This is a genomic window from Streptomyces sp. NPDC087422, assembly GCF_044744145.1.
Classification (GTDB): Bacteria; Actinomycetota; Actinomycetes; order Streptomycetales; family Streptomycetaceae; genus Actinacidiphila.
The window spans coordinates 517,187-573,587 of record NZ_JBIUXT010000004.1 but is presented as its reverse complement, the minus strand read 5'-3'; the positions used below and the strand labels follow the sequence as shown (position 1 = coordinate 573,587).

Below are 56,401 nucleotides of genomic sequence, written 5' to 3'. Positions count from 1 at the left end.
TCGCGCTGCTGCTCACCGGCGCGGCCAAGCGGCTGCCGCCGTCCTCCGAGGCCACGCTCCTCGCGCTGGCCGCGGGCCTGCTCTACGGACTCCAGGACGCCCTCACCCGGATCTGTAGCCAACTGGCCGGTGACGAGGGTGTGGCCGCCCTCGCCGTGCACTGGCAGCCGTACGCCATCGCCGTCATCGGCCTCACCGGCATGCTGCTCGTCCAGAGCGCCTTCGAGACCGCCTCGCTGCGGATGTCGCTGCCCGCGCTGACCGCCGCCCAGCCGCTGGCCGGAATCGCCTGCGGCATAGGTTTCCTCGGCGACCGCCTGCGCGTCACCCCCGGCGCCCTCGCCTGGGAGGCCGCCGGTCTCGCCGCCATCACCATCGGCGTGATCCTCCTCGGCCGCCACCCGGCCATGCCGCCGGGCGCCGCCGACCGCGTGGCGGTGGGCGCGACCCGCATGCGCTGAGCCTTCAGCCGGGCCGTGAGGGGGACGCCCGCAACCCCTGCCCTTTACTCTGCCGGGGACCGCGTGCCGGTGACCCGTACGCGCTGAGCTTTGAGGGGGACGCCCGCAACCCCTGCCTCCACTCCGGCGCGGACCGCGTGCCGGTGCGACCCGTGTGCGCTGGGCGTTCAGCCGGGCCGGTCATGGGGACGCCTACAGCCCCCGCGCCCACTCCCACGCGGCCTCCGTGCCCAGGAAGCGGCCGATGTCGGCGACCTCGGCCGTGATGCCGGCGGCGACCGGGGCGGGGAGGGGGCCGGTCAGCGGCTCGACACGGAGCGTGAGACGGCGGCCCTGCCAGGTGTGGCGCCAGGTGGCGACCACCGCGCCGTCGCGCAGCACGCAGGGCATGAGCATGCCGCCGCCCGTGGCGATACGGGTCGAGAAGGCCGGGTCGAGCAGGGCGTCGCGGTCCTGGTAGCCGAGCAGGTACGGGTCGAAGTGCCCGGTCAGCCGTACCTGCGGCCGGTCCGCGGGCCGCGCCGGAGGCGGCGCCGTGCCGGCCGCGGCCCACAGCGGCTCGCCGTCCGGGCCCGCGACCTGCGCGAGCCGGTCCGCCGCCGCTCGGTGGCCGCGCCTGGCCTGGCCCAGGGGCAGCCCGGACCAGCGCGCGAAGTCGGCGACCGACGCGGGGCCGTAGGCGGTGGCGTGCCGGACGGCCAGTTCGGCCAGCGCGTCGTCGCCGGTCGGGCCGTCGTCGGGGACGTCTTTCAGCCACCGCTCACGCAGGACATACGTGGACACGTCGCCCGCCGCCTCGGGGCCGCGGCACAGCACGCCCCTGGCCGCCGCGAAAAGCACGAGGTGCGCCGGGGCCTGGCCGCCCGGGTCCACGGCCACCCCCTCCGCCGCGAGCAAATCGACCAGCTCGGCGCGCGGTACGGGCGGCCGGTCGGCCAGCACCCGCTCCAGGGCGGGCAGCGCCCGCTCGCACAGCTCCTCGTCGAGGCCCAGCCGGGCGCGGCGCCCGCGGTACGCGTCGGCCGCGCGCGGGCCGAGCAGCGCGGTCAGCCAGCGGACGTCCTCGGCCGCCACCGCGTGCAGGGTGCCGCGCATCAGCCAGGTGCGGACGACGGCGCGGCGGTCCGCGCCGCACGCCGTGTCCACGTCGGCCGCGGTCGGCGCGCCGTGGGTGCCGCCGGTCCGCGCCCTGACCTGGAGGCGGCACGCCTTCGCGTCCTGCGCCTGGAGACCGGCCGAGAGCCGGACGGCGTCCGCCACCGTACGATCCGCTGCCGCTGCCGCTGCCGCTGCCGCTGCCGCTGCCGCTGCCGCTGCCGCTGCCGCTGCCGCTGCCGCTGCCGCTGCCGCTGCCGCTGCCGTCGCTTTCGCCCGCGCTGCCGCCCGCGCCGTCGCTTCCGTCCTCGGTCAGGCCCTGGGAGCGGGCGCGCCAGCGGCGGACCTCGGCCGTCGTGAGCCGTGCCATCGACTTCGTTCCTCCGCTCGGTCGGCCGCGCAATTGCTTCAGTCCGCTGCCGGGGTCCAGGTGAAGCGCGGCTCGCGGCGTTCGAGGAAGGCGGCGACGCCCTCGGCGGTGTCGCCGCTGAGGGCGGCCTGCCGGGCCCAGTGGGCGGCGCGGGCCGCGTCGTCCGACGCGTCCGCCGTCGCGGTGAACTCCTTCGCGGCGGCCTGGGTGAGCTGCGAGCGCGACCGCAGCACCCCGGCGAACTCCGTGACCCGCTTGTCCAGCTCGTCCTCCGGCAGCACCTCGTCCACCAGGCCGGTGCGCAGCGCCCGCTCGTCGTCGATCAACTCGGCCGAGAACAGCAGGTGTTTGGCGGTACCGGGCCCCGCGAGCCGCACCAGGCGCTGGGTGGAGGCGGCGCCGTAGACGATGCCCAGGCGCGCGGGCGTGATCCCGAAGCGGGCGCCCCGCGCGGCGAAGCGCAGGTCGCAGGCGACGGCGAGCTGGCAGCCGCCGCCCACGCAGTAGCCGCGTACGGCCGCGATCGTCGGCTTGGGGAAGGCGGCCAGCGCCTCCTCCGCGGCCATGGCGGCGGACTGCGCGCCGCTCGACGAGACGGGGTCGGCGAGGTCGGTGATGTCGGCGCCCGCGCAGAAGGTGTCGCCCGCGCCGGTGAGGACCAGCACGCGGACGGCGGGATCGACCGCGAGGTCGTGGAGGAGTCCCGGCAGCGACTGCCACATGGCCGTCGTCATCGCGTTGCGCCGGGCCGGATTGCTGATCGTCACGGTCGCGGTGCCGTCCGCGGCGCTGACGAGCAGCCCAGGGCCGGAGGTGGACATGCGTGCTCCTTCACGGGGGCGACATGCGCTGGCCGGTGCCGACAGATCCTATCGACCGGCGCGCGGCCGGCCGGGGGCGCACGGCGCCCGCGCCAGGACAGACCGGTACGCCGTGCACGTGCAGATGATCTCGGTCGAAGAGTTCGGGAAGCGTCCGAAGACTGCCGCGAATCGATCGAAAAAACGAAGTCGGCGATCGTTTCCGGTCAAAAATTACTGAAAGGTGCGGACTTACGGTTTCCTGCCTGTTCGGCTCCCGCCGTTACGGACACTCGACCTGTGAGGCGGAAGCTGCCGGGGTTGTCGGCAGGGGCCGCGGGGACACGTCACGCGAAAGCGACGGTGGGTGCGGTCATGGAGGTGCGCGGGAGCGTCCCGCCCGATCAGGCTCCGGCTCCGAGACCGTACGAGGGGGTGTGGCGGTTCACCGCCCCGGCTCTCGACTCGTCCGTGCCCCAGGTGCGGCGCGGGGTGCGCGCCCTCGTCGCCGACCAGGGGGTGCCGATCGACGAGGACCTGCTGTACGGACTGCTGGTCATCGTCTCGGAACTGGTCACCAACGCGGTGAAGCACGCGGCCGTGCTGTCGCCCGAGATCACCGTCGAGGTCGCGATCGGCGCCGACTGGATCAGGATCGCCGTCGAGGACAACCACCCGTACCGCCCCAGGGCGCTGGAGGCCGACCACGGGCAGACCGGCGGGCGCGGGCTGCTGCTGGTGAAGACGATCACCGCGGAGGCGGGCGGCCAGTGCGACATCGCGCAGACCGAGACCGGCGGCAAGGTGATCTGGGCGGCGCTCCCGCTGCGGACCACCGCCCTCTGAAGCCGCGGCCTGTCCTGCCCTGACCTGCCTGCCCGTCCTGGCCTGCCTGCCCGTCCTGCCTGCCCGTCCTGACCAGCGTGCCCGTCCCGTGCTGCCCTGCCCGTCCTGCCCGGTGCCGGACGGGGCCCCGCCGGACGGGGGCTACCAGCCCGCCGTACCGCCGGTGACCTCGCGCACGGTCGGCAGCGCCGCGTCGAGCACCGTCTGGAACCACGCCGAGAAGGGCCCGTCCGCGCGCAGCCGCGCCAGCTCCTGCGGGCCCACGAACGCCGTGTCGTCGATCTCCTCGGGGTCCGGCCGCAGCGCGTCGCCGATCAGCCCGACGAACAGGTGGTTGTACTCCTGCTCCACCAGACCGGAGGCCGGGTCCGGGTGGTTGTAGCGGACCGTGCCCGCCTCGCGCATCAGCACCGGCGCCGCGCCCAATTCCTCGGCGGTGCGCCGGGCCGCGGCCACGAACGGCTGCTCACCGGGGTACGGGTGCCCGCAACAGGTGTTGGACCAGACACCGGGGGAGTGGTACTTGCCCAGCGCGCGGCGCTGCAACAGCAGCCGGCCCTCGCCGTCGAAGAGGAACACCGAGAAGGCGCGGTGCAGGCGTCCGGGCGCCTGGTGCGCGGACAGCTTCTCCGCGGTGCCGATGGTCCGGCCGTCCTCGTCGACGAGTTCGAGCAGGATCGGTTCCGCCACGGCTTGACCCGCCGGGGTCTGCTCGGCATCTGCCAGGGTCTGCGCGGCAACACCATTGGGCGACGGTACGGCGGTGGGGGAGCCGGGTCGGCCGGTGGCAGGACTGGTGGGCATGTCCATCCTTCGCTTTCGACGACAGGCCCTCAGTCTGCCTCACTTCGCGTGCCGCTCAGTGGCAGAGCCGCGCCTCGTGCTCCGCGTGCCCGACCGGCTCCAACTGGAAGGTGCAGTGCTCCACATCGAAATGCGTGCCGAGGCAGCCCTGAAGGTCGTGCAGCATCTTCTCGTAGCCGACCGCCTCCAGGACCTCCTGGCTGACCACCACGTGCGCCGACAGCACCGGCATCCCCGAGGTGATCGTCCACACATGCAGATCGTGCAGGCCCTCCACGCCGGGCAGGCCCTCGATGTGGCTGCGGACATCGCCCATGTCAACGCCCTTGGGCGCGGCCTCCAGCAGGACGTCGACGGCCTCGCGCAGCAGCTTCCACGTGCGCGGCACGATCATCAGACCGATCAGCAGTGACGCCACCGGGTCGGCCTGCCGCCAGCCGGTGGTCATGAACACCACGGCCGCCACGATCACCGCGAGCGACCCGAGCGCGTCCGCCATCACCTCGAGGAAAGCGCCCCGCACATTGAGGCTCTCGCGCTGCCCGCGCATCAGCACAACGAGTGACACGGAGTTCGCGACCAGACCGATCGCGCCAAAGACGACGGTGCCGCCTGCGTCGATGTGCTGCGGGCTGATCAGCCGCCGTACGCCCTCGTAGAAGATGAACGCGCCGACGCCGAAGAGCAGCACCGCGTTGAGGACCGCCGCCAGGATCTCGGCGCGCGCGAAGCCGAAGGTGCGGCGCTCGCTGGCGGGGCGGTTGGCGATGTGGATGGCGAGCAGCGCCATCGCGATACCGGCCGCGTCGGTCGCCATGTGACCGGCGTCGGCGAGCAGCGCGAGGGAGTCGGTGACCGCGCTGCCGACCACCTCGACCGCGAGCACGAAGAGCGTGATGCCGAGCGCGATCCGCAGCCGGCCGCGGTACGCGGAACCGGCCGTGCCGTCGGCGCCCGGCCGCAGACCGTGGCTGTGGTCGTGACCGTGGCCCTTCTTCCGGCCGCCGTCGCCGCCGTCCTCCCGCTCGCCGCCGCGCTCCTGGCCGCCGCTGCGCGTGCGACCTTCGCCGTGGCCGTGCGCGTGGCCTGACCCCATGGCCGCGTCCCCCTCTCGTCGGACCGCCGTGCTATCCGGTGTGCGGCGGTCAGTCAACACCGGTTACCCACCGTGGGCAAGCCGGTACTGGAGACCGTTGTCATGTGCGGTGACCTGCGGTGATGAGGCGCGCAGAGGGGGCGCGGGGAACACCGCCCACCTCACTCGTACGGGTGAGCGCGTCCGTCGTTTGTCCGGGCGCCCGTGATCAACGATGATGATCACGCCGGGCACGCCAAGTTCAGGCGAACGGGCGGTGAACGGTGGCGGACGTGGATCCGATAGCCTCTGCCGTCGTGCCTGGCCCGGACTTGCCGACCGCGGCCCTTACAGGCAAGCCCTTCGCACGCATCCAGGGAGTGAGTTCCTCTGTCGACCGCCATTCTCACCGGCCCGCCCGCCGCGGGATCAGCGTCGCCGCTCGCGGACGACCTGCGGGCGCTGGGATTCCAGGTGGTCGAGGCGGACACGCCCGTCGCCGTCGCCGCGCGGCTCGCCCAGGTGCCCGCCGCCGACCGGGTCGCCGTCGTCGACCGCCGCTTCGTCGGCCACCGGCACGCGCTGCGCCTGGCCCTGACCGACCCGCGCTTCGACACCGCCGCGATTGCGGGCGCCGTGTCCGCGCAGGCCGCAGGCCGCCAGGCGCTCACCGCCGCCGTCACCGGGCTGACCGCGCAGGGCGGCGCCACCGTCCCGTCGCAGACCGCTCCCTCCGTACCGGCCTCGTCCGTGTCGGCCCCCGGCGGCACCCTGCTGTCCGCCGCCGACGGCGACACCGCCCCCGCCGCCCGCGCGGCCACCTCGGCCGCCGTCGTCCCCGACGCGCTGGCCGCCGCCCTCGACGCGCAGGGCGCCGCCCCGCACCGCCCCGAGCTGGGCGTCCTCGTCGCGGCCGTCCCCGCCGACGCCGCCGAGCGGACCGCGGCGGCCGAGGCCGTCGCCGCCGTGGACGAGGAGGCGGTACGGCTGCGCAGCGCGGTGAAGTCCCGCGACGGCTTCTTCACCACCCATTGCATCAGCCCGTACTCGCGCTACCTGGCCCGCTGGTGCGCCCGCCGCGGCCTCACCCCGAACCAGGTCACCACCGCGTCGCTGCTGGTCGCGCTGATCGCCGCGGGCTGCGCGGCCACCGGCACCCGGACCGGATACGTCGCGGCGGGCGTCCTGCTGCTCGCCTCGTTCGTCCTGGACTGCACCGACGGCCAGCTCGCCCGCTACTCCCTCCAGTACTCCACGCTCGGCGCCTGGCTCGACGCCACCTTCGACCGGGCCAAGGAGTACGCCTACTACGCGGGCCTCGCGCTCGGCGCCGCCCGCGGCGGCCACGACGTATGGGCGCTCGCGCTCGGCGCGATGGTCCTCCAGACCTGCCGCCATGTCGTCGACTTCGCCTTCAACGAGGCCAACCACGACGCCACCGCCAACACCAGCCCCACCGCCGCGCTGTCCGGCAGGCTCGACAGCGTCGGCTGGACGGTGTGGGTACGGCGGATGATCGTGCTGCCGATCGGCGAGCGCTGGGCGCTGATAGCCGTGCTCACCGCGGTCACCACCCCGCGCGTCACCTTCGTCGTCCTGCTGGTCGGCTGCGGCCTCGCCGCCTGCTACACCACCGCGGGCCGCGTCCTGCGCTCACTCACCCGCAAGGCGCAGCGCACCGACCGGGCCGCCCAGGCGCTCGCCGACCTCGCCGACAGCGGGCCGCTCGCCGAGGCCGGGGCCCGGATCCTGCGCCCGCTCGCCGGTCGTATGCCGTCCTTCGCGGCGCCCGCGGTCGCCCTGCTCGGCGCCGCCGCGGTCACCGCCACCGCGGCGCTCTCCTCCCGGGGCAGCTGGTGGCCGCCGCTGGTGGCCGTGGTCTACGTCCTGACCTCGTCCTTCGCCGTCTCCCGGCCGCTCAAGGGGGCCCTGGACTGGCTGGTCCCGCCGATCTTCAGGGCCGGTGAGTACGGCACGGTGCTGGCCCTCGCGGCCGTCTCCGGGGTAAACGGGGCGTTGCCCGCCGCTTTCGGCCTGGTGGCCGCGGTCGCCTACCATCACTACGACACGGTGTACCGCATCCGCGGCGGCACCGGGGCGCCGCCGCGGGCCCTGGTACGGGCGGCCGGCGGACACGAGGGCCGCACCCTGGTGGTCGCCCTCCTGGCCGCCGTCGCACACCACACAGGCTTCACGGTCGCGCTGACGGTGCTCGCCGCGGCGCTCGCGCTGCTGGTCCTCACCGAGAGCGTCCGCTTCTGGGTGTCCGCAGGGGCTCCCGCTGTACACGACGAAACAGGAGAACCCGCATGATCGGCCTCGTGCTGGCGGCCGGCGCCGGAAGACGCCTGCGCCCCCACACCGACACCCTGCCCAAGGCACTGGTGCCGGTCGTCGGTCCCGAAGGGGCTGCGGACAGCCTGACCGTCCTGGACCTCACCCTGTCCAACTTCGCGGAGATCGGCCTGACCGAGGTCGCCGTCGTCGTCGGCTACCGCAAGGAAGCGGTCTACGCGCGCAAAACGGCGCTGGAGGAGAAGTACGGCCTCACCCTCACCCTGATCGACAACGACAAGGCCGAGGAGTGGAACAACGCCTACTCCCTGTGGTGCGCGCGCGACGTCCTCAGGCACGGGGTGATTCTGGCCAACGGCGACACCGTGCACCCGGTGTCGGTGGAGAAGACCCTGCTGGCCGCGCGCGGCGGCGGCAAGCGGATCGTGCTGGCCCTGGACACCGTCAAGCACCTCGCCGACGAGGAGATGAAGGTCGTCGCGGAGCCCGGCAGGGGAGTGCGGCGGATCAGCAAGCTGATGGACCCGGCCGAGGCCACCGGTGAGTACATCGGCGTCACCCTCATCGAGGGCGAGGCGGCGGCCGAGCTGGCCGACGCGCTGAAGACCACCTTCGAGCGCGACCCCGACCTGTACTACGAGGACGGCTACCAGGAGCTGGTCAACCGCGGCTTCACCATCGACGTCGCCCCGATCGGTGACGTCGCCTGGGTCGAGATCGACAACAACGACGACCTCGCCAAGGGGCGGGTGATTGCGTGCCAGTACTGACCAGGCTCATCCCCTCCCCGGTCGTCGTCGACATCAGGGGCGGCGCGATCGCCGACCTGGCCGTACTCCTGGCCGATCAGCGGATCTCCACCTCCGGCAAGCTCGCCTTCGCCGTCAGCGAGGGCTCCGGGCTCAAGCTGCGCGACCGGCTGGCCCCCGAGCTGCCCGGCGCGGACTGGTACCCGGTGCACGGCGGCACCATCGACGCGGCCGTGAAGCTCGCCGACTCCATGCGCGGCAAGCGCTACGACGCGGTCATCGGCCTCGGCGGCGGCAAGATCATCGACGTCACCAAATACGCCGCCGCGCGGGTGGGCCTTCCCATGGTCGCGGTCGCCACCAACCTCTCGCACGACGGCCTGTGCTCACCGGTCGCCACCCTGGACAACGACAACGGGCGCGGCTCCTACGGTGTCCCGACGCCGATCGCGCTGGTCATCGACCTCGACGTGATCCGCGAGGCACCCGCCCGCTACGTCAGGGCCGGCATCGGCGACGCGATCTCCAACCTCTCCGCGCTCGCGGACTGGGAGCTGTCCCACCGCGAGAACAGCGAGCCGATCGACGGCCTGGCCGCGGCGATGGCCAGGAGCGCCGGCGAGTCCGTGCTGCGGCACCCCGGCGGCATCGGCGACGACGACTTCCTGGTCACGCTCTCCGAGGGCCTGGTGCTGACCGGCATCGCCATGTCGATCAGCGGCGACACCCGCCCGTCGTCCGGCGCGTGCCACGAGATCAGCCACGCCTTCGACCTGCTCCACCCGCAGCGGGCCGCCGCCCACGGCGAGCAGGTCGGCATCGGCGCCGCCTTCGCGATGCACCTGCGCGGCGCGCGCGAGGAGTCGGGCCTCATCGCCGAGACCCTGCGCCGCCACGGACTGCCCGTTCTCCCCGAGGAGATCGGCTTCACGGAACCGGAGTTCGTCGAAGCGGTGCGCTACGCGCCGCAGACCCGCCCCGGCCGCTTCACGATCCTGGAACACCTGGACCTCTCCGCCACCGAGATCAGGGACGCATACGCCGACTATGTCAAAGCCATCAGTAGCTGAACTGCGCCCGGTCGTTCACCCCCCGGGGGTCAAGGACCGCCGCAGCGGCGAACACTGGGCCGGCCGGCTCTACATGCGTGAGCTGTCGCTGCGCATAGACCGGCACCTCGCGCCCACCCGCGTCACGCCCAACCAGTTGACGTACCTCATGACCGTCTTCGGCGTCCTCGCCGCCCCGGCGCTGCTGGTGCCCGGGATCGCGGGCGCCGTCCTCGGCGTGCTGATGGTGCAGCTCTACCTGCTGCTGGACTGCGTGGACGGGGAGATCGCCCGCTGGAAGCAGCAGTTCTCGCTGTCCGGCGTCTACCTCGACCGCGTCGGCGCCTACCTGTGCGACGCCGCCGTCCTGGTCGGCTTCGGGCTGCGCGCCGCCGACCTGTGGGGCAGCGGCCGGATCGACTGGCTGTGGGCGTTCCTCGGCACCCTCGCCGCGCTCGGCGCGGTGCTGATCAAGGCCGAGACCGACCTCGTCGGGGTCGCCCGGCACCAGGGCGGGCTCCCGCCGGTCAAGGAGGCGGCGTCCGAGCCGCGCTCCTCCGGAGTGGCGCTGGCCCGCAAGGCCGCCGCCGCGCTGAAGTGGCACCGCCTCGTGCTGGGCGTCGAGGCGTCCCTGCTCATCCTGCTGCTCGCGATCGTGGACCAGGCGCGCGGCGACCTGTTCTTCACCCGGCTCGGCGTCGCCGTGCTGGCGGGCATCGCGCTGCTCCAGACCCTGCTGCACCTGGTCTCCGTCCTCGCCTCCAGCAGGCTGAAGTGAGCACGCAGGGGACGCCGCTGCGCGTCGGCGCGGTCATCATCACCATGGGCAACCGCCCCGCGGAGCTGAACGACCTGCTGGACTCGGTCGCCAAGCAGCAGGGCCCGCCGGTGACGGTCGCCGTGGTCGGCAACGGGTCACCGCTGCCGCCGCTGCCCGCCGAGGTGCGCACCGCGGAGCTGCCCGAGAACCTGGGCATCCCCGGCGGGCGCAACGTCGGCATCGAGATGTTCGGCCCCGGCGCCGAGGAAGTGGACGTCGTCCTCTTCCTGGACGACGACGGGCTGCTGCCGGGCGACGACACCGCGGAGCTGGTCAGGCGGGCCTTCGAGGCCGACCCCGAGCTGGGCATCATCAGCTTCCGGATCGCCGACCCCGAGACCGGGCAGACGCAGCGCAGGCACGTCCCCCGGCTGCGCGCCGCCGACCCGATGCGGGACTCGCGGGTCACCACCTTCCTGGGCGGCGCGTGCGCCGTGCGCAGCCGCGTCATCCAGCAGGTCGGTCCGCTGCCCGCCGAATTCTTCTACGCGCACGAGGAGACAGATCTGGCCTGGCGCGCTCTTGACGCGGGTTGGCTGATCGACTATCGGCATGACATGGTGCTGTTCCACCCGGCGACCTCGCCCGCCCGGCACGCGGTGTACCACCGGTTGGTGGCCCGTAACCGGGTGTGGCTGGCCCGGCGCAATCTGCCCTGGCCGCTGGTCCCGGCGTACCTCGGCGTCTGGTTCGCGCTGACGCTGGTGCGCCGGCCGTCCGGGCCGGCGCTGCGAGCGTGGCTCGGCGGATTCCGTGAGGGATGGACAACTCCCTGCGGTCAACGGCGGCCGATGCGCTGGCGGACCGTCTGGAGGTTGACCCGGCTAGGCCGACCCCCGATCATCTGACAAGCTCGGACCTGAGAGCATCAGGCGCAGCCCGGGATTCCCCTGCCCCGGCGCGCACCTTGAGGACGAAAGTGTCAACTGTGAGCGAGACAACGCACAATGGTGCGGTCGCCGTCGGTGTCCCCCCGGCACCCACGGCCGATGACGGCCTCAGCCCCGCCCAGGTAGCGGCCAAGTACGGCTTGTCCGTCAGTGGCGCCCGGCCTGGCCTGGTGGAGTACACGCGGCAGCTCTGGGGCCGTCGACATTTCATCAACGAGTTCGCCAAGGCGCGCACCCAGGCGCAGTACACCCAGGCCCGCCTCGGCCAGCTCTGGCAGGTGATGACGCCCCTGCTGAACGCGGCGGTGTACTACCTGATCTTCGGTCTGCTGATCGGCACCAGCAAAGGCATCGACAACTTCATCGCCTTCCTGGTCACCGGCATCTTCATCTTCACCTTCACGCAGTCCTCGGTACTCAGCGGCGTGCGCGCGGTGTCCGGCAACCTCGGTCTGATCAGGGCGCTGCACTTCCCGCGCGCCTCGATGCCGATCGCCTTCACGCTGATGCAGCTCCAGCAGCTCATCATGTCGATGTTCGTCCTGCTGGCGATCGTGCTGATGACCGGTGAGGTGCCGAACGCCTCCTGGCTGCTGATGTTCCCCGCGCTGATCACGCAGTGGGTCTTCAACACCGGCCTGGCGCTGATCGTGGCGCGGCTGGGCAGCAAGATGACGGACCTGGCGCAGCTCATGCCGTTCATCCTGCGCACCTGGATGTACATGTCCGGCGTCATGTACAGCATCGAGAAGCTGACCAGCGACGCGCCGCACTTCGTACGCATCCTGCTCGACATCAACCCGGCCGCGGTCTACATCGATCTGATGCGCTTCGCGCTCATCGACAGCGTGACCTCCTCCCAGTTGCCGCCGCACGTGTGGGCGTCCGCGGTCGGCTGGGCCGTGCTGGTGGGCGTCGGCGGCTACGTCTACTTCTGGAAGGCGGAGGAGCAATATGGCCGTGGCTGAGCAGCAGAGCGTCGAGAGGGCACAGCAGCCCTCCGACAGCCGCGTTCCCACCGTGATAGTGGACGACGTGCACATCGTCTACACGGTGCACGGCGCGGGCACCGGCAAGGGCAGCGCGACCGCCGCCCTGGGCCGGCTGATCTCCCGCAAGGGCTCGCCGAACGTCCGCCGGGTGCACGCGGTCAAGGGCGTCAGCTTCACCTCGTACCGCGGTGAGGCGATCGGCATCATCGGTTCCAACGGCTCCGGCAAGTCGACGATCCTGCGCGCCATCGCGGGTCTGCTGCCGCCGGAGCGCGGGAAGATCTACACCGACGGCCAGCCGTCGCTGCTGGGCGTCAACGCGGCGCTGATGAACGACCTCACGGGTGAGCGCAACGTCATCCTGGGCGGTCTGGCCATGGGCATGACGCAGGACGAGGTGCGCCGCCGCTACCAGGGGATCGTCGACTTCTCGGGCATCAACGAGAAGGGCGACTTCATCTCGCTGCCGATGCGGACGTACTCCTCCGGCATGGCGGCGCGCCTGCGGTTCTCGATCGCGGCGGCCAAGAACCACGACGTGCTGATGATCGACGAGGCGCTCGCCACCGGCGACCGCGCGTTCCAGCGCCGGTCCGAGGCCCGGATCAGGGAACTGCGCAAGGAAGCGGGCACGGTCTTCCTCGTCAGCCACAACAACAACTCCATCCGCGACACGTGCGACCGCGTGGTGTGGCTGGAGAAGGGCGAGCTGTTGATGGACGGTCTGACCGACGACGTGCTCAAGGCGTACGAGGAGCACACCGGCAAGTAGCGTTCCCTGCCTGCTCGCAGGCGTACGAGGTCCCCGTCGGACGATCCGGCGGGGACCTTGTATGTCAATCCCACCACGTGTCACGCCCCCGGCGTACGCCGCAGCATCACCGGTCGTAAGCTGTACCGGTGCTGGGAGCCTGGAGATGATCGAAACCGCTGACCGACACCCGGGTGCGACACCCGGTGCGGCGTGTCCGAAATGGGAAGTATCTGCTGGGCGGTGTAGAACGGGGGGTGTGGCGGCCATGATGATCGGGACCATCCTGCTCCGGGGCACGCTCGCCGCCTGTGTGCCGGGAAGAGCATGGTGACCGGGGACGCCGAGTCCCGGGCCGTCCTGGACAAGGCCGCGCGCGAGAACTTCCCCGTGGCACCGGTGTTCCTGCCGCGTGCCTGGCGCCGGGACCTGATGGCGGTGTACGGATTCGCCCGGCTGGTGGACGACATCGGCGACGGCGACCTGGCGGGGGGCGGCCGGGAGGACGCGCTGCGACTTGGACTGTCCGCCGACTCCGCCGACGACCGGCTCGCGATGCTGGACGCCTTCGAGGCCGACCTCAACCGCGTGTTCGACGGCACTCCCCGGCACCCACTGCTGCTCGCGCTCCAGCCCACCGTCCGCCGCCACGACCTCAGCCCCGAGCCCTTCCTCGGTCTGATCGCCGCCAACCGGCAGGACCAGCAGGTGCGGCGGTACGCGACCTACGACGACCTGCTGGCGTACTGCGAATTGTCCGCCAATCCGGTCGGCCGGCTGGTGCTGTCCATCACCGGCACCTCGACGCCCGAGCGCGTCCGGCGCTCGGACGCGGTCTGCACCGCGCTCCAGATCGTGGAGCATCTCCAGGACGTGGCCGAGGACCTCGGCCGCGACCGGATCTATCTGCCCGCCGAGGACATGAAGCGTTTCTCGGTCGAGGAGGCCGATCTCGCCGCCGCGACGGCCGGCGCACAGGTGCGCGCCCTGGTCGCGCACGAGGCGGAACGCGCCGGATACTTGTTGGATGAAGGTACCCCCCTGGTGGGCAGCGTCCGTGGCAGGCTCAGGCTGCTGCTCGCCGGATTCGTCGGCGGCGGCCGTGCCGCGCTGAAGGCGGTCGAAGCGGCGGGGTACGACGTACTGGCGGTATCGCCGAAAGCCACCAAGCCCAGCCTGCTGCGCGAGGTGGGGTCGACATTGCGAAGAGAGGGGTGAGCCGGACCGTGAACGGTTCCGCCCACACGTCCGGTCCCGTGCTCGCGGCCTACCGCTACTGCGAGGCTGTGACCGGCCACGAGGCCCGCAACTTCGCGTACGGCATCCGCCTGCTGCCCGCCCCCAAACGGCAGGCGATGTCCGCGCTGTACGCGTTCTCCCGCCGGGTCGACGACATCGGCGACGGTGAACTGCCGCCGCGGGAGAAGGCCGAGCGGCTCGACGGCACCCGCGGGCTGCTCACCCGCGTCCGCGCGGGAGAGGTCGCGGAGGACGACACCGACCCGGTCGCGGTCGCGCTCGCCGACTCCGCGCGCCGCTTCCCGCTGCCGCTCGAAGGGCTCGACGAACTCATCGACGGCGTCCTGATGGACGTCCGCGGCGAGACGTACGAGACCTGGGACGACCTCGCCGTGTACTGCCGTTGCGTGGCCGGCGCGATCGGACGGCTCTCGCTTGGCGTGTTCGGCACCGCGAATGGGCACGATCATGCGCGTGCCGCAGAATATGCCGACACGCTCGGCCTCGCCCTACAACTCACCAACATCCTCCGGGACGTCCGCGAGGACGCCGCGAACGGACGGACGTACCTGCCCGCCGAGGATCTCGCCAAGTTCGGCTGCGCGGCCGGTTTCCACAGCGATACCGCGCCGCCCGGCTCCGACTTCCCCGGTCTGGTGGAATTCGAAGTACGGCGCGCCCGCGCCCTGTTCGCCACCGGATACCGGCTGCTCCCGATGCTCGACCGGCGCAGCGGCGCCTGCGTCTCGGCCATGGCCGGGATCTACCGCAGGCTGCTCGACCGGATCGCCGCCGACCCCGAGGCCGTCCTGCGCGGCCGGGTGTCACTGCCCGGACGGCAGAAGGCGTACGTCGCCGTCCGCGGCCTCGCGGGGCTCGACGCCCGCCGTACCGCCCGCTCCCCACGAGGTGACGCGTGAGACCGTCCCGCGACGGCGCGGGTCCGCGCGCACGGCACGGGGCACGGTACGCGCACGACGAGGCAACCACCGGGACACGTACGGCGTCACTGCCAGCAACGGTTCGCCGTGCTGGACACGGCGGGGCCGAAGGGGGGAGGACGCATGACCGCGCATGAGCGGATCACCACCGACGGCGGCGGCATGCGCACCGCCGTCGTGGTCGGCGGCGGACTCGCCGGTACGACGGCCGCGCTCGCGCTGGCCGACGCCGGGGTGCGCGTCACCCTCGCCGAGGCCAGACCCCGGCTCGGCGGCCTCGCCTTCTCCTTCAAGCGCGGCGAGTTGACCGTCGACAACGGCCAGCACGTCTTTCTGCGCTGCTGCGACGCCTACCAGTGGTTCATCGACCGGATCGCGGCCCGCGACCTGGTGACCCTTCAGGACCGGCTGGACGTACCGGTGCTGGAGGCCGACACGCTCCGGCTGGGGCGGCTGTCCAGGACCGCGCTGCCGGTGCCCCTGCACCTGGCCGCGAGCCTGCTCCGCTACCCGCATCTGAGCCCGCGTGAGCGGGCCTCGGTGGGCCGCGCCGCGCTCGCGCTGGGCCGCCTCGACCTGGACGACCCGGCCCTGGACCGTACGGACTTCGCGAGCTGGCTCAGTGCGCGCGGGCAGTCGGCGCGCACCATCGAGGCGCTGTGGGACCTGGTCGGTGTGGCCACGCTCAACGCGCGGTCGGCCGACGCCTCGTTGGGCCTGGCCGCGAAGGTCTTCAAGACCGGACTGCTCTCCGACCCGGGGGCCGCCGACATCGGCTGGGCCTCGGCGCCGCTGGGCGACCTGCACGACGGCCGGGCCCGCGCCGCGCTGGACACCGCGGGCGTACGCACCATGCTGCGCTCCCGTACCACCGGCATCAAAGAGGCGGCGGACGGCGGCTGGCACGTCTCGATCGAGACCGGACCGGGACGCGGCGAGCAACTCGACGCGGACATCGTGGTGTTGGCGGTCCCGCAGCGCGAGGCGCACGGCCTGCTGCCCGCCGGATCGCTCGAAGATCCGGAAAAGCTCTTGCGCATCGGTACCGCTCCGATCCTCAATATGCATGTGATCTACAACAGACAGGTGCTCCGACAGCCGTTCTTCGCGGCACTCGGCAGCCCCGTCCAGTGGGTCTTCGACCGCACCGTCAGTTCCGGGCTCACCGGCGGCGGTCAGTACGTGGCCGTGTCCCAGTCGGCGGTGGAGGACGAGATCGACCTCCCCGTGGCCGAGTTGCGCGCCCGCTACCTGCCCGAGCTGGAACGGCTGCTGCCCGCGGCCCGCGGCGCGGGCGTCCGCGACTTCTTCGTCACCCGGGAACGCACCGCGACCTTCGCGCCCACTCCGGGTGTCGGGAGCTTGCGGCCCGGTCCGGTGACCCGCGCCCCCGGCCTCTACCTGGCCGGGTCGTGGACCGCCACCGGCTGGCCCGCGACCATGGAGAGCGCGGTGCGCAGCGGCCTGCACGCCTCCCGAGAAGCGTTGTCCGCGCTCGGGATGCCATTCGACAACGGCGTCCTGGAGGCGGCATGAGTGCTATTGGTGCAACCAGAGGAGAGAACGTGACCGCCACCGGCGTCATCGAACTGCTGGAAAACGGCCGCATCCTGACCACACCCGTACTGCGCGCGGCCGTGGCCCGCCTCGCACCCCCGATGGACACCGTCGCCGCCTACCACTTCGGCTGGATCGACGAGGCGGGCCGCCCCGCGGACGGCGACGGCGGCAAGGCCGTACGCCCGGCGCTGGCCCTGCTGTCCGCGGAGGCCGCGGGCGCCTCGGCCGAGACGGGCGTACCCGGCGCCGTCGCCGTGGAGCTGGTGCACAACTTCTCGCTGCTGCACGACGACCTGATGGACGGCGACGAGCAGCGGCGGCACCGCGACACGGTGTGGAAGGTGCACGGTCCCGCCCAGGCGATCCTGGTCGGCGACGCGCTCTTCGCGCTCGCCAACGAGCTGCTGCTGGAACAGGGCACGGTCGACGCCGGCCGGGCCACCCGCCGGCTGACCACCGCCACCCGCAAACTGATCGACGGTCAGGCGCAGGACATCTCCTTCGAGCACCGCGAGCGGGTCACCGTCCAGGAGTGCCTGGAGATGGAGGGCAACAAGACCGGCGCGCTGCTGGCCTGCGCGTCCTCCATCGGCGCGGTGCTCGGCGGGGCCTCGGAGTCCGACGCCGACGCGCTGGAGGAGTACGGCTACCACCTGGGGCTCGCCTTCCAGGCGGTGGACGACCTGCTGGGCATCTGGGGCGACCCCGCGGCCACCGGCAAGCAGACCTGGAGCGATCTGCGGCAGCGCAAGAAGTCGCTTCCCGTGGTCGCCGCGCTCGCCGCGGGAGGGTCCGCGTCGGAGCGCCTGGGTGAACTGCTCGCGGCGGACGCGAAGAATCCTGAAACCGGTGCCTTCAGCGAGGAAGAGTTCGCTATGCGCGCGGCGTTGATCGAAGAGGCCGGTGGACGTGAGTGGACCTCCCAGGAGGCCAGGAGGCAGTACGCGACCGCCATCGCCGCGCTGGACAAAATGGACATGCCGGAACAAATTCAACGTAAGCTCGTTGGTCTCGCGGATTTTGTGGTGGTCCGCGAGAAATAAAGAGAACGACAGAACGAAACGTGGAGCGCTAACGTCGCCGGTCCCTCTTATGTGACGGCCGACGGCCGCCCCAACACCGCAGATAGTCTCAACTGCAAAGGGGAAGCCATGACAGCGACGACCGATGGCAGTCCAGGGACGCCAACCCACCGGACACCTTCGGCCAGCAGCACCTCGGAGCCGGACCCTGTTCCAGCCGACGGCACCGAGGCGGCGGCGCAGCGTGCCGTGCAGCGCGCCGCAGACCACCTTCTGGCACGGCAGCACCCCGACGGATGGTGGAAGGGCGACCTCGAAACGAACGTGACGATGGACGCCGAGGACCTGTTGCTCCGACAGTTCCTGGGTATCCAGGACGAGCAGACCACCGCGGCCTCCGCCCGGTGGATCCGCTCGCAGCAGCGTGAGGACGGCGCCTGGCCCACCTTTCACGGCGGGCCGGGCGACGTGTCGGCCACCATCGAGGCGTATGTCGCGCTGCGACTCGCCGGGGACTCCCCGGACGAGGCGCACATGGCACTCGCCGCCAAATGGTCGCGCGGCGAAGGGGGAGTGGCGGCCAGCCGGGTCTTCACCCGCATCTGGCTGGCCCTGTTCGGCTGGTGGAGCTGGGACGACCTCCCGGAACTGCCGCCCGAGATCATCTACCTGCCCAAGTGGATGCCGCTGAACATCTACTCGTTCGGCTGCTGGGCGCGGCAGACCATCGTGCCGCTCACCGTCGTCGGAGCCCACCGCCCGGTCCGCCCGGCGCCGTTCGGCATCGACGAGCTGCACATCAACCCCAAACAGCCCAACCCCAAGCGGCGCAGAGCCTCTATCAGGACCTGGGACGGCGTCTTCGAGCGGCTCGACCAGGTGCTGCACGTCTACCGCCGCTTCAGCCCGCGCATGGTGCGGCGCAGCGCCATGCACGCCTGTGCCCGCTGGATCATCGAGCGTCAGGAGGCCGACGGCTGCTGGGGAGGAATCCAGCCACCCGCCGTCTACTCCGTGATCGCCCTGCACCTGCTGGGCTACGAGCTCGACCACCCGGTGGTCAAGGCCGGTCTCGACTCGCTGGATCGTTTCGCCGTATGGCCGGAAGAGGGCGTCCGGATGATCGAGGCGTGCCAGTCCCCGGTCTGGGACACCTGCCTCGCCGCCATCGCGCTCGCCGACGCGGGCGTCCCCGCGGACGACCCGGCGCTGGTCAAGTCGGCCGAATGGATGCTCGGCGAGCAGATCACCCGGCCGGGCGACTGGTCCGTGCAGCGGCCCCAGCTCGCCCCGGGCGGCTGGGCGTTCGAATTCCACAACGACATCTACCCCGACATCGACGACACCGCCGAGGTCGTCCTCGCCCTGCGCAGGATCGACCACCCGGACCGGGCGCGCGTCGACTCCGCGGTGGAGAAGGCCGTGCGCTGGAACGTCGGGATGCAGTCGCGGAACGGCGCGTGGGGCGCCTTCGACGCCGACAACACCAGCCGGTTCCCGAACCGGCTGCCCTTCTGCGACTTCGGCGAGGTCATCGACCCGCCGTCGGCCGACGTCACGGCGCACGTGGTGGAGATGCTCGCCGCGCTCGGTCTCGAGCACGACGAGCACGCCCGCCGCGGCATCGAGTGGCTGCTGGCGGAACAGGAGGACAACGGCGCCTGGTTCGGCCGTTGGGGGGTCAATTACATCTACGGCACGGGGTCCGCCGTCCCCGCGCTGGCCTCGGCCGGTCTGCCGTCGAGCCACCCGGCGATCCGCAAGGCGGTGAGCTGGCTGGAATCGGTGCAGAACAACGACGGTGGCTGGGGCGAGGACCTGCGCTCCTACTCCGACCGGGAATGGGTGGGCCGCGGTGCCTCCACCGCCTCGCAGACCGCGTGGGCCCTGATGGCGCTGCTGGCGGCGGGCGAACGGGACGGTGACGCGGTCGCGCGCGGGGTGCGCTGGCTGACCGACACCCAGCTCCCCGACGGGTCGTGGGACGAGCCGTACTTCACCGGTACGGGCTTCCCCCGCGACTTCTCGATCAACTACCACCTCTACCGCATGGTCTTCCCGCTGACCGCCCTCGGGCGATACGTACGCGACGAGCCGTTCGGTACCGCGGGTGCCCCGGCCGTCACCACCGGAACCGCCGCTGGAAAGGGGGCCTAGTTCGTGGGCCATACAGGACCGCCGCTGCTGGTGGTGTGCGCCCTGCGCATCGAGAAGGTCGCGCTGCGCAGGGGAGCGGCCCGGAACGCCGCCGAAAGGGTCACCGTGCTCAGGACCGGCATGGGACCCACGGCCGCCGACCGGGTGGTCCGTGAGGCCCTGCACCAACCGGAGCTGCGCGGCTCGGCCGTCCTCACCACGGGCTTCTGTGCCGGGCTCGCGCCCGGCATGCGCCCCGGTGACGTCGTGGTCGCCGAGGACGGCCACGAGAGCGAGGCGCTCGCCGCCGCGCTCAAGGCGGCCGGTCACACCGTGCACACCGGCCCCCTCGCAGAATCCGACCATGTCGTGCGGGGCGCCGAGCGCACCGCACTGGCGGCGACCGGTGCCATCGCCGTGGACATGGAATCGGCCGCGATGCGACGCGCCGCGCTCGCCGAAGGCGCGCGCCACATCGCGGCGGCCCGAGTCGTCGTCGACACGCCCGAGTTCGAACTCGTACGTGTCGGAACGCTTCGCACCGGGATCATCGCATTCCGGGTGCTCAGAGATCTTGTTCCTGCCTTTCTTGATTGGCACCGCACTACCGTGCTCCCCTGGAGGTGAGCTAGATGGCTATGCCGCTCCGTCAGACCATCCGTGTCGCGTCGTACCTCTTCGAACAGAAAATGGTCAGGCGCCGCGAAAAGTTCCCGCTCATCGTCGAGCTCGAACCGCTCTTCGCCTGCAACCTCAAATGTGAGGGCTGCGGCAAGATCCAGCACCCCGCCAACGTGCTGAAGCAGCGCATGCCGGTGGCCCAGGCCGTCGGCGCGGTGCTGGAGTCGGGCGCGCCGATGGTGTCCATCGCGGGTGGTGAGCCGCTGATGCACCCCCAGATCGACGAGATCGTCCGGCAACTCGTCGCGAAGAAGAAGTACGTCTTCCTCTGCACCAATGCCCTTCTGCTGCGCAAGAAAATCGAGAAGTTCACACCTTCTCCTTACTTTGCCTTTACCGTTCACATTGACGGTATGCGCGAGCGGCACGACGAGTCCGTGGCCAAGGAAGGCACCTTCGACGAGGCCGTGGCCGCGATCAAGGAAGCCCAGCGCCGCGGTTTCCGGGTCACCACGAACTCGACTTTCTTCAACACCGACACGCCGCAGACGATCATCGAGGTGATGAACTACCTCAATGACGATCTGAAGGTCGAGGAGATGATGCTGTCTCCCGCGTACGCCTACGAGAAGGCGCCCGACCAGGACCACTTCCTGGGCGTGACGCAGACCCGTGAGCTGTTCAAGAAGGCGTTCGACGACGGCAACCGGCGCAAGTGGCGGCTCAACCACAGCCCGCTCTTCCTGGACTTCCTGGAGGGCAAGGCGGACTTCCCCTGCACCGCGTGGGCGATCCCCAACTACTCGCTCTTCGGCTGGCAGCGCCCCTGCTACCTGATGGCCGACGGGTACGTGGCCACGTACCAGAAGCTCCTGGACGAGACGGACTGGGACAAGTACGGCCGGGGCAAGGACGACCGGTGCGACAACTGCATGGCGCACTGCGGTTACGAGCCCACGGCCGTCATGGCCACCATGGGCTCCCTGAAGGAGTCCATCCGCGCCGCCCGTGAGACGGTCGCCTCCAACAGGGCGAAGTGACCTGACGATGACAGCAGTCGAGCCGGTCGCGCTCGGCCTGCCCTCCCTGCCGGCCCGGCCTCTGGCGACGCGTCGTGTTTCGCGTCGTATCCAGGTCGGGTCGGTCCCGGTGGGCGGGGACGCGCCTGTTTCCGTCCAGTCGATGACGACGACCCGTACCTCTGACATCGGTGCCACTCTTCAGCAGATCGCGGAGCTGACGGCTTCGGGCTGTCAGATCGTGCGGGTGGCGTGTCCGACGCAGGATGACGCCGACGCGTTGGCGACGATCGCGAAGAAGTCGCAGATTCCGGTGATCGCGGACATTCATTTTCAGCCGAAGTACGTGTTCGCGGCGATCGATGCCGGGTGTGCGGCGGTTCGGGTGAATCCGGGGAACATCAAGCAGTTCGACGACAAGGTGAAGGAGATCGCGCGGGCGGCTTCGGACGCGGGGACGCCGATCCGGATCGGTGTGAACGCGGGGTCGCTGGACGCGCGGCTGCTGAGGAAGTACGGGAAGGCGACGCCCGAGGCGCTGGTGGAGTCCGCGCTGTGGGAGGCGTCGCTGTTCGAGGAGCACGGCTTCCGGGACATCAAGATCTCGGTGAAGCACAACGACCCGGTCGTGATGGTCAACGCCTACCGGCTGCTGGCCGCCCAGTCGGACTATCCGCTGCACCTGGGTGTGACGGAGGCGGGTCCGGCGTTCCAGGGCACGATCAAGTCCGCTGTGGCGTTCGGCGCTCTGCTGTCGGAGGGTATCGGGGACACGATCCGGGTGTCGCTGTCGGCTCCTCCGGCGGAGGAGGTCAAGGTCGGTATCCAGATTCTGGAGTCGTTGAATCTGCGGCAGCGGCGGCTGGAGATCGTGTCGTGTCCGTCGTGCGGGCGTGCGCAGGTGGATGTGTACAAGCTGGCGGACCAGGTGTCGGCGGGTCTTGACGGTATGGAGGTCCCGCTGCGGGTCGCGGTGATGGGCTGTGTCGTCAACGGTCCGGGTGAGGCCCGTGAGGCCGACCTCGGTGTCGCGTCGGGCAATGGCAAGGGTCAGATCTTCGTCAAGGGTGAGGTCATCAAGACCGTGCCGGAGTCGAAGATCGTCGAGACGCTGATCGAAGAGGCGATGAAACTCGCCGAGCAGATGGAGGCCGACGGCACCACGTCGGGTGAACCCTCCGTGACCGTCGGCGGCCAAGCCGTCGCGGGAACGGTCGGCTGAACATAGCAATCCCGGCAGGGGGAACGAGGTCCACTTATGTCGATGCTGGAGAACATCCGAAGCCCGCGCGACCTGAAGGCACTGCCCGAAGGCCGGCTCGACGAACTGGCCGCCGACATCCGGCAGTTCCTGGTCCAGGCCGTGGCCAGGACCGGCGGCCACCTGGGACCGAATCTGGGGGTGGTGGAGCTGACGATCGCGCTCCACCGCGTCTTCGACTCGCCCGCCGACCGGATCCTGTGGGACACCGGCCACCAGTCCTACGTCCACAAACTGCTCACCGGCCGCCAGGACTTCTCCAAACTGCGCAGCAAGGGCGGCCTGTCCGGCTACCCCTGCCGCGCCGAGTCCGAGCACGACGTGATCGAGAACAGCCACGCCTCCACCGTCCTCGGCTGGGCCGACGGCCTCGCCAAGGCCAACCAGGTCAAGGGCGGCGACGACCATGTGGTCGCCGTCATCGGCGACGGCGCGCTCACCGGCGGCATGGCCTGGGAGGCGCTGAACAACATCGCCGCGGGCCGGGACCGCCCGCTGATCATCGTCGTCAACGACAACGAGCGGTCGTACGCCCCGACCATCGGCGGTCTGGCCAACCACCTCACCACGCTGCGCACCACCGACGGCTACGAACGCTTCCTGTCCTGGGGCAAGAGCGTCCTCCAGCAGACCCCGGTCATCGGGCAGCCGCTCTACGAGTCGCTGCACGGCGCGAAGAAGGGCTTCAAGGACTCCTTCGCCCCGCAGGGCATGTTCGAGGACCTGGGCCTGAAGTACGTCGGCCCGATCGACGGCCACGACATCGCCGCCGTCGAGACCGCGCTGCGCCGCGCCAAGCGGTTCAGCGGCCCGGTGCTGGTGCACTGCCTCACCGAGAAGGGCCGCGGCTACCCGGCCGCCGAGCAGGACGAGGCGGACCGCTTCCACACCGTCGGCGCGATCAACCCGCTCACCGGCCGCCCGCTCGCCCCGGTCGGCGGCCCGTCGTGGACCTCCGTCTTCGGCAAGGAGATGGTCCGGGTCGGCGCCGAGCGGCCCGACGTCGTGGCGATCACCGCGGCCATGCTGCAACCGGTCGGACTCGAAGCCTTCGCGAAGGCGTATCCGCACCGGGTCTACGACGTCGGCATCGCCGAACAGCACGCCGCGACCTCGGCCGCGGGTCTGGCCACCGGCGGACTGCACCCGGTGGTCGCGGTCTACGCGACCTTCCTCAACCGCGCCTTCGACCAGGTCCTGATGGACGTGGCGCTGCACAAGTGCGGAGTCACCTTCGTCCTGGACCGGGCCGGGGTGACCGGGGTCGACGGCGCCTCGCACAACGGCATGTGGGACATGTCGATCCTCCAGGTCGTGCCGGGGCTGCGGATCGCCGCGCCGCGCGACGCCGACCAACTGCGGGCCCAACTGCGCGAAGCCCTCGACGTGGACGACGCGCCCACCGTGATCCGCTTCCCGAAGGAGACCGTCGGCGAGCCGCTGCCCGCCGTCGACCGGGTCGGCGGCATGGACGTGCTGCACCGGCCGTCCGAGGGCGAGACGTCCGATGTGCTGCTGGTCTCGGTCGGCGCGCTCGGCGCCACCTGCCTGTCGGTCGCGGAACTGCTGGCCGGCCGCGGTATCGGCGTCACCGTCGTCGACCCGCGCTGGGTCAAGCCGGTCGACCCGGCGCTGCCCGAACTGGCCGCGCGCCACCGCATGGTGGCCGTCGTGGAGGACAACGGCCGCGCGGGCGGCGTCGGTTCGACCGTCGCGCAGGCGCTCCGCGACGCGGGCGTGGACGTGCCGCTGCGCGACTTCGGCATCCCGCAGCAGTTCCTCGCGCACGCCAAGCGCGCCGAGGTGCTGGCCGACATCGGACTGACCCCCGCCGAGATCGCGGGCCGGATCGGCGCGGCCCTGACCCGTATCGACACCCGTACCGACACCCGGAACGGCGGCGCGCGTACGGTGACGGTCGGGGAACCGGCCGGGGCCGCGGACGACACCGCGCGGGAGGCCGTACCCATTCACGTACGCAAGGAGCAGGTGAGCGATGACATCGTCTGAGAGCAGCGTGGGCGAAGGGCCCGCCCCGCAGGCCGGCGGCGGCGAAGTGCCCGGCCCGGCCAAGGGGTTCGACCTGGCGACGCTGCTCGCCGAGCGCGGCGGCGAGCGCTACGACCTGCACGCCAAGCACCTGAACCACCAGCTTCCGCGGATGCTGCACACCATCGGCTTCGACAAGGTCTACGAGCGGGCCGAGGGCGCGCACTTCTGGGACGCCGACGGCAACGACTACCTGGACATGCTCGCTGGATTCGGCGTGATGGGCGTCGGACGCCACCACCCGGTGGTCCGCAAGGCGCTGCACGACGTGCTCGACGCGGGGCTCGCCGACCTGACCCGCTTCGACTGCCAGCCGCTGCCCGGCCTGCTCGCCGAGAAGCTGCTCGCCCACTCGCCGCACCTGGACCGGGTGTTCTTCGGCAACAGCGGCACCGAGGCCGTCGAGACCGCGCTGAAATTCGCCCGGTACGCCACCGGCAAGACGCGCGTCCTGTACTGCAAGCACTCCTTCCACGGGCTGACCACCGGGTCGCTGTCCGTCAACGGCGAGGCCGGATTCCAGGACGGCTTCGCACCGCTGCTGCCCGACACCCCGATCGAGGTGGGCGATCTCGAAGCGCTCGCGCGGGAGTTGAAGCGCGGCGACGTGGCCGCGATGATCATCGAGCCGATCCAGGGCCACGGCGTCTACATCCCGCCGCCCGGATACCTGCGCGCCGCCCAGGAGTTGCTGCACAAGCACAAGGCGCTGCTCATCTGCGACGAGGTGCAGACCGGCATCGGCCGCACCGGCACCTTCTACGCCTACCAGCAGGAGGAGGGCGTCGAGCCCGACCTGCTGACCGTCGCCAAGACGCTCTCCGGCGGATACGTGCCGGTCGGCGCCACGCTCGGCAAGGACTGGATCTTCAAGAAGGTCTACTCCTCCATGGACCGGGTCCTGGTGCACTCCGCCAGCTTCGGGTCCAACGCCCAGGCGATGGCGGCGGGACTGGCCACGCTGTCGGTGGTGGAGGACGAGCGGCTGGTCGAGAACTCCCGGCTGATGGGCGACCTGCTGCGTACCCGGCTGGCCGCGCTCACCGACCAGTACGAGTTCCTGAAGGACGTCCGCGGTCGCGGCCTGATGGTCGGCATCGAATTCGGCCGCCCCAAGTCGCTCGGCCTGCGCAGCCGTTGGACGATGCTCCAGGCCGCCCGCAAGGGGCTCTTCGCGCAGATGGTCGTGGTGCCGCTGCTCCAGCGGCACCACATCCTCACCCAGGTCTCCGGCGACCACGTCGAGGTCATCAAGCTGATCCCGCCGCTGGTCGTGAACGAGGCGGACGTCGACCGCTTCGTGACGGCCTTCACCGCCGTCATGGACGACGCGCACGGCGGGGGCGGCCTGATGTGGGACTTCGGCCGCACGCTGGTCAAGCAGGCGGTCGCCAACCGCTGAGGCGCACCGCCGGGACACGGACGGGGGCCCGTACGCCGCGCGTACGGGCCCCCGGAGATCTCTCAGTCCGTCAGCAGCACGTCCCGCAGCCGCTCGCGCCGCTCCTTCGTCAGGCCCAGGCCCTCCTCCAGATAGCGGTCGACCGAGCCCCACTCCTCGTCGATGGTCTCGAAGGCGGCCCGCAGGTACTCCGCCCGCGCCTCGAAGAGCGGGTCGAGCAGCGCCATCACCGCCGGGTCGATCTCGGAGCCGGTGCTGCCGTCGCCGCGGCGCACCCGGTAGCGGCGGTGCGGCGCGTTGCTCTCCAGGTAGTCCGCCTCGATGGCGGCGCGCTCGACGCCCAGCGCCAGCAGGATGATCGCGATCGACGTACCCGCGCGGTCCTTGCCCGCGGCGCAGTGCAGCAGCGCGGGGACGGCCGGGTCGGCGGGCTCGGTGAGCAGTTCGAGCATCCGGGCGTGCTCCGCGGTGCGCTCGCGGATCAGCGTGCGGTAGGACTGCGCCATCCGCTCCGCGGCGCGCCCCTCGCCCAGCACCTCCTCCAGCGCGGCCAGGTCGCCGTTGCGGACGGTGTGCCAGAAGCCGGCGTTGTTGTTGTTCGCCGGGTCGCTGAGCGGGAGGTTCACATTGACGGTGCCCGGCAGGTCGACGTCCGGGCCCTCGACGCGGATGTCGTCCCGGTTGCGGAAGTCGAAGATCGTGTGCAGGCCGAGCCCGGTGAGGAACGCGATGGCGTCGGCGTCGGCGTGCGCGAGGTGACCGCTGCGGAACAGCACGCCCGGCCGTACCCGGCGCCCGTCCGTCGTGGGCAGACCCCCGACGTCCCGGAAATTCCGCACACCGGTCAGTTCGGGCTCTGACAGCGCCTCGGCTATCGGCTCGGATCCGGTCGGGTCGGTCCGCGGCAATTCCTGCGTCACCGGTGATCCTCCTACCTCTCATACGTCGCGACCTGGGGCACTGCCGACGATACGGCAGCGCGGAACACCACGTACCGAACGGTATGTGTCCGGTGCGCCTCACCCGGCGGCGTATTCCTTCCTGGCGGCTTTGACCTGGTGGGATGAATCACGTCGCGTCAACCCCTCCTTACGGTCGCGTAAGTCACACCCGGAGGAGAAAGATGGTCCGATGTGGCTGACGATTCGCAAACAGACGACAACGGTGCGATCGGGTCGTACACCGCGGTGGGGGACAGCTTCACCGAAGGCGTCGGCGACCCCGGTCCTGACGGTATGTACGTGGGCTGGGCCGACCGCCTGGCCGTACTCCTCGCCGACCGGCGCGAGGAACACACCTTCCGCTACGCCAATCTCGCGGTCCGCGGCCGGCTGCTCGACCAGATCGTGGCCGCGCAGGTGCCGCGCGCCAAGGAACTCGCTCCCGACCTGGTGACCTTCTGCGCCGGGGGCAACGACATCCTGCGCCCCGGCGGTGACCCCGACGCCATCGCCGAGCGCTTCGAGGCCGCCGTCGCCGATCTCAGCGGCGCCGTCGGCACGGTGCTGGTCTGTACGGGCTTCGACACCCGCGACGTACCCGTGCTGCGGCACCTGCGCGGCAAGATCGCCACGTACACCGCGCATGTCAGGTCCATCGCCGACCGCTACGACTGTCCGGTGCTCGACCTGTGGTCGCTGCGTTCGGTGCAGGACCGCAGGGCCTGGAGCGACGACCGGCTCCACCTGTCGCCCGAGGGGCACACCAGGGTCGCGCTGCGCGCCGCGCAGGTGCTCGGCCTCGACGTGCCCGCCGACCCCGACCAGGCGTGGCCGCCGCTGTCCCAGCGGCCGGCCTCCGCGGTGCGCAAGGACAACATCCAGTGGGCCAGGGAGTATCTGGTGCCGTGGATCGGACGGCGGCTGCGCGGGGAGTCCTCCGGCGACGACGTCGAGCCGAAGCGGCCCGATCTGCTGCCGCTGTAGCTAACACGAGGGCGCGGGGTGTACGGCCAGTTCGGCCCACACCACGCGCCCTGTCCCGTCTTCCGCGGGTTCCGATCCCCAGGCCGTCGCCAGCACGCTCACCAGGAGCAGTCCGCGACCGCCCTCCTCGTCCGCGCCCGCGTCGCACGGTTCGGGCCTGCTGGAGCCCCGGCCCTGGTCGGTCACTTCCAGCCGTATCACCGCGCCGCGCTGGTGCACGACGCAGGTGATCTTCTCGCTGTCGGTGTGCCGCACCGCGTTGGTGAACAGTTCGGTCACCACCAGGCTCGCGTCGTCCACCAGTTCGGGGCACACGTTCCACTCGCTCAGCCGGTCGCGTATCCGGCCCCGGGCGTCGGCCACCGAAGCGCTCTGCGCGGGCAGCCGAAAGACGTCGTGGCGGCCACAGCCGCCACCGGTGTCATGGCGCTCGCGTCGGAGAGCGTTGGGTGAAGGAACCACTCCGTAACTATGGGGCTCGTGCCGGACACATGGCAAGGTCCGTTCTGTAATTTGCAAATTCAACAGAACACGCTGTCGCTGACGCTGACGACATGCCACACTGCTTATCAGTCAAGGGAGTTGGGGGTTGAGCCACGTGATGGACCCGCGGCCGGGCGGCGCTCCGACCGTCCTGCGCATGGTGCTCGGCAAGCGACTCCAGGACCTCCGCGAGCGGGCCGGGCTCAGCTTCGAACAGGCCGGGCAGGCCCTCGACGTCACCCACGCCACGATCCGGCGGATGGAAAAGGCCGAAGTCGGGCTGAAGATCCCCTATGTCGAAAAACTCCTGATCACCTACGGAATCACCACTCCCGAGGAGATCGGCGGCTTCCTGGCCCTGGCCCGCGAGGCCAACCGGCCCGGCTGGTGGCACAGCTTCCGCGACGTCCTGCCGGACTGGTTCAGCGCCTTCGTCAGCCTGGAGGGCGAGGCCACCGTCATCCGCGCCTACGAGCCGCACTACGTGCCCGGCCTGCTCCAGACCCCCGCGTACGCGCGCGCCGTACTGCGCGCGGGGATGCCGCACGCGGCGGCCGAGGAGATAGACCGCCTGGTCGAACTGCGCGTCGAGCGCCAGACGCTGGTCCGCAAGCACGAGGCCCCGCTGCTGTGGGTCGTCATGGACGAGACCGTGCTGCGCCGCCCCATCGGCGGCCGGCGGGTGATGCGCGAGCAGATCGACGCCCTCGCCGAGGCGACCGAGCTGCCGAACGTGCGCCTCCAGGTCATCCCGTTCGCCTCCGGCCCGCACCCCGCCATGTACGGGCCCTTCCACATCTTCCGGTTCCAGCTCCAGGAGATCCCGGACATCGCCTACGCGGAGAGCCTGGTGGGCGGCGTCTACTTCGACGAGCGGGACGACGTGTCCACCTTCCTGGAGGCACTCGACCGGATGTGCGCGCAGGCCGCGCCGGCACAGAGCACCAAGGCCATCCTCGATGGCATGCGCAAGGAGATCTGAACCATGGATCGCGTCAGCAACGACGGCGTGTACGGGTACGGCGACATCTACGACACCGTGCACGACGCCGCCCACGGCAGACATCACGACGGCATCTACAACGGAATGCCCGCCACCGAACTCGGTCCCGACGGGTGGCGCAAACCCTGGAGCGGCGGCAACGGCGGCTCCTGCGTGGAAGCGAAACGGCTGAACGACGGACGGGTGGCGCTGCGCCAGTCGACCGACCCCGACGGTCCGGCGCTGATCTACACCAATCACGAGATCACCACCTTCATCCAGGGCGCCAAGGCCGGCGAAGCGGATTTCCTCCTCGGATGAGCACCACGCACGAAGGACCGCGTGTCACCCACGCGCGAAGCGCCGCGTCCGACGCGGGACGCACCACGTATGACGCACAGAGCACAGCGGCACAGCAGAAGCGAAGGAAGCGGAGGACGGCGTGACCGACCAGGGATTCCCCGTCGACGAGATAGACACCAGCAAACCGCATCCGGCCCGTATGTACGACTACTTCCTCGGTGGTTGGGACAACTACGAGGTGGACCGGGAAGCCGCTCAGCGTGTCCTCGACGTCGCCCCGGACGTGGTCCTGGGCGCCCGCGCCAACCGCGCGTTCCTGAGCAGAGCCGTCCGCCACCTGGTGGAGGGCGGAATCCGGCAGATCATCGACATCGGCACCGGCATACCCACCTCGCCGAACACCCACGAGGTCGCGCACTCGGTCTCGCCCGACGTCCGGATCGCCTACATCGACAACGACCCGATCGTGGCCACCCACGCCGGGGCGCGGCTGATCGGCACCGGCAACACCGGCTTCTTCCTCGGGGACATGCGCGATCCGCGCACGATCCTGGAGCACCCCACCATCAGCGAGCTGATCGACTTCGACGAGCCGGTCGCGCTGCTGCTGGTGTCGGTGCTGCACTTCGTCACCGACGCCGAGGACCCGGCGGGCATGCTCGGCACGCTGCGCGAGGCGCTGCCGGCCGGCAGCTACCTGGTGCTCTCGCACGCCACCGCGGACTTCCACACCGACGTGGCGCCCGAGGTGATGGAGGTCTACAAGAAGGCCACCGCCTCGCTGACCGCCCGCAGCCACGCCGACGTGCTCGCCTTCTTCGACGGGTACGACCTGATCGAGCCCGGTCTGGTCCAGGTCCCGCTCTGGCACCCGGAGGGCCCGGAGCTCAAGGCCGCCGAGCTGCGCAAGATCGGGGTCTACGGGGGCATCGGCCGCAAGCGCTGATCACCGCGGGTTTTTGCCTCTGAGGTAACTCGTTTGCCTGAGAGGCAAGCCGTGCTGTTCCATGGAAGACATGGACGCCACCCACGGCACGGACATCCTCGACTCCGTGGACAGTGCGCCACCCCCGGGTGCGCTGTCCACGGACCATCTCGTCCTCGCGCCCCGCCTGCGGGACCGGCGACGCGCCAGCGGCCTCACCCTGGAGACCGCCGCCCGACGGCTTGAGCTGTCCGCGGCCCATCTGTCCCGGCTGGAGTCCGGCCTGCGCCAGCCCTCGCTGCCGGTCCTGCTCGGCCTGGCCCGGCTCTACGGCACCACCGTCTCCGACCTGCTGGGCGAGACGGAGGCCGAGCCGGATCCCATCGTACGCGGCGACCGTATGACGGCCGTGCCCGCGGGCGGCTGGACGTACTGGCGGGCGGGCGGCACCGGCCGCGCGATGCAGGCGCTGCGCGTGCACATACCCTCGGGTGCCCAGCGCGCGCTCGTCCGCGTCCACCCCGGCGAGGAGTGGCTGTACGTGACCGGGGGCACGCTGCTGCTCAGCCTCGGCGACCGCGGCCACACCCTGGGTGCGGGGGATTCCGCGCACTTCGACTCGCTGGTGCCGCACCGGCTGGAGGCGGCGGACGCCGGGGGAGTGGACCTGCTGTTCGTCCACACCCTCATGCAGAGCGAGACCTCCGCCCTGTGCGTCAGCCCGCAGGACGCCGCCGCGGGCTCCGCGCCCGCCGACGCCCCGCGCACCGGTACCGGCCGCGCCGACCCCACGCGCGGCGCCCACCAGGACCGTACGGATCAGCCCCGCGCACGCGCCCGGGGCGACGAGACCAGAGGAGCCCGGCGATGAGCGGCCAGAACCCGGCACCCGCCCCGACCCCCGAGCAGGTGCCCCCGCCCCGCTCGCTCGTGGTCGGCACCACCAACGGCAGCGAGAAGCGCAAGGAACGCGGCGTCGTCCTGCGCGTCCTGGTCTACGTCGTGGTCGCCCACGCCCTGGCCTTCTTCATCTGGCTGCTGTTCCTGGTCGGCAACCGCGGCTGAGCGGCCCCTGCGGGGTGGGACCGCCCGCCGTGTGAGGACACCGCGCCGCGTCAGGACACCGCGCCGCGTCAGGACACCGCGCCCGGCGCCGCGCTCAGCCCAGCGCCTCCACCGTGACCGTCACCCCGTCCAGCGTGCCCGCGTAGTCCGCGCCCAGCGCCAGCGACGGCGTCTGGAAGCCGGTCGGCAGCCCCGGCAGCCGCCCGATGATCCGCAGCACGGAATCGGCCGTCATACCGTACGGGCCGGGGCCGGTGAGGGTCGCCGTCACCGTGTTGCCCGCCGCGTCGCGGGCGCGGCCCCACACCTCGCTGCGGCTCCCGCTCAGGGCGCGCTCGCCGGGACCGCGCACCAGCTTGCCGACCACGCCCGCCAGCGCCCCGCGCAGCGGCCCGACCCGCAGCAGCCTGCTCGCGGCGAGCGCGGGCGTCGGCACGGGCACATAGGTGTACGTGGTCACGTCGGGAATGCCCGTCGAGTAGTAGGCGGTGCTGACATCGCCCCACGGGATCGACACGACCTTGCGGGTGCCGGAAGGGAAGGCGGCCTGCACCTGTCGGGAGCCGACCGGCACCGTACGGATCTCGCCGCCGGTACGGATCCTGCCGCCCACGCCCATGCCTTCGAGCGCGGTCCGCGCGGTACCGGGACTCGCCCCGCCGCCGATCAGGAAGGCGAGGTCGAGCTGGGTCGCGTCCGGCAGCCGGGCGGCGAGCAGCGCGGCGACGCAGTCGGTCGGCACCACGTCGAAGCCCGCGCCGGGCAGCAGGGTGATCCCGGCCTTCTCCGCGCGCGCGTCGAGCGCGTGCAGCGACTCGAAGACATCGATCTCACCGGTGATGTCCACATAGTGGGTACCGGAGTCGAGACAGGCCGTCGCCATCGGCAGCGCGGTGCGCGCGAAGGGGCCCGCGCAGTGCGCCACCGTCTCCACGCCGTCCAGTCCATGGCGTATCGCGGCCGGGTCACCGAGACCGAACACCCGGTGTTCCAGGCCCAGTTCGGCGGCCAGCGGCACCAGTTTCGCGGCGTTGCGACCGGCCAGCACAGGGCGCTGTCCCAGTGCTGCGGCGCGGCGGGCGATCAAGCGGCCGGTGTAGCCGGTGGCGCCGTACAACAGCCAGGTCATCAGTCTGATCCTCCCCGGAAGTGGTGAACGGAACCGTACACGCGCCGTGTGCCCCGGCGATATCGGGTGGGCCGACGCCGTCCGGCATGCGACTCTGGTGGCATGACCGACCAAGAGCAGGAGGCCACCGTGGCCGCTGAAGCAGCACCGCAGGACGCCGCGGCGGAACCGGAGACCGATTCGGACGCCGAGGCGCAGGCGCCGGACGAGGACGAGGTGAAGCGGAAGTTCCGCGAGGCACTGGAGCGCAAGCAGAGCGCGCGCAAGGGATCCGCCTCGGGCGGCAACAACCAGTCCAAGATCCATGGCGCGCACGGCAAGGCCGGAGGACAGCGGGAATTCCGTCGCAAGAGTGGCGGCTGACACCGGGACCGTAGCCGCACGGCACCGCAGTCCCACCGCCGTACCGGCAGCACATCACCGTCCCACCGTCGTACCGGCATCACATCGGCGCCCGCACAGGTCAGTGACCTGTGCGGGCGCTTTTCACGATCCGCGCGAGCGCTCGTCACGGCCTGACGGCGGGCAGGGCGCCGCGTAGGGTCGACGGGGTGACGACGAATCCGTTCCTCAGCCCGAGTCCGCTGCCGTACGAGCTGCCGCCGTTCGCCGACATCAGGGACGAGCACTACCTGCCCGCCTTCGAGCAGGGCCTGGCGGAGCACCTCGCGGAGGTCGAGGCCATCGCGGCCGACCCGGAGCCCGCGACCTTCGAGAACACCCTCGTCGCGCTGGAGCGTTCGGGCGCGCTGCTCGCCCGGGTGAGTGCCGCCTTCTTCAACCAGGCGTCCGCGCACATCACCCCCGCCGTGCAGGAGACCGAGTCGCGGATCAGCCCGCTGCTCGCCGCGCACAGCGACGCCGTCCGCCTCAACCCCGGCCTCTACGCCCGGATCACGTCGCTGTACGACACCCGCGACTCCCTCGGCCTCGACGCCGAGTCGCTGCGCCTGCTGGAGCGCTACCGCACCGCCTTCCAGCGCTCAGGCGCGGAGCTTGACGCGGACGGCCAGCGACGGCTGCGCGAGCTGAACGCCGAGATCGCCGCCGCCTCCACCGCCTTCGGCCAGAACATCGTCGCCGCCAGCAAGGCCGCCGCCCTCGTCCTCGACGACCCCGCCCAGCTCTCCGGCCTGTCCGCGGGCGCGATCGCCGCCGCGGCCGAGAACGGCACCGCGCTCGGCCACGACGGCTCCTACGTACTGAGCCTGCGCAACTTCTCGAACCAGCTCGAACTCGGCTCGCTGGACGACCGCGACGTGCGCCGCCGCCTGCTCACCGCGTCCCTGAACCGCGCCCAGGACACCAACGGCCCGCTCGCCGTCACCATCGCCACCCTGCGGGCCGAACGCGCCGCGCTGCTCGGCTACCCCAGCCACGCCGCGTACGTCGTCGCCGACCGCACCGCGGGCACCCCGCAGGCCGTCACCGACCTGCTCGACCGCCTGGTGCCGCCCGCTCTGGCCAACGCCGAGCGCGAGGCGGACGCCCTCGCGGAACTGGCGGGCGGACCCGTCGAGGCGTGGGACTGGTCGTACTACGCGGAGAAGGTCCGCAAGGAGCGCCACGACATCGACGAGGCCGCGCTGCGCCCGTACTTCGCGCTCGACAAGGTGCTGCACGACGGGGTCTTCCACGCCGCCCACGAGGTCTACGGCATCACCGTCACCGAACGCCCCGACCTGGTCGGCTACCACCCCGACATCCGGGTCTTCGAGGTCTTCGACGCCGACGGCAGCCCCCTCGGCCTCTTCCTCGGCGACTTCTTCGCCCGCGCGTCCAAGCGCGGCGGGGCCTGGATGAATTCCCTGGTCAGCCAGTCGGAACTGCTGGGCAAGCGACCGGTGGTGGTCAACAACCACAACATCGCCAAGCCCGCGGCGGGCGAGCCCGCGCTGCTGACGTTCAGTCAGGTCGACACGCTCTTCCACGAGTTCGGGCACGCGCTGCACGGCCTGTTCTCCGCCGTCCGCTACCCGTACTTCTCCGGCACCAGCGTGCCGAGCGACTTCGTCGAATACCCCTCCCAGGTCAACGAGATGTGGTCGCTGTGGCCCTCGGTCCTGGAGCGCTACGCCGTCCACCACGAGACCGGCGAGCCGATGCCCGCCGACGTCGTCCAACGCATGCGGGACGCCGCCCGGTTCGGACAGGGCTTCACCACCGTCGAATACCTCGCCGCCGCCCTGCTCGACTGGGCCTGGCACACCCTGCCCGCGGGCACCGACCCCGGCGACGCGCTGGCGTTCGAGGCGGCGGCGCTCAAGAATGCGGGACTGGCCCACCCCGCGATCCCGCCGCGCTACCGGACCACGTACTTCCAGCACATCTTCGCCAGCCAGTACAGCGCGGGCTACTACTCCTACATCTGGAGCGAGGTCCTGGACGCCGACACCGTCACCTGGTTCGAGGACAACGGCGGCCTGCGCCGCGCCAACGGCGACACCTTCCGCCGCGCGCTGCTCTCCAGGGGCGGCAGCGTCGACCCGATGGCGGCCTTCACCGCCTTCCGCGGCCGGCCGCCGCGCACCGAGCCGCTGCTGGAGCGCCGGGGGCTGCTGACGCCGTGACCGCCCCGCGCGGCCGACGCCGGAAAACGGCGTGCGCGCGGCCCGGGCGCGGGGCCACCATGGGCCGATGAGCTGGACGATCACCGCGGACCTGACCGCGTTCGAGACCGAGGCGGGACCGTTCCTGCGGGAGCGCCCGGTGGAGAATTCGGTGCCGGTCACCGTCACCGCCGCGCTGCGCCGCCGCGGGCTCGACGCGTACGGCGGGCAGCCGCCGCTGTTCGGCTGGTGGCGCCCCGAACCCGGCGCAGCGGTCGCCGCGGCCTTCCTCCGTACGCCGCCGCATCCGCCGCTGCTGACCGGCGGCCCGCCGTCCGCGGCCGCTGAGCTGGCCGAGGTCTGGCCCGGCGAGGCCCCTGGCGGGGTGCGCGGCGAGCGCGAGAGCGCCGAGGCGTTCGGCGCGGCCTGGGCCGCGAGGACCGGCGCCGAGGTCACGGTCGAGCGCGCCATGCGGCTCTACCGGCTCGGGGACCTCACCCCGCGCAGGCCCGCGCCGCCCGGCCGCGCCAGGGTCGCGGGCCCCGCCGACCGCGAGCTGCTGCTGCGCTGGCACCGCGCCTTCACCGTCGACATCGGCGAGCCGCCCGTGGACGACGAGCGGGCCATGGACGACGCCATCGCGCTCGGCGGACGCACCCTGTGGGAGCGGGACGGCGAGCCCGTCGCGATGGCCGGGAGGGCCGCCGACGCGGCGGACCCGTCGGGCACCGTCCGGGTGATCGCCGTCTACACCCCGCTGGCGCACCGGGGCCACGGGTACGCGGGCGGCGCCACCGCGGCCGTCTCGCGCGCCGCGCTCGACGCGGGCGCCCGCGATGTCGTGCTCTTCGCCGACCTCGCCAATCCGGTCAGCAACGCGCTGTACCGGCATCTGGGGTTCCGGCCGGTCCGCGACCACGTGTCGCTGGCCTTCGGTGACGGTGACGGGGGCGTGGAGAGCGGCGGGGCGCTGGCCGGCGGCGGGGGCGTGTCGGGCGGCGGGGCCTTGGCCGGCGGCGGGAGCGGCGAACCGGGGGAGTGACGCGAAACGGCCGTCGCGGCGGCCGGGCCACCGTAAGCGGATATGACGGCAGATGTGACACCGGGGACGGGGGAGAACCGGTGAAGGCGGCCCGGCCCGGGGCCTCGGCGCCCAGGCGGGCGCGGCGGACCGCCGCATAATGGGTGGTGGCGGGACCCCGCCGCTCGTCGTCATCTGCTCTGGAGGACCCGTGACCGGCGCCGGCCGACAGCCGTCCCGCCTCGTGAAGATGCGCCCCCCGTCGTTCGGCGCGGACCCCACGGGCGCCCGGCTGGAACGCATCCTTTCCTCACCGAATTACGCGGACGGCGCCTTCGTCAACCCCGTCGGCGCCCGCAGCGTCCCCAGCGGCAGCATGTTCAAGGCGCTTCCGGCCAGTTTCCGCAAGGAGGCCAGGCAGCCGCGCAAGCCCGCGGGGCCGGTGCCCCTGCACCCCACCACGCTCGCCGACATCGCGCGCCCGCCCGCCTCCGGGCTGCGGCTGACCTGGATGGGCCACTCCACGGTGCTCGCCGAGATCGGCGGCAGGCGCGTGCTGTTCGACCCGGTGTGGGGCGAGCGCTGTTCGCCCTTCGCCTTCGCGGGCCCCAAGCGCGTGCACCCCGCGCCGGTCCCGCTGGAGTCGCTGACCGGCCTGGACGCGGTCGTCATCTCGCACGACCACTACGACCACCTGGACATGCCCTCCATCGTCGCGCTGGTCCGCAGCGACGCCGTCTTCGCGGTGCCGCTGGGCGTCGGCGCGCACCTGGAGCACTGGGGCGTACCGCCCGAGCGGCTGCGCGAGCTGGACTGGAACGAGTCCGCGGAGATCGCGGGGCTCACCCTGACCGCCACCCCGGCCCGGCACTTCTGCGGACGCGGCCTGCGCGGTCGCCAGCAGACCCTGTGGGCGTCCTGGGCCGTCACCGACGGCACCCACCGCATCTACCACAGCGGCGACACCGGCTACTTCCCCGGCTTCGCGGACATCGGCGCGCAGCACGGCCCGTTCGACGCCACGATGATCCAGATCGGCGCCTACAGCGAGTACTGGCCCGACATCCACATGACCCCGGCCGAGGGGCTGCTGGCGCACAGCGACCTGTCGGGCGGCACGCCCGCGGGCACGATGCTGCCGATCCACTGGGCCACCTTCAACCTGGCCATGCACTCCTGGGCGGTGCCCGCCGAGGGCAGCGTCGCCGCCGCGCGCGAGACCGGGGCGAAGATCGCCACCCCGCGGCCCGGCGCGCCCTTCGAGCCCGCCGACGAACAGCCCGAGGACTGGTGGTGGCGGGCCGTCGCCATGCCGCCCGCGGGCGGCTGGCCCGAGCGGCCGGAGCACGCGGAGGGGACCGAGCGGATCAACGCGCCGGACGGGTCGGAGACCGCCGAGGCTCCCGAGGCTCCCGGAAGCGTGGACGGGGACGCGGCGGCCGAGTCCGGCTCCGGGTCCGAGTCCGCTTCCGAGTCCGCTTCCGGCTCCGATTCCGAGGACGCCGGTCGTACGGACAGCGGCGACTACGAGGTGGCGCGGCCCAAGTAGGTCAGCTCCCCGGCGTCCGGCACCGCGATCTCGTGGAAGCCGAGCCGGTCGTAGAAGGCCCGCGCGGGAGCATTGGCGGTGAGCATCCCCAGATGCACCGCCGGTACGCCCCTGGCGGCCAGGGCGCCGAGGAACGCCTCCATCAACGCCCGCCCGTGGCCGCCGCGTTGGAAGTCCGGCAGCACATCGATGTGCAGATGCGCCGGATACGCGGCCAACTCCGGCTGCTGCGCCATCCGTTCCGGGTGGTGCAGCAGCACGGCCATCGCCTCGCTCGGCGTCCCCGGCTCCCCGGCCGGCTCGGGGAAGCGGTCCGCGACCGTCGGCAGCCACTCGTCGCGGAAGCGCTCGACGAAGGCCGCCGTGTCACCGGTGCCCAGCACGTAACCGACCGCCCGGCCGTGCCCGTCGTCCAGCACGAAGGCCGCCTCCGGCTCCAGCACGGCGTACGGCGCCGCGAAGATCGCCCCCAGCAGCTCGTGGTCCCGCTCCGGATACCGCGCGCTCGCGTCCCCGCCCGCGTCAGCCGTGCGCAGGCAGATGTCGTACAGCGCGGGCAGGTCCTCCGGCTCGAACGGGCGTATCGCGGTGGTCACTCGGTCTCCAGAAGCGGGAGGTCCGCGGGCTCCTCGGGGTCCGCGGCGGCGGGCAGGCTCATGAAGGTGAACGCGAAGGCGGCGGGCGCCGCGCGCAGTTGGTGCCGGGGGAGTACGTCGGGGCCGCAGGCCGCGCTGCCCATGCCGTGCAGCGCGTGGTCGAGGTGCACCCACAGCACCTCGGAACGCGTCAACTCGTGGGGGTGCGTGGCCCGGTCGAGTTCCCCGGTGCTCCACGGACGGGCGGTGAACCAGAACGGCGGCTCGCCCTCCACGTGCAGCCCGGTGCCGTCCGCGCGGCGCAGCCGCGCCCACCGCACGTCCGCGCGTGCGCCGTTCTCCTGCGGGCGTACGTACGGCGTCTGGAGCCCGTCCACGGTGCCGGTGTACCGGCCGATCCGGGACGCGGCGCGCGTGTCGGGGTACGCCTCGCCGGGGCCGCCGCCGTACCACTCGACGCGGTCCAGGGTCTGGCACAGGCCGAGCCGTACCCCGAGCCGGGGGAGCGGCAGCGTCCAGTCGCCCTCGGGCGTGACCTCGACGCCCAGGCGCAGCCGGTCCCCGGTGGCCGTCCAGGTGTAGACGGTACGCAGCGCCAGGTCGGAGGAGGCCGGGGCGACCCGGGTGGTGACGGTGAGCGCGTCACCGCCGACGGCCACGGAGACGATCCGGTGCCGCATCCGGTCGAGACCCAACTCCCGCCACAGCCGGTCCAGTTGCCCCTCGGGATTCCAGTCCGCGCCGCGGTCGTTGTCGGTCGGGGCACGCCACACGTCCAGCACGGGTCCGGTGACCGCCGCGCCCTCCAGATAGCGCAGCGTGCCGTCCGCCGCGTCGAAGACGCCGGGGCCCAGCACGATCAGACCGCCCTCCGCGAGCCGCGGGGAGTGCGGATCGCCGACGCGCGCGGTGGCCGCGGGCGCCGGCGCGGGGGCCGCGAACTGCGTCCACGCCACCTCGTGACCCGACGGCGCCCACGCGGTGTCCTCGGCGAGCACCGCCCGCACCGTCCACCACCCCTCGCCGCGGCCCACCGTCCGCGCCGCCCGCGGCAGTTCGAGCACCGCGCTCTGCCCGGGGCCGAGCGACGGCACCTCGAACCGGCCCGCGTCGCTCCGCGCGCCCGCCACCTCGTACGACCAGCGGAACGCCAGATACGACAGGTCGGTGAAGTCGTGCAGATTGGTCACCGTGACCGTGCCGCGCTCCGCGTCGCCCTCGATCCTCACCGGCTCGACGACCTTCTTGTACTCGGTCAGCCCCGGTGACGGCGTGCGGTCGGGGAAGACCAGCCCGTCGCAGACGAAATTCCCGTCGTGCATCTCCTCGCCGAAGTCGCCCCCGTAGGCGAAGTACGACGTCCCGTCCGAGGTGCGCTGCCGCAGCCCGTGGTCGATCCACTCCCAGACGAAACCGCCCTGGCAGCGCTCGTACGCCTCGAACAGCCGCTGGTACTCACTGAGCCCGCCGGGTCCGTTGCCCATCGCGTGCGCGTACTCGCAGAGAATGAGGGGCAGTTCGCGCCGGTGCTTGTCCAACTCCGCGTCCGCCAGCGGCGGTTCCTCGCGGCGGCCGATCAGCTCGGTCTCGGCGTGGTTGGCGTACATCCGGGAGTAGACGTCGGTGTCGGCGCAGGTGAGGTCGCCCTCGTAGTGGATCGGCCGGGCCGGGTCACGGCGCCTGATCCAGTCCGCCATCGCGGAGAGCCCGGCGCCCGTGCCGCACTCGTTGCCCAGCGACCACATCACCACCGACGGATGGTTCTTGTCCCGCTCCACCATCCGCGCGGCCCGGTCCAGCAGCGCGGGCGTCCACCGCTCGTCGGCGACCGGGTTGCCGCGCCAGCCGACCACCTCGAAACCGTGCGTCTCCAGATCGCACTCGTCCATCACCCACATGCCCAGCTCGTCGCACAGATCGAGGAAGGCCGGATGCGGCGGATAGTGGCTGGTGCGGACCGCGTTGATGTTGTGACGCTTCATCAGCAGCAGGTCGCGACGCATCGTCTCGCCGTCCACCACCCGGCCGTGGTCGGGGTCGAACTCGTGCCGGTTCACCCCGCGCAGCAGAATCCGGCGGCCGTTGACCTTCAGCACACCGCCCTCCACCGCGACGGTCCTGAAGCCGATCCGCAGCGGTATCCGCTCGCCCTCGGTCGCCAACTCCGCGTCGTACAGCCGCGGTACCTCCGCCGACCACGGCTCCACCGGCACCGTCACCTCCTCACCGGTCGCCAGGTCGAGCCCCAACTCCGGTACGGTCACCGTCCCGCCCGGCTCGCAGTCCACCCGCAGCGTGCCCGTGCCGCTCGCGTGGTCGTAGCCGCAGTGCACGAAGAAGTCGGTCACCGCGCCCTCGGGCCGCTCGATCAGCGTCACATCGCGGAAGATGCCGGGCAGCCACCACTGGTCCTGGTCCTCCAAGTAGCTGCCGGACGACCACTGGTGGACCCGGACCGCCAGCACATTGCCGCGCGGGCGCAGCAGTTCGCCGACCTCGAACTCCACCGGCAGCCTGCTGCCCTTGAAGGTCCCCAGCTCCTGCCCGTTCAGCCACACCCGCGCGCACGAGTCGACACCGTCGAAACGCACCACCGCCGCGCCGCCCGGCCAGTCGTCCGGCAGGTCGAAGGCGCGCAGATGGTCACCGGTCGGATTCTCCGTCGGCACGTGCGGCGGGTCGACCGGGAACGGGAAACGGACGTCGGTGTACGCGGGCCGCCCGTACTCGTGCTCATGGGTGTGCCCCTGGAGCGGCCAGTGCGACGGCACCGTCACCGCGCCCCAGCGCGTCGCGTCGAACCCCGGCTGGGCGAAGGAGTCGTCCTCCGCGTCCGCCGTCGCCGACAGCCGGAAGCGCCAGGCACCGCCGAGATTCACCCGCCGCGCGTCCGACACCGCCCACCACGCGCGCGGCGCGAGCGCGCCGGTGCCGGGCGACACATCCTCGTAGTACGGAACTACCCCGGACTGTGACGCGTCGCGCATCGTGCTGCTCCTCATGAGGATGCTGGTGGTGTGCCCGCTGTATCGCATGCGGCTGTACGGGTATGGGGCGGTATCGGGCTGTACGGCCGCCAGGCTCCGCGGCCCCCAACGGCGTTGGGACATGCCGGTGGCCTGGTCGGTCACGGATGATTCTCCTGAGATGAGGGCCCGCGTGGCTAGGGCCTGTCCCGGGGAGCGGGTCGGCTCCGCGCCGGGCGCGGCGGTGACGTACTGCTCCCCGCAGTAGGGGAGTTGGCGGTACCTGCCGATTTGACCGGCGTACGGCGGCGCTGGGAGCATGCCCGCCCGGGGCGCGGGGGGCGGACCCGTGGTGCGGACGAGGGGGGCGCTTCACCATGACGGACTTCACGACCGTTCACGTCGCGGCGGCGAATGCCGGGACCGGCCGGGGGCCGGCCGCGGCGGCCGAGCCGATCAGCGGGCTCAACGGCGGCTCCGCGCTCGTCCTCATCTCGGTGGTGGTCGTGGCCGTCGCAGCGGTCGCGGTGATACCGCTGATCATGGATGTGCGGCGGGCCACGGCCTGGCGCCAGCAGATCACCGACCGGCTGCTCGAGGACGCGGCCCGCGACCACGAGGTACGCGACCTGCTGCGCGACCTTCGCGAGCCGCGCGGCGTCCGCGGTCTGACCCGCAGCGTCATCGCCGTCCTCATCCTCGCGCTCGTCGCCTTCGCGCTGGCCGTCGCGATGCTGTCCTCGGGCGCCGACTCCGGCGACCTCCGCAAGACCATCGTCACCTCGCTGATGACCGTCCTCGCCACCGTCTCCGGCTTCTACTTCGGCTCGCTCGGCGCGCAGAACAGCGCGGAGGACGCGCGGCGGCAGGTGGGGCGGTCTTCTGCGGCGCCGCCGAAACCGGGCGCCTCCGGCGGGGGTGCCGCCGGGGGGAGCGGCAAGGGGGCGGTGCCGCCCGCGCCGGGGTCGGGCGCGCCTGGTGGTCCGGGCGCTGCCGGGGCTCCTGGCGGTCCGGCTGCTCCAGCGGGTGCTGGCGCTTTCGAGGGCGGGCCCGCCGCCGCGCAGCCGACGCACTCGGCGGGCGTACCGCGGCAGGGGGCCGTACCGGCGCCGGAGGGCGGGCACGGGGCCTGAGGGGTTCTCGCCGAGTCGGCTCTAGGCCGGGAGCCGGGAGCCGGGACCGGAGCCGGAGCCGGAGCCTGGCCCGGGACCGAGGCCGGGCGCGTACGGGCACCGAGGCTTTCCCGACCCCGGCCGGGGCGGTTCGGGGCCCCGAACTTTCCGACCGCGGCCGGGGTCAACGGCCCTCAGTTCCATGCATTCGGACCGCGCCCCGGCCTTGCCGCCCGCGCCCCGGTCGTACGGTTCCGGCCTCGGCCCGCATGCGGGCGGTGCCGCCCTCCGCCACGTCCCCTCGCGGGTCAGACCCGCAGGAACGCGTCGATCCGGGCCCGTAGCGACCGCGCGTCCAGGCCATGCCCGGCCACGTGCTCCTGCCAGGTGCCGTAGTGACGCAGTTCGGCGCGGCGGGTGCCGAGCGCGAGCACGCGGTGCGGGACGTCGGCCAGCGCCTCGGCGGCGTGCGCCGAGGACGTACCGGTGAGGTAGGGCTCCACGACGACGAGGTCGGCCGCATCGGTCCGAGCGGTCGCCTCCCGTACGGTCGCCGCGTCGAACGGCCGTACCGTCGAGGCGTACAGCACCGTCACATCGCGCCCGGCCGTCGCGTCGAGGACGGCGTCCAGCATGGGCCCGACGGCCAGGACGACCCCGGCGCGCCCTTCGCGCAGCACCTGGAAGCGGCCGGGCGAGACGGGTCGCGGCGCCACGTTCGAGTGATCGCTGAGCCGTACGTAGACGCGGCTGTCGCCGTCCGCCGCCGCGTGCCGCAGCAGCGCGTCGGCCTCGTCGGGGTGCCCCGGCACATGGACGGTCCAGCCGTCGAGCGTGTCGAGCAGCGCGACGTCGCCCGGCGCCTGATGCGTACGCCCGCCCGCGGCGACGTCGTACGAGGCCCCCGCGCTGACCAGGACCGCGCCCACGCCCTGATGCCCGATGTCGAGCTTGACCTGCTCGAAGGCCCGCTCGGTCAGGAAGCTCGCGAAGGTGTGCGCGATCGGCCGCAGCCCGGCGAGCGCCAGTCCGCCCGTCGCCCCGACCAGCAACTGCTCCCTGATCCCGACGTCGATCACCCGGTCGGGGTGGGCGCGGGCGGCGTCACTGAAGCGGTCCGAAGAGATCACGGCGAGGACGACGGCCAGCCGCGGATCGGAGTCGAGCAGTTCGGTGGTGACGGCGGCGAACCGCTCCCGCATGGTGTCCATGGAATCCCCAGTCATGTCGTTTCTTCGCCTGCCCTCAGCCGCGGTCTCGGTCGCGGTCGCGGTGTCGGCCTGTCCTCGGCCTCGGTCTCCGCATCGGCCTCGGCGTCGGTCGCGGTCTCGGATGCTGTCGCTCGGGTGTCGACGTTCGGGTGACGTCGCTTGCCGTCACCCGTGGACCCGGCGGTCACTTCGGCTCGACGCGGGCGACCACGGCGTGCGGCCGTCCCGGATGCGGCGCGGTGAACGCCTCGTACAGCGCGGCGTGGTCCCGGCCGTCCACAGTCACCGCGGACCAGCCCTCGGCGGCGAACCGCGAGGCCAGCCCGCCGGGCCAGCCGTACGTGGCCGAGGCGTTGTCGACCGCGACGACATGGAGCCGGTCGAGGCCGACCGCCCCCGCGTACTGCACGGCCTCGTGATTGCTGCCCTCGTCCATCTCGGCGTCGCCCACGAGCACCCATACCGCCGGTTCGTCCAGCCCCTGGGCCCGCAGCCCCAGCGCGCTGCCGACGCCCAGACCGAGCCCGTGCCCGAGCGACCCGGAACCGATCTCGACGCCCGGTACGAGCGTGCGGTCCGGGTGGTGGCCGAGCGGGGAGTCGTACGTCCCGAAACCGGCCAGCCACTCGTACGGGATGAAGCCCTTGGCGGCGAGAACGGCGTAGTACGCCATCGGGCCGTGGCCCTTCGACAGCAGGAAGCGGTCCCGGTCCGGGGCGTCGGCGCTCTCGGGCCCGACCCGCAGTACCCGGTCGTACAGCACCCACAGGACGTCGAGGGTGGACGTGGCGGCGGTGTCGTGCTTCTCGTCGCCGGTCATCCGCGACATCAGGTGGCGCAGGTCGTCGTACCCGTAGCGCTCGGGCTGTTCTGAGTGGCCGGACGGCCCGGTGCGGTGCGTCATCGTCATGGGACGACCTTGCAACTTCAAGCCGACTTGAAGTCAAGCGTATGCTGGGCCGATGTGACCCTCTCCACCCGTGACCTGCTGCCCATCGGCGAGCTTTCGGCCCGCAGCGGCATCGCCGCCTCCGCGCTGCGCTATTACGAGGACCTCGGGCTGATCCACTCCGAGCGCACCTCGGGCGGCCAGCGCCGCTACCGCCGCTCCACGCTGCGCCGGCTCGCCTTCATCCGCGCCGCCCAGCGCATCGGGCTCTCGCTCGACGAGGTCGGCGCGTCCCTCGCCCGGCTCCCCGTCGACCACGTCCCCACCACCGCCGAATGGAACGGCGTGGCCCGGTCCTGGGAGCAGCGCATCGACGACCAGATCGCCGAGCTGCGACGCCTCAAGGCCAAGCTGACCAGCTGCGTCGGGTGCGGCTGCCTCTCCCTGACGCGCTGCGGTCTCTACAACGTCGACGACGCGGCGGGGGCGGCGGGCCCCGGAGCCCGCTATCTGCTGGGCGACACGCCTCCCGAAACGGCTTCCGCGCCCTCTCCTCTTGACGCCCCCTCCCCGTCTTTCGCGTCCTCCCCGTGCGACGCGTCCGACGCCCCCGTTACGCCCTGAGGGCCCCCGCCGGGGCGGTCCCCGTGGAGGCCCCCGACCGTCGGAAGTCCGTCACCCGCACGCGTCACGCGCGGGCCGCCGACTAGATGCCCTCCATCTTGAAGGGGTCGTGCTCCGCGAGCAGCTTGTCGAGCCGCGCCTGGTCGACCCGGCTCACGACCTGCCCGACCTCCTGCCGGTCGCGCACCACCTTCGCCAGCGTGAACGCCGCCGTCACCACATACAGCAGCCCCAGCCCCAGAAACGCCCGCTCCCACCCCCCCACCGGCAGATACGCCACCCCGACCACCATGGCCCCCAGCGCCACCGCGAACGAGATCGCCGCCTGCGCCGCATACGCCGCCGTCGTCTCCTGCTGAATCGGTTTCGTCATGCCCCGACCTTCCCCCCGCCCCGCCCCACCCCACATGAGTACCCCTACTCAACTCCCCCCGCCCAGGCCCCCACCCCCTCTGCGCACAAACACCCCCCGAGGTGCGGTATCGTTCTCGTGCACGGTCACCCGGGGCCACCACCCCGACCGACCAAGCACCGGGACGTGGCGCAGCTTGGTAGCGCACTTGACTGGGGGTCAAGGGGTCGCAGGTTCAAATCCTGTCGTCCCGACGGTGCACGAAGGGCCCGCTGGACTGGCATTTAGCCAGGTCAGCGGGCCCTTCGGCTTGTCGGCAACTGTCTCCATGTGATGGGGCGTCAGGTTCCTGGGGACCGCCTGGGGACCACGGTCGTGGAAAAGCCGCAGGTCAGCGTGATTTCGTCGGGGGCCATGTTCATCTCAGCCCTACGCGGAGTTGTCTGGTTCCTACAATCTCCGCAGGGTCGCGGACATGCCGGGGGAGGGCGGCGGGAGGCCGGGGGTAGTGCTCAGGTGGTTGCTGAGCGTGCGGCCGGCGTGGACCACGGACTGCAGGTCGGGGTGGAGGTAGCGCTGAGCGGTCTGCAGGGAGCCGTGGCCGGCGATCAACCGCAGGACGTGCAGGGGGACTCCGGCGTCCGCCATCCATGTGAGGCCGGTGTGTCTCAGGTCGTGGCGGCGCAGGTGTTCGTAGCCGAGTGAGTTCACGACGTCGTCCCAGTGGGTGGCGTCGCGCAGGACGGCGGTGGTGATCCGTCCGCCGCGGGGGCCGGTGAAGACGCGGGCGTCGGGTTGGTCGCCGATTGTCAGCAGGCGTCGGGCGACCATGGGCCGAATTTCTTCGATGAGGGGGACACCGCGGGCGGTTTCACTGTGTCGACAGAAGGCGGGTCAGCCTTCAGATGGCGACGAAGGCTGACGTACTGCTCGGGTGCCCACTCCGGCGAGGCAGTGAGCTGCTCCCGGACCCAGGCGTCCACCTTGCGACTCAGTTCGTCGTCATACGTGTCCATTTCCCGCCTGGATCCAGTAGCCGTGGAGGAGGCGGCCATGACGCAGGACGTGGTGACCATCACTACGCGGACCGGGACACGGCAGGCTCGTTGTTCGGACTGCAGTTGTATGTCCGAGCGGGTCCGTTGCGGGTACCGACGATGCCTGGCTGGCGCGGTGGGTGATCGGCTACAGCGGCCAGCAACGGGCGGATCTTGTGGACGGCCCGGGTGACCGTGGAGCGTCCACTGGCAGCAGAACCGCTCCAAGTCGGCGCACCCGGCCGCCTGGCGAACCGGCCACCCGCCCGCCATAGACACGGAAGAGGCGGTCGGGCCCCTGGCGGTGCTCGGCGTGGTGCATCCCGACGATCTGCTCGCATCGGGACAGGTCCTCGAGGGGGCCGCCGAAGTGGGCGAACCCCCAGTCGGCCACGGCAGTGACCTGGAAGGCCACCCGGTCCACGGGAAGGATGTTGGGCCCGAAGTCCCAGTGGGTAAGCGCCCCCGTCGCGCCCATCGGCGCGGCCTCCGGCGAAGACGCGCCCGCACCCGGCTGGGTGCTCCATGTCGGGGTCGACGAGGTCGCCGCGGTCGGCGGATCCGTGCTGCTGCCTCCGTCCCCCGACAGCACCGGCGCCGTCACTGCGCTCGTCGCCGACTCCGCGGGCACGCGCTTCTCGCTCCGGGAGGCAGGGGACGCCGCGGAGCCAGGCCGCAGCGACCAGCCCAGCACGTTCGCCTGGGCCGAGCTCATCACGGACGACGCGCAGGTGAGCGCAGCCTTCTACAGCTCCGTTCTCGTCTGGACGCTGACCGCGTCCGAAGGGCCGCTGGGCCGCCGAGCACGGCAGATCGACGGCGTCTCGGTCTGCGGCCTGCTGCCTCGCCCAGCGGCGATGGCAAGCCCATATCTCGTCCGCACCCAGCAGACAGCCAAGAGGAAGAGTCCGGTCAGCGACTTCTGGCTCAAGCGCCTGTTCAAGGGGCTGCCCGCCACGGCCGACAGCCTCCGCCAGGACCGGGCCCTCGAAGAAGCGACCGCCGCCGGACCCGATCCCCTCCGCATCGCCACCATGTTCAACCTCAGCGCCCAGGCCAGCTTGCGCTACACCTACGCAGCCGGCCCGTCAGACACCGAGACGACGATTGGGTAAGCCTCTAGTAGCTGACCGTTATGTGCCCTGTTCTGGGAGCTGTCTGCCGCTGGCGGCGACGTGCGGGCTGTGCGCTCAGGTCACGATGGGAGTGGTCGCAAGGCGCTGGCGATGACGGTGGTCACCATCTTGTGGACGGCGGCAGTCTGCGGTGGGGCGCTTGTCCGGTCGGCGAATAGCAGGTGCCCGGCCCCGACGAGGGTGGGGGCGAGTGTGTCGATGTCGGCGTCACCGGCCAGACGCCCCGACTCCCGCTCGGCGGTGAGGTATGCGGCGATCATGGCGGTGCCCTGCATGGCGAGTGGGATGCCGGTCAGACCGGCCTCGCGCAGCCGGGCGCGGAGGCCGTCACGGAAAGTGATGAGCGCGACGATCGCCACCGTGACCGGCCCGAACAGATCCTGCAGCGCGTCGGCGAGGTTGTCCACCACGCTCCCGGTGCCGGCGGCCGCGCGCAGAGTCGCGGTCCGGTCCTCGATGCCGCGGACGCGGTCGAGGACCAGTCCTGCCAGGAAAGCGTCGAAATCGGTGAAGTGCCGGTGCAGCACACCCTTGGCGCAGTTCGCCTCCTCCGTGACCGCCCGGCTGGTCAACGCGTAGGGCCCGTCCCGAAGCAGGACACGCTCGGCGGCTTCGAACAGCTGACCGCGCACGTTGTGGATGTGCACCCCTGACGGCATTGTCTCCCTCTCCGCGCCGCTCTGCCTTAACAAGTGGGCATGCGCCCACTAGTGTGGGCGCATGCCCACTTTATCGCAGGGACAGCCGTCCGAGTCCGGCCCCGAGCCCCACCGCCACCGGCAGACAGCCGAGTCGTTCGGAGTGGACGCCGAACGCTACGACCGCGCCCGACCGCCGTATCCCCAGGCCCTGGTGGACAGGATCGTCGCGGCAAGCCCCGGCCGGCACGTACTCGACGTCGGAGCCGGGACCGGCATCGAGGCCCGGCAGTTCCAGGCGGCCGGCTGCACGGTGCTCGGTGTCGAGCCCGACGAGCGGATGGCCGCCTTCGCGCGACGCAGCCGTATCGAGGTCGAGGTCGCCAGGTTCGAGGACTGGCAGCCGGCCGGGCGGCAGTTCGACGCGGTCATCGCCGGCACCGCCTGGCACTGGGTGGGCCCCGTCGCCGGCGCGGCCAAGGCGGCCCAGGTGCTTAAGCCCGGCGGCCGACTCGCCCCCTTCCACCACGTCCCCCAGCTCCCGGCCGAGGTGATCGACGCCCTCGCAGAAGTACTCCAACGGGTCGCCCCCGATTCCCCGTTCAACCCCGGCCTGCTCAGGGGCTCGGCCGTGGACGCCTACCAGCCGCTGTTCGCGAAAATCGCCGACGGGATCCGGCAGACTGGCAGCTTCAGCGAGCCCGAACAGTGGCGCTTCGCCTGGGAGCGCACCTACTCCCGAGAGGAGTGGCTCGACCAGCTCCCCACCTTCGGCGGCCTCACCCAACTCCCCGCAGACAAAATGGCGGAGGTCCTGGACAGCGCCGGGACCGCGATCGACAAGCTCGGCGGCCACGCCACCATGCCCTACACATCCATCGTGATCACCTCCACCCGCTCCCAGACGGCGTGACCGCCGCAACGCCGGGCGCGAGTACACCGATGAGCACAGCAACGTTCCCGGGGGAAGCGGGAAGAAGACTCGCAAGAGGGGAAGTTTCTCCGGCCCTTTGCCCCGGGCCGCGGCCATCATCAGCAGCGCCCCCATCGCGCGCATCGAGGCGGAACGCCGACACTCAGGGAGTAAGGGCTGTCCCGCAATTGATCTTGTGCGCTCCTGGTTGCCGGTCGGCCGTCCGATCAGCGGGCCTGACGAAGATTGTGCAGGTGGGCGATACCCAAGATCGCGTAGTGGACACCGTCACCCTTGAGTCGGCAGTCGCGAAGGATCTTCCAGGTCTTCATGCGCGCGAAGACGTGCTCTACACGAGCCCTGCCCTGTTTGTGGGAGCGGTTGTGCTCATGCTTCCATCCGCACAGTTCGCCGCCCGCGGGCCGACGATGCGGGACCACCAGGCCAGTGCCCTGGTAGCCGCCGTCGGCGATGGTCGTGGTCCTGCCGACGGCTGCCTTCGCACCCGATTCTGCCCATGCCTTGCAGTCGTTGCGGTTGCCCGGCACTGGTCGTCCGACCGCAACGACCAGCCGTGTGTCAGCGTCGACGACCACTTGGTGATTGGTCGCGTACCTGTAGTTCTTGGACTGCTCGGCGATGCTGTGATCGCGGGTAGGCACCAGTGTGCCGTCCACGATGAGCACGGTGCCGGCGTGGAACCGCTGCCGCTGCTTGAGTGCCAGCAGCGGCCCGATGTGGCCGATTATCCGGTCGGCGGATGACTTGGAGATACCGAACAGTGGGGCGAGCTGCCGCAACGTCAGGTTGGTCCGCCAGTACGCGGTGACCAGAAGTACCCGCTCTTCCAGCGGCAGTGACCAGGGACGCCCGCGGCGAGTTCGATTGGCGCCTTCTCGGCGCAACAGCGTGACCAGCTTTCGAAAGTCGCGCGAGCGCAGCCCGGTGAACGGGGGTATCCAGGACGGCTCCGCTGCCGTGATCATTCCAGCCACAGCGGGATCTTCTCAAGGCGAACCACGCCCTGACCGCTCACATGGCCAGCGCGGCTTGCCGCGTCGCCGCGGCGCTCAGGTCGTATCGCGCTTCGCGGCCGACGGAGATTGCGGTTGCTCGTCGCGGCTCTCTGAGGTGAAGGCGTCGCGTCGAGCGAGAGTCACCGACAGAGGCAGGCCCAGCCGCTCGGCTGCGCGGCGCCGGACACGCACCTGAGCTCGGGTCCGGGGCCGGAAAGAGGGGAGCCGTGAGCAGCCGCAGCCGGGGCGGTGATCGTAGGTCAGCCCCTCCGCGAGCACAGTCGCAACAACTGACCATGCCTTCGTGTCGCGTCGCCGGGGCGCAGCAAAGTCGTAGCCGGCGAAGACGAGCTGTTCACGACAGCCAGGACAGATGCGCTTCCGGATCGGCCATGTGGTGCCTTTGAAGGAGAGCCGGCACGCGATGCATACGTAGTGCCGGAAGGCACCGTTGAACGCGTGGTAGCACATGGTCCGAGAGGATACGCATCGTCCGCGGGCGGGCCCAACCGGATTCCTAGAGCCCGATCTGGCCAGTCGGCCGCCCGGTCAGTGTCCGCGCCACCACACGATGGGCCGGACGCACAAATAGCGGGACAACCCTTACGAGCTCGTGCATGGTTGGCGGTGGCGCGTCGAGGACCGTGGGTCGGCGGTTGTGCTCACCTTTGCGTGCTGATCGCCGACGTGGCGGCCTGCTGGTGGGAGAGCAGTGCGGCGACGGCTTGGATGATGTCGCTCATGTCTTCGCGGCGGCCGTGGTGGCGGGCGAGGGATCTCCAGTTCTTCATATGGCCGATGCCGTGCTCGACTCGGATGCGGCGTGAAGAATGGGCCTTGCGCTGACGCTCGTGCATCTCCTCGTACCACCCGGGCGGGTTCTTCTTGAACTAGCCCACTCCTGTGCACAAAACCTCAAGAGAATCGCAATCGCGTGCGATTCCCGGATTGAGTGGGCTTATGCCGTGAAGAACGTCACCCCGGGCGATGACGCGGTCGAATCCTCGGTCGACACGCCAATTAGCGCTGCGACATGTTGGATTGGAGCACCATTGCTCCGTCGAAACCGCGGTGCATCGCGCGAAAGATCTTGAGGTGACCGAACGCCATCGCTGTCACGCATCGCATTCGTTTGCCGGAGGACAACGTTCCACTGCCGGGCCCCTCCAGGATGTTTCAGGCGTGCCCGCCGACTGGTGCGGCACGGACTGTGATGGGGGTGGACTGCAAGTGCGGAAACGCATACTCGGACGCTGGGGCTCGGTGCTCGGCGTCGCGACCACGGGGGTGGTCATCGCGGCGGGTGCGCCGGCGGTGGCTGCCGCGCCGGACGTTCCGACGCAGGCGGTGGCGCTGGTCGACAGTGTCAAGCCGGTGTTGACCGCGAAGGTCTCGAGCCCGTCGGGCGGGCAGGTCACGGCGAAGTTCTTCGCGGGGACGTATGCCGCGTACGGGGCGTGGGACCTGGTCAACGGCGGTACGGTGACGGTCGCTTCGGGCTCGGTCGCCCGGCTGACGCTGCCGACGTCGATGCCGATCGGTACGGAGTTCGACTGGCAGGTGCAGGCCTGCCAAAGCGGCACCTGCTCGGCGTTGACGACGCTTCAGGACACGCATGTCTCGCCGATGCTGGCGGCCGGGGCGCGGCCGGGTGCGACGCGGCTGTCGTTCTCCGCCGGCGACCATGTCTCGGCGCAGGTCGACGTGGGCTCGGGGAATGTACTGGTGTCCACCAGCGATCTGACGCTGCCCGGGATCAACGCCGATGTCGGTCTAGGCGCGTCGTACAACAGCGAGTCGGTGGGATCCGGGTTCACCTCGACGTCGGCTCCGGCGGGGTACGGGTGGCTGCTCACCCCGTACGACGTCTCGCTGACGGTGCATGAGGAAGGATCGGTGACCTACCGCGGCCGGGCCGGTGTGACGGGCCTGTTCGTGTCCACCGGCACCGGCTTCACCGCGCCGGGCGGGTTCAAGGCGGACTTGGTCAAGAACAGCGACGGCACCTACACGCTGACCGACCACGCCAGCCAGACCAAGCAGACCTTCGACTCCTCCGGCAAACTCACGAAGATCACCGACCGCAACGGCAACACCACCACACTCGGCTACAGCGGCAGCCTGCCGGCCTCGATCATCGCGACCCGCGGCACCACCAGTCAGCGCACCGGCGTGTACGCCAATGCGTCGGGTCATGTGACGACGCTGAAGCAGACCGCCTCGGACGGCTCGGTCCGCACCGTCACCTACACCGTCAACAGCAGCGGCGACCTGGCCTCGGTCAAGGACACCCTCAACCGCACCACGTCCTTCGGCTACACCGCCCACCAACTGACGTCGATCACCAACCCCGGCGGCGGCATCACCAACTTCACCTACGGCGCCCGCGGGGTCACCTCCGTCACCCAGCACAACACCGCCACCGGCTCCCCCGGCGACTCCGTCACCCGGCTGTCGTACCCGTCTGCCACGCAGACCCTGCTGGCTGCGCCGGACACCGACCAGACGCAGTCGGTTTCCACGGTTCCGCACACCACCTACGACCTCACCTCGGACAACACCGCGCACGTCACCAAGGCCACCGACGCCGACGGCAACGTCCGTTCCAAGACGTACACCGCGAACTTCGACACCTCCACCAGCACCGTCGGGTCCGGCAGCGGAGCCTCGACCTCGTCGAACGAGTACAACGCCAACGGCGGCGAGTCGCTGACCAAGACGACTTCCCCCACGGGTTCGTCGCAGTCCGCGCTCTACGGCAACACCGCCCCCGCCAGCAAGTACCTGCCGTCCTCCTCGACCGACGCCCAGTCCAACGCCAGCACCTACCACTACACCGGCGCCGGGCAGCGCGACGAGAGCACCGACGCCAACGCCGCCAACGCCAAGGTCACTTACAACAGCGACGGCACCGTCGCCACGTCCACCGACCCGGGCAACAGCACCAGCGCCACCTACGGCTACGACTCCGCCACCCACCAGGCCACCTCCGTCACCCCGGTGACCGGCGGCTCCCTGGGCGGGCAGACCTTCAGCTACGACAAGTACGGACGCCTGGCCACGGCCAAGGACGGCCGGAACATCACCACCACCTACGGCTACGACGACGCGGACCGCATCACCTCGGTCACCTACTCCGACAGCACTCACGCCGTCGGGTACACCTACGACGGCTTCGGCCGGGTCTGGACCCGCACCGACGGCACCGGCACCACCACCTACACCTATGACGACCTCGGGCACCTGGCCACCCGCACCGCGACCTCCGGCGGCGGCACCCTCACCTACGGATACGACAAGTCCGGCAACCTCGTCACCCTCACCGACGCCCGCGGCACCGCCACCTACAGCTACGACGACGCGAACCTGCTGACCCAGCTCATCACCGCAGCGCCGACCTCCACCAAGATCCGCTTCGCCTACGACGACCACGGCCGCCGCACCGACACCTGGTACGGCACCGACAACAACCACACCCTCTACAAAGCCCACGTCCACCAGGACTACGACGCCTCCGGCCGCCCCTCCCGAGTCTGGGCCGACCAGGGCCCCGCCACCTCACCCACCCGCCAGTTCGACGTCACCTACTGCCGCGCCGCAGGCGGCACCCCCGGCACCACCTGCTCCGCCGCCACCACCGACGACCGCAGCCTCCTGCAGTGGTCTAAGGACAACCTGACGGGGAAAACGACGGCCTACGGATACGACCCGGGCAACCGGCTGACGTCAGTGGCGACTTCGGGAGGTGGGACCACGTACAGCTACGGCTATGACCCGCGCGGCAACCGCACGACCGCCACCGGCGCCACGACCCTGACCCACAACGCCGCCAACCAGATCACCACCAGCGGCTACACCTACGACGCCGCCGGGAACCTCACGAAAACCCCGTCGCTGTCCTCAGTCACCTACAACGGCGCCGGCCAGATGACCGCGGCCACCACCTCCACCGGAACCGGCACCTACACCTACGCCGGCACCAGCCAGACCGAACTGACCCACCAGACCACCGACGACGGCCAAAACGTCGACTACGTCTACGGCCGCCCCGACGGCAACGGCCAGCCCGTCATCGAACAGGTCACACTCGACGCCGGCACCGCCTACATCGACCACGACCCCACCACCGGTCAGCCGTTGGTCCTGCGCACCACCACCGGCACCGAGGCGTACTACATCATCGACGGCTTCGGCAGCCCCGTGGAATTCATCAACCAGTCCACGGTCACCTCCACCGTCTACCAGTACGACCCCTACGGCGCCTACCAGACCACCACCGCCACCGGATCAGCCGCAGCCCAGAACCCCTACCGCTACGTCGGCGGCACCTACGACCGCACCACCGGCTGGATCAAATACGGCCAACGCTGGTACAACCCCACCACCGGCCGCTTCACCAGCCAGGATGCACACTCCTTCCTCGCCGACCCGGCCCAGGGAAACCGCTACGCCTACGCCGGCGACGACCCCATCAACAACGTCGATCCGACCGGCGAGGTGCCCTGGTCGAAATACGCGACGTCCTGCTTCAAGGGTGGAGCTCAAGGAGCGCTCGTCGCAGGACTCACAGGAACCGCCACCACGGGAATCGGCCTCGCCACTGAGGCCGCGACCGGCTGCGCCATCGATACAGGGCTGGACATCGTGGGCGACTACGGGCCCAGCGGTTCCGGCGACGCCTCCGAAGCCGTGAGCTTCCTCAACGACGCAAAGGACGCCTTCAAACTAGGGGCAAGCCTGTTCTGACCTGGTATGCCTGGGGGCCGGGCACCCTTGCCCGGCCCCTGAACCGAAAGGAACCCGGTGAATATCTTCGTCTGGCTCGTCATCGTGGTGGTTGTCGCCGCCCTCATAGCATTCCAACTTTTCATGCGAACCGGAGGTATGCGAAAGTACAGGGAACGGAGGGGCAAAAAGTGGTGACCGATAGCACGGTAATCAGCTCCGGGCAGGGGACCGAACCCCAGGCGTATTATTTGGCTTTCAGCGGGGCCGCTCTGGGAATAACCGTGCTCGTAGTTGCCCTAGTGGCTTTCTTCTATTTTCTTATCGTTCTACTCACTCGAAAGCGCTAGGAGAACCAAGCCGTCTCGGGAGGGGCCGGAGCCACCGTCAAATGCGCAAAAAAAAACGCGCTGCGCAGCTCGTAGTCAGCCACCAGGAGGAGCGGTGAGCACCTACAGGACCAGAGTCGTTGCGTGGTTCGCATCTGTGGCCGTGACCATAGTGGCTATGTTCCTGTTCGTCCCCTGGGCCCAGGACGAGCTCAGCAAGCCGCTCCGCGTCACTATCGCAATCGTCCTCCTTGTTGCAATCCTGGCATCGCTGATCTGGGTCAGCCGAGGACAACGCAATAAGAAATGACCGGGAGCATTGATCTATGAGGGAAGCGGGAAATTTTATTTCCCGCTTCCCTCATAGTAAAGAAAATAGCAGATCGAACCCTTCTGTTTTCATCAGAGGTGGCGAGAAGGCCAATATGCCGACCTCGCCCGGCGGCCGACTCTTCAGCCGCCGCCCTGGGACTCGCCGCTGTCAGTCTATTTCTTGCGTGCCTCGGGGTGGGTGCGGTGCAGAACCAGCCGACCCCAGCCGCTCTCGGGCAGGGTGCAGTCCGCCAGGGTCACCGCGACGGCTCCTCCTCCGATCGGAGCCCCGCGTAGTAGGTGCCCTCGACGCCAGCTCCGCACCCAACTCCCCCGCCACCGCGGTGACACTGGGCCGCGCTCCGCC

The 56,401-nt window shown here is 71.1% G+C and carries 51 protein-coding genes and 1 tRNA gene (1 of these 52 only partly in view); 36 read left to right on the top strand and 16 right to left on the bottom strand.

The genetic code is table 11. The annotated features are described in order from the left end of the window. A protein-coding gene (locus ACIO6U_RS15810) for a DMT family transporter (protein ID WP_355339433.1) crosses the window boundary here: on the top strand, positions 1–461 show its 3' portion. It extends 430 nt beyond the left edge of the window; 461 of the gene's 891 nt are visible here — the last part of the coding sequence; its start codon lies off the left edge, out of view; its stop codon occupies positions 459–461. 192 nt (positions 462–653) lie between these two features. Here the strand turns inward: ACIO6U_RS15810 and ACIO6U_RS15805 are convergent, their stop codons facing one another. Then, entirely contained in the window at positions 654–1,721 is a 1,068-nt protein-coding gene (locus tag ACIO6U_RS15805; RefSeq protein WP_401719314.1) for a winged helix DNA-binding domain-containing protein, read from the bottom strand. Between the two features lie 243 nt (positions 1,722–1,964). After that, positions 1,965–2,747: an enoyl-CoA hydratase/isomerase family protein gene (locus ACIO6U_RS15800; protein ID WP_401719311.1), complete on the bottom strand. Its 783-nt coding sequence runs from the start codon at positions 2,745–2,747 to the stop codon at positions 1,965–1,967. Between the two features lie 354 nt (positions 2,748–3,101). Here ACIO6U_RS15800 and ACIO6U_RS15795 point away from each other — a divergent pair, with 354 nt between their 5' ends. After that, the gene (locus ACIO6U_RS15795) at positions 3,102–3,572 is read left to right on the top strand and encodes an ATP-binding protein (RefSeq protein WP_401719308.1); all 471 of its coding nucleotides are present in this window, start codon (positions 3,102–3,104) and stop codon (positions 3,570–3,572) included. A gap of 141 nt (positions 3,573–3,713) precedes the next feature. Here ACIO6U_RS15795 and idi read toward each other — a convergent pair whose 3' ends face one another. Together idi and ACIO6U_RS15785 are read right to left on the bottom strand one after the other, a co-directional pair. Continuing rightward, positions 3,714–4,376: an isopentenyl-diphosphate Delta-isomerase gene (gene idi, locus ACIO6U_RS15790; RefSeq protein ID WP_355339441.1), complete on the bottom strand. Its 663-nt coding sequence runs from the start codon at positions 4,374–4,376 to the stop codon at positions 3,714–3,716. A 55-nt stretch (positions 4,377–4,431) separates the two neighbouring features. Beyond that, the gene (locus ACIO6U_RS15785) at positions 4,432–5,472 is read right to left on the bottom strand and encodes a cation diffusion facilitator family transporter (RefSeq protein ID WP_401719305.1); all 1,041 of its coding nucleotides are present in this window, start codon (positions 5,470–5,472) and stop codon (positions 4,432–4,434) included. Positions 5,473–5,841: 369 nt separating this feature from the next. Between ACIO6U_RS15785 and ACIO6U_RS15780 the strand changes: the two genes are divergently transcribed. The 17 genes from ACIO6U_RS15780 (at position 5,842) to ACIO6U_RS15700 (ending at position 26,247) form a co-directional block, all read left to right on the top strand. After that, complete coding sequence (locus ACIO6U_RS15780) at positions 5,842–7,764, top strand: DUF5941 domain-containing protein (protein ID WP_401719746.1); 1,923 nt, start codon at positions 5,842–5,844, stop codon at positions 7,762–7,764. Further along, entirely contained in the window at positions 7,761–8,516 is a 756-nt protein-coding gene (locus ACIO6U_RS15775; protein ID WP_401719302.1) for a sugar phosphate nucleotidyltransferase, read from the top strand. Before ACIO6U_RS15780 ends, ACIO6U_RS15775 begins: the two co-directional genes overlap by 4 nt. After that, positions 8,504–9,565: an iron-containing alcohol dehydrogenase family protein gene (locus ACIO6U_RS15770; protein ID WP_355339448.1), complete on the top strand. Its 1,062-nt coding sequence runs from the start codon at positions 8,504–8,506 to the stop codon at positions 9,563–9,565. Before ACIO6U_RS15775 ends, ACIO6U_RS15770 begins: the two co-directional genes overlap by 13 nt. Then, positions 9,543–10,322, top strand: coding sequence for a CDP-alcohol phosphatidyltransferase family protein (locus ACIO6U_RS15765; RefSeq protein ID WP_188282694.1), 780 nt, complete (start codon positions 9,543–9,545; stop codon positions 10,320–10,322). Before ACIO6U_RS15770 ends, ACIO6U_RS15765 begins: the two co-directional genes overlap by 23 nt. A 44-nt stretch (positions 10,323–10,366) precedes the next feature. Further along, positions 10,367–11,212: a glycosyltransferase gene (locus tag ACIO6U_RS15760; protein ID WP_355339541.1), complete on the top strand. Its 846-nt coding sequence runs from the start codon at positions 10,367–10,369 to the stop codon at positions 11,210–11,212. An 80-nt stretch (positions 11,213–11,292) separates the two neighbouring features. Continuing rightward, the gene (locus ACIO6U_RS15755) at positions 11,293–12,222 is read left to right on the top strand and encodes an ABC transporter permease (protein WP_355339451.1); all 930 of its coding nucleotides are present in this window, start codon (positions 11,293–11,295) and stop codon (positions 12,220–12,222) included. Next, the gene (locus tag ACIO6U_RS15750) at positions 12,209–13,018 is read left to right on the top strand and encodes an ABC transporter ATP-binding protein (protein WP_355339454.1); all 810 of its coding nucleotides are present in this window, start codon (positions 12,209–12,211) and stop codon (positions 13,016–13,018) included. The genes ACIO6U_RS15755 and ACIO6U_RS15750 overlap by 14 nt, the downstream gene beginning before the upstream one ends. A gap of 306 nt (positions 13,019–13,324) precedes the next feature. Then, entirely contained in the window at positions 13,325–14,215 is an 891-nt protein-coding gene (gene hpnC / locus ACIO6U_RS15745) for a squalene synthase HpnC (RefSeq protein WP_391119327.1), read from the top strand. Then, positions 14,212–15,156, top strand: a complete 945-nt coding sequence (gene hpnD, locus ACIO6U_RS15740) for a presqualene diphosphate synthase HpnD (RefSeq protein WP_401719296.1) — start codon at positions 14,212–14,214, stop codon at positions 15,154–15,156. The genes hpnC and hpnD overlap by 4 nt, the downstream gene beginning before the upstream one ends. 144 nt (positions 15,157–15,300) lie before the next feature. Continuing rightward, positions 15,301–16,713, top strand: a complete 1,413-nt coding sequence (gene hpnE, locus ACIO6U_RS15735) for a hydroxysqualene dehydroxylase HpnE (RefSeq protein ID WP_391051414.1) — start codon at positions 15,301–15,303, stop codon at positions 16,711–16,713. Then, positions 16,710–17,780, top strand: a complete 1,071-nt coding sequence (locus ACIO6U_RS15730; protein WP_188282688.1) for a polyprenyl synthetase family protein — start codon at positions 16,710–16,712, stop codon at positions 17,778–17,780. The genes hpnE and ACIO6U_RS15730 overlap by 4 nt, the downstream gene beginning before the upstream one ends. 108 nt (positions 17,781–17,888) lie before the next feature. Then, positions 17,889–19,916 (top strand): squalene--hopene cyclase, encoded by a 2,028-nt coding sequence (shc, locus tag ACIO6U_RS15725; protein WP_355339466.1) that lies wholly within the window; start codon positions 17,889–17,891, stop codon positions 19,914–19,916. Between the two features lie 3 nt (positions 19,917–19,919). Continuing rightward, positions 19,920–20,522 carry a 1-hydroxy-2-methyl-2-butenyl 4-diphosphate reductase gene (locus tag ACIO6U_RS15720; protein ID WP_355339469.1) on the top strand — a complete coding sequence of 201 codons (603 nt, stop codon included), beginning with the start codon at positions 19,920–19,922 and terminating at the stop codon, positions 20,520–20,522. 5 nt (positions 20,523–20,527) lie between these two features. Next, positions 20,528–21,556 carry an adenosyl-hopene transferase HpnH gene (hpnH, locus tag ACIO6U_RS15715; protein WP_355339472.1) on the top strand — a complete coding sequence of 343 codons (1,029 nt, stop codon included), beginning with the start codon at positions 20,528–20,530 and terminating at the stop codon, positions 21,554–21,556. 7 nt (positions 21,557–21,563) lie between these two features. Further along, complete coding sequence (ispG, locus tag ACIO6U_RS15710) at positions 21,564–22,757, top strand: flavodoxin-dependent (E)-4-hydroxy-3-methylbut-2-enyl-diphosphate synthase (RefSeq protein ID WP_391051419.1); 1,194 nt, start codon at positions 21,564–21,566, stop codon at positions 22,755–22,757. A 36-nt stretch (positions 22,758–22,793) separates the two neighbouring features. Then, positions 22,794–24,806, top strand: a complete 2,013-nt coding sequence (gene dxs / locus ACIO6U_RS15705) for a 1-deoxy-D-xylulose-5-phosphate synthase (protein WP_391051421.1) — start codon at positions 22,794–22,796, stop codon at positions 24,804–24,806. Continuing rightward, positions 24,793–26,247 carry an aspartate aminotransferase family protein gene (locus ACIO6U_RS15700; protein ID WP_355342852.1) on the top strand — a complete coding sequence of 485 codons (1,455 nt, stop codon included), beginning with the start codon at positions 24,793–24,795 and terminating at the stop codon, positions 26,245–26,247. Before dxs ends, ACIO6U_RS15700 begins: the two co-directional genes overlap by 14 nt. Before the next feature lie 62 nt (positions 26,248–26,309). On the opposite strand, the gene ACIO6U_RS15695 is transcribed toward ACIO6U_RS15700, so the two are convergent. Then, entirely contained in the window at positions 26,310–27,167 is an 858-nt protein-coding gene (locus ACIO6U_RS15695; RefSeq protein ID WP_391051424.1) for a tyrosine-protein phosphatase, read from the bottom strand. A gap of 213 nt (positions 27,168–27,380) precedes the next feature. Here ACIO6U_RS15695 and ACIO6U_RS15690 point away from each other — a divergent pair, with 213 nt between their 5' ends. Beyond that, the gene (locus tag ACIO6U_RS15690) at positions 27,381–28,172 is read left to right on the top strand and encodes a GDSL-type esterase/lipase family protein (protein ID WP_391051426.1); all 792 of its coding nucleotides are present in this window, start codon (positions 27,381–27,383) and stop codon (positions 28,170–28,172) included. Here the strand turns inward: ACIO6U_RS15690 and ACIO6U_RS15685 are convergent, their stop codons facing one another. Then, positions 28,173–28,634 carry an ATP-binding protein gene (locus ACIO6U_RS15685; RefSeq protein ID WP_355342846.1) on the bottom strand — a complete coding sequence of 154 codons (462 nt, stop codon included), beginning with the start codon at positions 28,632–28,634 and terminating at the stop codon, positions 28,173–28,175. It lies immediately after the preceding gene. A 178-nt stretch (positions 28,635–28,812) separates the two neighbouring features. On the opposite strand from ACIO6U_RS15685, the gene ACIO6U_RS15680 reads away from it, so the two are divergent. The 5 genes from ACIO6U_RS15680 to ACIO6U_RS15660 all read left to right on the top strand — a co-directional run bounded on the left by ACIO6U_RS15680 (position 28,813) and on the right by ACIO6U_RS15660 (position 31,930). Then, entirely contained in the window at positions 28,813–29,637 is an 825-nt protein-coding gene (locus ACIO6U_RS15680) for a helix-turn-helix transcriptional regulator (RefSeq protein ID WP_355342885.1), read from the top strand. A 105-nt stretch (positions 29,638–29,742) separates the two neighbouring features. Beyond that, on the top strand, positions 29,743–29,958 hold the full coding sequence (locus ACIO6U_RS15675) for a DUF397 domain-containing protein (protein ID WP_355342882.1): 216 nt from the start codon (positions 29,743–29,745) through the stop codon (positions 29,956–29,958). Between the two features lie 121 nt (positions 29,959–30,079). Continuing rightward, on the top strand, positions 30,080–30,886 hold the full coding sequence (locus ACIO6U_RS15670) for an SAM-dependent methyltransferase (RefSeq protein ID WP_401719288.1): 807 nt from the start codon (positions 30,080–30,082) through the stop codon (positions 30,884–30,886). A gap of 70 nt (positions 30,887–30,956) precedes the next feature. Further along, positions 30,957–31,736 (top strand): helix-turn-helix domain-containing protein, encoded by a 780-nt coding sequence (locus ACIO6U_RS15665; protein ID WP_401719285.1) that lies wholly within the window; start codon positions 30,957–30,959, stop codon positions 31,734–31,736. Then, a complete protein-coding gene (locus ACIO6U_RS15660) occupies positions 31,733–31,930 on the top strand; it encodes a DUF6126 family protein (protein WP_355342840.1) in 198 nt (65 codons plus the stop codon). The genes ACIO6U_RS15665 and ACIO6U_RS15660 overlap by 4 nt, the downstream gene beginning before the upstream one ends. A gap of 94 nt (positions 31,931–32,024) precedes the next feature. Here the strand turns inward: ACIO6U_RS15660 and ACIO6U_RS15655 are convergent, their stop codons facing one another. Next, entirely contained in the window at positions 32,025–33,059 is a 1,035-nt protein-coding gene (locus ACIO6U_RS15655; protein ID WP_188279675.1) for a trans-acting enoyl reductase family protein, read from the bottom strand. A 102-nt stretch (positions 33,060–33,161) separates the two neighbouring features. Here ACIO6U_RS15655 and ACIO6U_RS15650 point away from each other — a divergent pair, with 102 nt between their 5' ends. The 4 genes from ACIO6U_RS15650 to ACIO6U_RS15635 all read left to right on the top strand — a co-directional run bounded on the left by ACIO6U_RS15650 (position 33,162) and on the right by ACIO6U_RS15635 (position 38,178). After that, positions 33,162–33,422, top strand: coding sequence for a DUF5302 domain-containing protein (locus ACIO6U_RS15650; RefSeq protein ID WP_355342836.1), 261 nt, complete (start codon positions 33,162–33,164; stop codon positions 33,420–33,422). Between the two features lie 188 nt (positions 33,423–33,610). Continuing rightward, a complete protein-coding gene (locus ACIO6U_RS15645; RefSeq protein ID WP_401719280.1) occupies positions 33,611–35,629 on the top strand; it encodes a M3 family metallopeptidase in 2,019 nt (672 codons plus the stop codon). Positions 35,630–35,696: 67 nt separating this feature from the next. Then, entirely contained in the window at positions 35,697–36,650 is a 954-nt protein-coding gene (locus ACIO6U_RS15640; protein WP_401719278.1) for a GNAT family N-acetyltransferase, read from the top strand. 190 nt (positions 36,651–36,840) lie between these two features. Further along, entirely contained in the window at positions 36,841–38,178 is a 1,338-nt protein-coding gene (locus tag ACIO6U_RS15635; RefSeq protein ID WP_401719275.1) for an MBL fold metallo-hydrolase, read from the top strand. Here the strand turns inward: ACIO6U_RS15635 and ACIO6U_RS15630 are convergent. Together ACIO6U_RS15630 and ACIO6U_RS15625 are read right to left on the bottom strand one after the other, a co-directional pair. Beyond that, complete coding sequence (locus tag ACIO6U_RS15630; protein WP_401719273.1) at positions 38,154–38,774, bottom strand: GNAT family N-acetyltransferase; 621 nt, start codon at positions 38,772–38,774, stop codon at positions 38,154–38,156. The two genes, ACIO6U_RS15635 and ACIO6U_RS15630, sit on opposite strands and share 25 nt — an antisense overlap. Further along, positions 38,771–41,761, bottom strand: coding sequence for a glycoside hydrolase family 2 TIM barrel-domain containing protein (locus ACIO6U_RS15625; protein WP_401719270.1), 2,991 nt, complete (start codon positions 41,759–41,761; stop codon positions 38,771–38,773). The genes ACIO6U_RS15630 and ACIO6U_RS15625 overlap by 4 nt, the downstream gene beginning before the upstream one ends. Positions 41,762–42,117: 356 nt before the next feature. On the opposite strand from ACIO6U_RS15625, the gene ACIO6U_RS15620 reads away from it, so the two are divergent. Then, positions 42,118–42,873: a hypothetical protein gene (locus ACIO6U_RS15620; RefSeq protein ID WP_401719267.1), complete on the top strand. Its 756-nt coding sequence runs from the start codon at positions 42,118–42,120 to the stop codon at positions 42,871–42,873. Between the two features lie 287 nt (positions 42,874–43,160). Here the strand turns inward: ACIO6U_RS15620 and ACIO6U_RS15615 are convergent, their stop codons facing one another. Together ACIO6U_RS15615 and ACIO6U_RS15610 are read right to left on the bottom strand one after the other, a co-directional pair. Continuing rightward, positions 43,161–44,063: a transketolase C-terminal domain-containing protein gene (locus ACIO6U_RS15615; RefSeq protein WP_355342876.1), complete on the bottom strand. Its 903-nt coding sequence runs from the start codon at positions 44,061–44,063 to the stop codon at positions 43,161–43,163. Between the two features lie 184 nt (positions 44,064–44,247). Continuing rightward, positions 44,248–44,967, bottom strand: a complete 720-nt coding sequence (locus ACIO6U_RS15610; RefSeq protein WP_391051498.1) for a transketolase — start codon at positions 44,965–44,967, stop codon at positions 44,248–44,250. A 60-nt stretch (positions 44,968–45,027) separates the two neighbouring features. Between ACIO6U_RS15610 and soxR the strand changes: the two genes are divergently transcribed. Further along, complete coding sequence (gene soxR, locus ACIO6U_RS15605) at positions 45,028–45,576, top strand: redox-sensitive transcriptional activator SoxR (RefSeq protein WP_401719264.1); 549 nt, start codon at positions 45,028–45,030, stop codon at positions 45,574–45,576. A gap of 82 nt (positions 45,577–45,658) precedes the next feature. Here soxR and ACIO6U_RS15600 read toward each other — a convergent pair whose 3' ends face one another. Next, positions 45,659–45,949 (bottom strand): YiaA/YiaB family inner membrane protein, encoded by a 291-nt coding sequence (locus ACIO6U_RS15600; RefSeq protein ID WP_188280171.1) that lies wholly within the window; start codon positions 45,947–45,949, stop codon positions 45,659–45,661. A gap of 159 nt (positions 45,950–46,108) precedes the next feature. Here ACIO6U_RS15600 and ACIO6U_RS15595 point away from each other — a divergent pair. After that, positions 46,109–46,182, top strand: a tRNA-Pro gene (locus tag ACIO6U_RS15595). Positions 46,183–46,378: 196 nt separating this feature from the next. Here ACIO6U_RS15595 and ACIO6U_RS15590 read toward each other — a convergent pair. Further along, on the bottom strand, positions 46,379–46,759 hold the full coding sequence (locus ACIO6U_RS15590) for a tyrosine-type recombinase/integrase (protein WP_401719261.1): 381 nt from the start codon (positions 46,757–46,759) through the stop codon (positions 46,379–46,381). Positions 46,760–47,396: 637 nt separating this feature from the next. On the opposite strand from ACIO6U_RS15590, the gene ACIO6U_RS15585 reads away from it, so the two are divergent. Beyond that, positions 47,397–48,080: a hypothetical protein gene (locus ACIO6U_RS15585; RefSeq protein WP_401719258.1), complete on the top strand. Its 684-nt coding sequence runs from the start codon at positions 47,397–47,399 to the stop codon at positions 48,078–48,080. Between the two features lie 80 nt (positions 48,081–48,160). Here ACIO6U_RS15585 and ACIO6U_RS15580 read toward each other — a convergent pair whose 3' ends face one another. Further along, entirely contained in the window at positions 48,161–48,748 is a 588-nt protein-coding gene (locus ACIO6U_RS15580) for a TetR/AcrR family transcriptional regulator (RefSeq protein ID WP_401719255.1), read from the bottom strand. A 73-nt stretch (positions 48,749–48,821) separates the two neighbouring features. Here ACIO6U_RS15580 and ACIO6U_RS15575 point away from each other — a divergent pair, with 73 nt between their 5' ends. Continuing rightward, complete coding sequence (locus tag ACIO6U_RS15575; RefSeq protein ID WP_401719252.1) at positions 48,822–49,652, top strand: class I SAM-dependent methyltransferase; 831 nt, start codon at positions 48,822–48,824, stop codon at positions 49,650–49,652. Positions 49,653–49,879: 227 nt separating this feature from the next. On the opposite strand, the gene ACIO6U_RS15570 is transcribed toward ACIO6U_RS15575, so the two are convergent. Together ACIO6U_RS15570 and ACIO6U_RS15565 are read right to left on the bottom strand one after the other, a co-directional pair. Next, complete coding sequence (locus tag ACIO6U_RS15570; RefSeq protein WP_401719249.1) at positions 49,880–50,647, bottom strand: transposase; 768 nt, start codon at positions 50,645–50,647, stop codon at positions 49,880–49,882. Positions 50,648–51,330: 683 nt separating this feature from the next. Further along, entirely contained in the window at positions 51,331–51,525 is a 195-nt protein-coding gene (locus tag ACIO6U_RS15565) for a hypothetical protein (protein WP_401719246.1), read from the bottom strand. Between the two features lie 373 nt (positions 51,526–51,898). Between ACIO6U_RS15565 and ACIO6U_RS15560 the strand changes: the two genes are divergently transcribed. Beyond that, the gene (locus ACIO6U_RS15560; protein WP_401719244.1) at positions 51,899–55,414 is read left to right on the top strand and encodes an RHS repeat domain-containing protein; all 3,516 of its coding nucleotides are present in this window, start codon (positions 51,899–51,901) and stop codon (positions 55,412–55,414) included. Positions 55,415–55,900: 486 nt separating this feature from the next. Further along, positions 55,901–56,032, top strand: a complete 132-nt coding sequence (locus ACIO6U_RS15555; protein WP_401719241.1) for a hypothetical protein — start codon at positions 55,901–55,903, stop codon at positions 56,030–56,032. The last annotated feature ends 369 nt before the right edge of the window (positions 56,033–56,401 follow it).

What these genes read in the sequence shown, in the direction of transcription:
- ACIO6U_RS15800 (WP_401719311.1), bottom strand. Translation starts at nt 2,747, where the DNA reads ATGTCCACCTCCGGCCCTGGGCTGCTCGTCAGCGCCGCGGACGGCACC.
- ACIO6U_RS15795 (WP_401719308.1), top strand. Translation starts at nt 3,102, where the DNA reads ATGGAGGTGCGCGGGAGCGTCCCGCCCGATCAGGCTCCGGCTCCGAGA.
- idi (WP_355339441.1), bottom strand. Translation starts at nt 4,376, where the DNA reads ATGCCCACCAGTCCTGCCACCGGCCGACCCGGCTCCCCCACCGCCGTA.
- ACIO6U_RS15785 (WP_401719305.1), bottom strand. Translation starts at nt 5,472, where the DNA reads ATGGGGTCAGGCCACGCGCACGGCCACGGCGAAGGTCGCACGCGCAGC.
- ACIO6U_RS15775 (WP_401719302.1), top strand. Translation starts at nt 7,761, where the DNA reads ATGATCGGCCTCGTGCTGGCGGCCGGCGCCGGAAGACGCCTGCGCCCC.
- ACIO6U_RS15765 (WP_188282694.1), top strand. Translation starts at nt 9,543, where the DNA reads ATGTCAAAGCCATCAGTAGCTGAACTGCGCCCGGTCGTTCACCCCCCG.
- ACIO6U_RS15760 (WP_355339541.1), top strand. Translation starts at nt 10,367, where the DNA reads ATGGGCAACCGCCCCGCGGAGCTGAACGACCTGCTGGACTCGGTCGCC.
- ACIO6U_RS15750 (WP_355339454.1), top strand. Translation starts at nt 12,209, where the DNA reads ATGGCCGTGGCTGAGCAGCAGAGCGTCGAGAGGGCACAGCAGCCCTCC.
- hpnC (WP_391119327.1), top strand. Translation starts at nt 13,325, where the DNA reads ATGGTGACCGGGGACGCCGAGTCCCGGGCCGTCCTGGACAAGGCCGCG.
- hpnE (WP_391051414.1), top strand. Translation starts at nt 15,301, where the DNA reads ATGACCGCGCATGAGCGGATCACCACCGACGGCGGCGGCATGCGCACC.
- ACIO6U_RS15730 (WP_188282688.1), top strand. Translation starts at nt 16,710, where the DNA reads ATGAGTGCTATTGGTGCAACCAGAGGAGAGAACGTGACCGCCACCGGC.
- shc (WP_355339466.1), top strand. Translation starts at nt 17,889, where the DNA reads ATGACAGCGACGACCGATGGCAGTCCAGGGACGCCAACCCACCGGACA.
- hpnH (WP_355339472.1), top strand. Translation starts at nt 20,528, where the DNA reads ATGGCTATGCCGCTCCGTCAGACCATCCGTGTCGCGTCGTACCTCTTC.
- ispG (WP_391051419.1), top strand. Translation starts at nt 21,564, where the DNA reads ATGACAGCAGTCGAGCCGGTCGCGCTCGGCCTGCCCTCCCTGCCGGCC.
- dxs (WP_391051421.1), top strand. Translation starts at nt 22,794, where the DNA reads ATGTCGATGCTGGAGAACATCCGAAGCCCGCGCGACCTGAAGGCACTG.
- ACIO6U_RS15700 (WP_355342852.1), top strand. Translation starts at nt 24,793, where the DNA reads ATGACATCGTCTGAGAGCAGCGTGGGCGAAGGGCCCGCCCCGCAGGCC.
- ACIO6U_RS15680 (WP_355342885.1), top strand. Translation starts at nt 28,813, where the DNA reads ATGGTGCTCGGCAAGCGACTCCAGGACCTCCGCGAGCGGGCCGGGCTC.
- ACIO6U_RS15675 (WP_355342882.1), top strand. Translation starts at nt 29,743, where the DNA reads ATGCCCGCCACCGAACTCGGTCCCGACGGGTGGCGCAAACCCTGGAGC.
- ACIO6U_RS15665 (WP_401719285.1), top strand. Translation starts at nt 30,957, where the DNA reads ATGGACGCCACCCACGGCACGGACATCCTCGACTCCGTGGACAGTGCG.
- ACIO6U_RS15660 (WP_355342840.1), top strand. Translation starts at nt 31,733, where the DNA reads ATGAGCGGCCAGAACCCGGCACCCGCCCCGACCCCCGAGCAGGTGCCC.
- ACIO6U_RS15655 (WP_188279675.1), bottom strand. Translation starts at nt 33,059, where the DNA reads ATGACCTGGCTGTTGTACGGCGCCACCGGCTACACCGGCCGCTTGATC.
- ACIO6U_RS15650 (WP_355342836.1), top strand. Translation starts at nt 33,162, where the DNA reads ATGACCGACCAAGAGCAGGAGGCCACCGTGGCCGCTGAAGCAGCACCG.
- ACIO6U_RS15640 (WP_401719278.1), top strand. Translation starts at nt 35,697, where the DNA reads ATGAGCTGGACGATCACCGCGGACCTGACCGCGTTCGAGACCGAGGCG.
- ACIO6U_RS15625 (WP_401719270.1), bottom strand. Translation starts at nt 41,761, where the DNA reads ATGCGCGACGCGTCACAGTCCGGGGTAGTTCCGTACTACGAGGATGTG.
- ACIO6U_RS15620 (WP_401719267.1), top strand. Translation starts at nt 42,118, where the DNA reads ATGACGGACTTCACGACCGTTCACGTCGCGGCGGCGAATGCCGGGACC.
- ACIO6U_RS15615 (WP_355342876.1), bottom strand. Translation starts at nt 44,063, where the DNA reads ATGGACACCATGCGGGAGCGGTTCGCCGCCGTCACCACCGAACTGCTC.
- ACIO6U_RS15610 (WP_391051498.1), bottom strand. Translation starts at nt 44,967, where the DNA reads ATGACGCACCGCACCGGGCCGTCCGGCCACTCAGAACAGCCCGAGCGC.
- ACIO6U_RS15600 (WP_188280171.1), bottom strand. Translation starts at nt 45,949, where the DNA reads ATGACGAAACCGATTCAGCAGGAGACGACGGCGGCGTATGCGGCGCAG.
- ACIO6U_RS15590 (WP_401719261.1), bottom strand. Translation starts at nt 46,759, where the DNA reads ATGGTCGCCCGACGCCTGCTGACAATCGGCGACCAACCCGACGCCCGC.
- ACIO6U_RS15585 (WP_401719258.1), top strand. Translation starts at nt 47,397, where the DNA reads ATGTTGGGCCCGAAGTCCCAGTGGGTAAGCGCCCCCGTCGCGCCCATC.
- ACIO6U_RS15575 (WP_401719252.1), top strand. Translation starts at nt 48,822, where the DNA reads ATGCCCACTTTATCGCAGGGACAGCCGTCCGAGTCCGGCCCCGAGCCC.
- ACIO6U_RS15565 (WP_401719246.1), bottom strand. Translation starts at nt 51,525, where the DNA reads ATGCACGAGCGTCAGCGCAAGGCCCATTCTTCACGCCGCATCCGAGTC.
- ACIO6U_RS15555 (WP_401719241.1), top strand. Translation starts at nt 55,901, where the DNA reads ATGTTCCTGTTCGTCCCCTGGGCCCAGGACGAGCTCAGCAAGCCGCTC.